Annotated in this window: 53 protein-coding genes and 1 tRNA gene; 28 read left to right on the top strand and 26 right to left on the bottom strand. The window is 61.2% G+C overall.

Annotated features, from left to right (window positions below; all coding sequences use genetic code 11):
- Positions 1–1,040 (bottom strand): photosystem II D2 protein (photosystem q(a) protein) (gene psbD / locus FZZ88_RS06075; RefSeq protein WP_115022136.1); only part of this gene is annotated, 1,040 nt, incomplete at its 3' end.
- A 164-nt stretch (positions 1,041–1,204) separates the two neighbouring features.
- Between psbD and FZZ88_RS06070 the strand changes: the two genes are divergently transcribed.
- The 4 genes from FZZ88_RS06070 (at position 1,205) to FZZ88_RS06055 (ending at position 3,305) form a co-directional block, all read left to right on the top strand.
- A complete protein-coding gene (locus FZZ88_RS06070; RefSeq protein ID WP_115095001.1) occupies positions 1,205–1,468 on the top strand; it encodes a hypothetical protein in 264 nt (87 codons plus the stop codon).
- Positions 1,458–2,147 carry an ABC transporter ATP-binding protein gene (locus tag FZZ88_RS06065; protein ID WP_226423756.1) on the top strand — a complete coding sequence of 230 codons (690 nt, stop codon included), beginning with the start codon at positions 1,458–1,460 and terminating at the stop codon, positions 2,145–2,147. The genes FZZ88_RS06070 and FZZ88_RS06065 overlap by 11 nt, the downstream gene beginning before the upstream one ends.
- Before the next feature lie 16 nt (positions 2,148–2,163).
- Positions 2,164–2,235, top strand: a tRNA-Asn gene (locus FZZ88_RS06060).
- 281 nt (positions 2,236–2,516) lie between these two features.
- Positions 2,517–3,305 carry a response regulator transcription factor gene (locus tag FZZ88_RS06055; protein ID WP_115024390.1) on the top strand — a complete coding sequence of 263 codons (789 nt, stop codon included), beginning with the start codon at positions 2,517–2,519 and terminating at the stop codon, positions 3,303–3,305.
- Positions 3,306–3,321: 16 nt separating this feature from the next.
- Here the strand turns inward: FZZ88_RS06055 and FZZ88_RS06050 are convergent, their stop codons facing one another.
- From FZZ88_RS06050 to FZZ88_RS06040, 3 genes are read right to left on the bottom strand one after another with little or no spacing between them, the layout of a single operon-like run.
- On the bottom strand, positions 3,322–4,263 hold the full coding sequence (locus FZZ88_RS06050) for a DNA polymerase III subunit delta' (protein WP_166018484.1): 942 nt from the start codon (positions 4,261–4,263) through the stop codon (positions 3,322–3,324).
- Positions 4,260–4,889: a dTMP kinase gene (tmk, locus tag FZZ88_RS06045; protein ID WP_166018483.1), complete on the bottom strand. Its 630-nt coding sequence runs from the start codon at positions 4,887–4,889 to the stop codon at positions 4,260–4,262. Before tmk ends, FZZ88_RS06050 begins: the two co-directional genes overlap by 4 nt.
- Positions 4,886–7,195, bottom strand: a complete 2,310-nt coding sequence (locus FZZ88_RS06040; RefSeq protein ID WP_166018482.1) for a cation-translocating P-type ATPase — start codon at positions 7,193–7,195, stop codon at positions 4,886–4,888. The genes tmk and FZZ88_RS06040 overlap by 4 nt, the downstream gene beginning before the upstream one ends.
- 85 nt (positions 7,196–7,280) lie before the next feature.
- Between FZZ88_RS06040 and FZZ88_RS06035 the strand changes: the two genes are divergently transcribed.
- Positions 7,281–7,802: a photosystem I assembly protein Ycf3 gene (locus tag FZZ88_RS06035; RefSeq protein ID WP_115024398.1), complete on the top strand. Its 522-nt coding sequence runs from the start codon at positions 7,281–7,283 to the stop codon at positions 7,800–7,802.
- Position 7,803: 1 nt separating this feature from the next.
- On the opposite strand, the gene radA is transcribed toward FZZ88_RS06035, so the two are convergent.
- On the bottom strand, positions 7,804–9,201 hold the full coding sequence (gene radA, locus FZZ88_RS06030) for a DNA repair protein RadA (protein ID WP_166018481.1): 1,398 nt from the start codon (positions 9,199–9,201) through the stop codon (positions 7,804–7,806).
- A gap of 90 nt (positions 9,202–9,291) precedes the next feature.
- Here radA and rpaB point away from each other — a divergent pair, with 90 nt between their 5' ends.
- From rpaB to FZZ88_RS06005, 5 genes are read left to right on the top strand one after another with little or no spacing between them, the layout of a single operon-like run.
- Positions 9,292–10,038 (top strand): response regulator transcription factor RpaB, encoded by a 747-nt coding sequence (gene rpaB / locus FZZ88_RS06025; protein WP_115094937.1) that lies wholly within the window; start codon positions 9,292–9,294, stop codon positions 10,036–10,038.
- The gene (plsX, locus tag FZZ88_RS06020; protein ID WP_166018480.1) at positions 10,019–11,338 is read left to right on the top strand and encodes a phosphate acyltransferase PlsX; all 1,320 of its coding nucleotides are present in this window, start codon (positions 10,019–10,021) and stop codon (positions 11,336–11,338) included. Before rpaB ends, plsX begins: the two co-directional genes overlap by 20 nt.
- Before the next feature lie 57 nt (positions 11,339–11,395).
- A complete protein-coding gene (locus tag FZZ88_RS06015) occupies positions 11,396–12,385 on the top strand; it encodes a beta-ketoacyl-ACP synthase III (protein ID WP_226423759.1) in 990 nt (329 codons plus the stop codon).
- A gap of 28 nt (positions 12,386–12,413) precedes the next feature.
- The gene (gene fabD / locus FZZ88_RS06010; RefSeq protein WP_166018478.1) at positions 12,414–13,310 is read left to right on the top strand and encodes an ACP S-malonyltransferase; all 897 of its coding nucleotides are present in this window, start codon (positions 12,414–12,416) and stop codon (positions 13,308–13,310) included.
- Complete coding sequence (locus tag FZZ88_RS06005) at positions 13,307–13,960, top strand: lysophospholipid acyltransferase family protein (RefSeq protein ID WP_166018477.1); 654 nt, start codon at positions 13,307–13,309, stop codon at positions 13,958–13,960. Before fabD ends, FZZ88_RS06005 begins: the two co-directional genes overlap by 4 nt.
- On the opposite strand, the gene FZZ88_RS06000 is transcribed toward FZZ88_RS06005, so the two are convergent.
- From FZZ88_RS06000 to FZZ88_RS05990, 3 genes are read right to left on the bottom strand one after another with little or no spacing between them, the layout of a single operon-like run.
- On the bottom strand, positions 13,923–14,498 hold the full coding sequence (locus FZZ88_RS06000) for a YdcF family protein (RefSeq protein ID WP_166018475.1): 576 nt from the start codon (positions 14,496–14,498) through the stop codon (positions 13,923–13,925). The genes FZZ88_RS06005 and FZZ88_RS06000 overlap by 38 nt on opposite strands.
- The gene (tsaB, locus tag FZZ88_RS05995) at positions 14,498–15,157 is read right to left on the bottom strand and encodes a tRNA (adenosine(37)-N6)-threonylcarbamoyltransferase complex dimerization subunit type 1 TsaB (RefSeq protein WP_226423755.1); all 660 of its coding nucleotides are present in this window, start codon (positions 15,155–15,157) and stop codon (positions 14,498–14,500) included. The genes FZZ88_RS06000 and tsaB overlap by 1 nt, the downstream gene beginning before the upstream one ends.
- The gene (locus FZZ88_RS05990) at positions 15,118–15,369 is read right to left on the bottom strand and encodes a Ycf34 family protein (RefSeq protein WP_115024415.1); all 252 of its coding nucleotides are present in this window, start codon (positions 15,367–15,369) and stop codon (positions 15,118–15,120) included. Before FZZ88_RS05990 ends, tsaB begins: the two co-directional genes overlap by 40 nt.
- Positions 15,370–15,400: 31 nt before the next feature.
- Here FZZ88_RS05990 and FZZ88_RS05985 point away from each other — a divergent pair, with 31 nt between their 5' ends.
- Both FZZ88_RS05985 and FZZ88_RS05980 read left to right on the top strand, forming a co-directional pair.
- Entirely contained in the window at positions 15,401–16,594 is a 1,194-nt protein-coding gene (locus FZZ88_RS05985; protein ID WP_166018471.1) for a CCA tRNA nucleotidyltransferase, read from the top strand.
- A gap of 61 nt (positions 16,595–16,655) precedes the next feature.
- Entirely contained in the window at positions 16,656–17,087 is a 432-nt protein-coding gene (locus tag FZZ88_RS05980; RefSeq protein WP_166018469.1) for an RNA-binding protein, read from the top strand.
- 84 nt (positions 17,088–17,171) lie between these two features.
- Here FZZ88_RS05980 and FZZ88_RS05975 read toward each other — a convergent pair whose 3' ends face one another.
- Positions 17,172–18,080, bottom strand: a complete 909-nt coding sequence (locus FZZ88_RS05975; RefSeq protein ID WP_166018467.1) for a phytoene synthase — start codon at positions 18,078–18,080, stop codon at positions 17,172–17,174.
- Between the two features lie 3 nt (positions 18,081–18,083).
- Positions 18,084–19,502 (bottom strand): 15-cis-phytoene desaturase, encoded by a 1,419-nt coding sequence (gene pds / locus FZZ88_RS05970; protein ID WP_166018465.1) that lies wholly within the window; start codon positions 19,500–19,502, stop codon positions 18,084–18,086.
- A gap of 88 nt (positions 19,503–19,590) precedes the next feature.
- Between pds and FZZ88_RS05965 the strand changes: the two genes are divergently transcribed.
- Positions 19,591–19,938, top strand: a complete 348-nt coding sequence (locus FZZ88_RS05965) for an NAD(P)H-quinone oxidoreductase subunit M (protein ID WP_115094927.1) — start codon at positions 19,591–19,593, stop codon at positions 19,936–19,938.
- Entirely contained in the window at positions 19,935–20,567 is a 633-nt protein-coding gene (locus FZZ88_RS05960; RefSeq protein WP_166018463.1) for a DUF3172 domain-containing protein, read from the top strand. Before FZZ88_RS05965 ends, FZZ88_RS05960 begins: the two co-directional genes overlap by 4 nt.
- Here FZZ88_RS05960 and FZZ88_RS05955 read toward each other — a convergent pair.
- Positions 20,558–21,547 (bottom strand): LysR family transcriptional regulator, encoded by a 990-nt coding sequence (locus tag FZZ88_RS05955; RefSeq protein ID WP_166018461.1) that lies wholly within the window; start codon positions 21,545–21,547, stop codon positions 20,558–20,560. The two genes, FZZ88_RS05960 and FZZ88_RS05955, sit on opposite strands and share 10 nt — an antisense overlap.
- 81 nt (positions 21,548–21,628) lie before the next feature.
- Here FZZ88_RS05955 and FZZ88_RS05950 point away from each other — a divergent pair, with 81 nt between their 5' ends.
- The 6 genes from FZZ88_RS05950 to FZZ88_RS05925 all read left to right on the top strand — a co-directional run bounded on the left by FZZ88_RS05950 (position 21,629) and on the right by FZZ88_RS05925 (position 28,801).
- A complete protein-coding gene (locus tag FZZ88_RS05950) occupies positions 21,629–22,360 on the top strand; it encodes an NnrU family protein (RefSeq protein ID WP_166018458.1) in 732 nt (243 codons plus the stop codon).
- A 34-nt stretch (positions 22,361–22,394) separates the two neighbouring features.
- Positions 22,395–24,404: an NAD(P)H-quinone oxidoreductase subunit 5 gene (locus FZZ88_RS05945; protein WP_166018457.1), complete on the top strand. Its 2,010-nt coding sequence runs from the start codon at positions 22,395–22,397 to the stop codon at positions 24,402–24,404.
- A gap of 93 nt (positions 24,405–24,497) precedes the next feature.
- A complete protein-coding gene (locus FZZ88_RS05940; protein WP_115024432.1) occupies positions 24,498–26,135 on the top strand; it encodes an NAD(P)H-quinone oxidoreductase subunit 4 in 1,638 nt (545 codons plus the stop codon).
- Positions 26,136–26,202: 67 nt separating this feature from the next.
- Positions 26,203–26,586, top strand: coding sequence for a lipopolysaccharide assembly protein LapA domain-containing protein (locus tag FZZ88_RS05935; RefSeq protein ID WP_166018455.1), 384 nt, complete (start codon positions 26,203–26,205; stop codon positions 26,584–26,586).
- An 87-nt stretch (positions 26,587–26,673) separates the two neighbouring features.
- The gene (locus tag FZZ88_RS05930) at positions 26,674–27,576 is read left to right on the top strand and encodes a segregation/condensation protein A (protein ID WP_166018453.1); all 903 of its coding nucleotides are present in this window, start codon (positions 26,674–26,676) and stop codon (positions 27,574–27,576) included.
- Between the two features lie 46 nt (positions 27,577–27,622).
- A complete protein-coding gene (locus FZZ88_RS05925; RefSeq protein WP_166018451.1) occupies positions 27,623–28,801 on the top strand; it encodes an NDP-sugar synthase in 1,179 nt (392 codons plus the stop codon).
- Here FZZ88_RS05925 and FZZ88_RS05920 read toward each other — a convergent pair.
- Positions 28,782–29,687 (bottom strand): methylenetetrahydrofolate reductase, encoded by a 906-nt coding sequence (locus FZZ88_RS05920; protein ID WP_166018449.1) that lies wholly within the window; start codon positions 29,685–29,687, stop codon positions 28,782–28,784. The two genes, FZZ88_RS05925 and FZZ88_RS05920, sit on opposite strands and share 20 nt — an antisense overlap.
- Before the next feature lie 67 nt (positions 29,688–29,754).
- Here FZZ88_RS05920 and FZZ88_RS05915 point away from each other — a divergent pair, with 67 nt between their 5' ends.
- Positions 29,755–30,033: a response regulator transcription factor gene (locus FZZ88_RS05915; protein ID WP_115024441.1), complete on the top strand. Its 279-nt coding sequence runs from the start codon at positions 29,755–29,757 to the stop codon at positions 30,031–30,033.
- A 207-nt stretch (positions 30,034–30,240) separates the two neighbouring features.
- Here the strand turns inward: FZZ88_RS05915 and FZZ88_RS05910 are convergent, their stop codons facing one another.
- Genes FZZ88_RS05910 through FZZ88_RS05870 form a run of 9 tightly spaced genes read right to left on the bottom strand, consistent with a single transcriptional unit; the run spans position 30,241 to position 37,748 of the window.
- The gene (locus tag FZZ88_RS05910) at positions 30,241–30,747 is read right to left on the bottom strand and encodes a CYTH domain-containing protein (RefSeq protein WP_166018447.1); all 507 of its coding nucleotides are present in this window, start codon (positions 30,745–30,747) and stop codon (positions 30,241–30,243) included.
- Positions 30,748–30,750: 3 nt separating this feature from the next.
- Positions 30,751–31,701 (bottom strand): NAD(+) kinase, encoded by a 951-nt coding sequence (locus FZZ88_RS05905; RefSeq protein WP_166018445.1) that lies wholly within the window; start codon positions 31,699–31,701, stop codon positions 30,751–30,753.
- A gap of 18 nt (positions 31,702–31,719) precedes the next feature.
- Positions 31,720–32,049 carry an NADH-quinone oxidoreductase subunit NuoK gene (nuoK, locus tag FZZ88_RS05900; protein ID WP_115024448.1) on the bottom strand — a complete coding sequence of 110 codons (330 nt, stop codon included), beginning with the start codon at positions 32,047–32,049 and terminating at the stop codon, positions 31,720–31,722.
- Positions 32,049–32,648 (bottom strand): NADH-quinone oxidoreductase subunit J, encoded by a 600-nt coding sequence (locus FZZ88_RS05895; RefSeq protein ID WP_038552703.1) that lies wholly within the window; start codon positions 32,646–32,648, stop codon positions 32,049–32,051. The genes nuoK and FZZ88_RS05895 overlap by 1 nt, the downstream gene beginning before the upstream one ends.
- Positions 32,645–33,292 (bottom strand): NAD(P)H-quinone oxidoreductase subunit I, encoded by a 648-nt coding sequence (gene ndhI / locus FZZ88_RS05890; RefSeq protein WP_166018443.1) that lies wholly within the window; start codon positions 33,290–33,292, stop codon positions 32,645–32,647. The genes FZZ88_RS05895 and ndhI overlap by 4 nt, the downstream gene beginning before the upstream one ends.
- Before the next feature lie 59 nt (positions 33,293–33,351).
- Complete coding sequence (gene nuoH, locus FZZ88_RS05885) at positions 33,352–34,470, bottom strand: NADH-quinone oxidoreductase subunit NuoH (protein WP_226409795.1); 1,119 nt, start codon at positions 34,468–34,470, stop codon at positions 33,352–33,354.
- A gap of 27 nt (positions 34,471–34,497) precedes the next feature.
- Positions 34,498–35,688 (bottom strand): citrate synthase, encoded by a 1,191-nt coding sequence (locus FZZ88_RS05880; protein WP_166018439.1) that lies wholly within the window; start codon positions 35,686–35,688, stop codon positions 34,498–34,500.
- A gap of 16 nt (positions 35,689–35,704) precedes the next feature.
- Positions 35,705–36,190, bottom strand: coding sequence for a histidine phosphatase family protein (locus FZZ88_RS05875; protein WP_166018437.1), 486 nt, complete (start codon positions 36,188–36,190; stop codon positions 35,705–35,707).
- Positions 36,168–37,748, bottom strand: coding sequence for a DUF3352 domain-containing protein (locus FZZ88_RS05870; RefSeq protein WP_226426237.1), 1,581 nt, complete (start codon positions 37,746–37,748; stop codon positions 36,168–36,170). Before FZZ88_RS05870 ends, FZZ88_RS05875 begins: the two co-directional genes overlap by 23 nt.
- Before the next feature lie 53 nt (positions 37,749–37,801).
- On the opposite strand from FZZ88_RS05870, the gene FZZ88_RS05865 reads away from it, so the two are divergent.
- Together FZZ88_RS05865 and FZZ88_RS05860 are read left to right on the top strand one after the other, a co-directional pair.
- On the top strand, positions 37,802–38,155 hold the full coding sequence (locus FZZ88_RS05865; protein ID WP_166018433.1) for a rhodanese-like domain-containing protein: 354 nt from the start codon (positions 37,802–37,804) through the stop codon (positions 38,153–38,155).
- Positions 38,155–39,132 (top strand): heat-inducible transcriptional repressor HrcA, encoded by a 978-nt coding sequence (locus tag FZZ88_RS05860; RefSeq protein WP_166018431.1) that lies wholly within the window; start codon positions 38,155–38,157, stop codon positions 39,130–39,132. The genes FZZ88_RS05865 and FZZ88_RS05860 overlap by 1 nt, the downstream gene beginning before the upstream one ends.
- Positions 39,133–39,142: 10 nt before the next feature.
- On the opposite strand, the gene trpB is transcribed toward FZZ88_RS05860, so the two are convergent.
- A complete protein-coding gene (gene trpB, locus FZZ88_RS05855) occupies positions 39,143–40,399 on the bottom strand; it encodes a tryptophan synthase subunit beta (RefSeq protein WP_166018429.1) in 1,257 nt (418 codons plus the stop codon).
- 22 nt (positions 40,400–40,421) lie between these two features.
- Entirely contained in the window at positions 40,422–41,390 is a 969-nt protein-coding gene (locus tag FZZ88_RS05850; protein ID WP_166018427.1) for a class I SAM-dependent methyltransferase, read from the bottom strand.
- 29 nt (positions 41,391–41,419) lie between these two features.
- On the opposite strand from FZZ88_RS05850, the gene FZZ88_RS05845 reads away from it, so the two are divergent.
- Positions 41,420–41,746, top strand: a complete 327-nt coding sequence (locus tag FZZ88_RS05845; protein WP_115024994.1) for a translation initiation factor — start codon at positions 41,420–41,422, stop codon at positions 41,744–41,746.
- Positions 41,747–41,777: 31 nt separating this feature from the next.
- Positions 41,778–42,422: an adenylyl-sulfate kinase gene (gene cysC, locus FZZ88_RS05840; RefSeq protein ID WP_115024469.1), complete on the top strand. Its 645-nt coding sequence runs from the start codon at positions 41,778–41,780 to the stop codon at positions 42,420–42,422.
- On the opposite strand, the gene FZZ88_RS05835 is transcribed toward cysC, so the two are convergent.
- Genes FZZ88_RS05835 through purE form a run of 3 tightly spaced genes read right to left on the bottom strand, consistent with a single transcriptional unit; the run spans position 42,382 to position 44,663 of the window.
- Positions 42,382–43,461: an AI-2E family transporter gene (locus FZZ88_RS05835; RefSeq protein WP_166018425.1), complete on the bottom strand. Its 1,080-nt coding sequence runs from the start codon at positions 43,459–43,461 to the stop codon at positions 42,382–42,384. The genes cysC and FZZ88_RS05835 overlap by 41 nt on opposite strands.
- Positions 43,462–43,482: 21 nt before the next feature.
- Positions 43,483–44,112, bottom strand: coding sequence for an oxidoreductase (locus tag FZZ88_RS05830; protein ID WP_166018423.1), 630 nt, complete (start codon positions 44,110–44,112; stop codon positions 43,483–43,485).
- On the bottom strand, positions 44,109–44,663 hold the full coding sequence (purE, locus tag FZZ88_RS05825) for a 5-(carboxyamino)imidazole ribonucleotide mutase (protein WP_166018421.1): 555 nt from the start codon (positions 44,661–44,663) through the stop codon (positions 44,109–44,111). Before purE ends, FZZ88_RS05830 begins: the two co-directional genes overlap by 4 nt.
- Positions 44,664–44,701: 38 nt before the next feature.
- Here purE and FZZ88_RS05820 point away from each other — a divergent pair, with 38 nt between their 5' ends.
- The 3 genes from FZZ88_RS05820 (at position 44,702) to bchM (ending at position 47,801) form a co-directional block, all read left to right on the top strand.
- Positions 44,702–45,859: an N-acetylglucosamine-6-phosphate deacetylase gene (locus FZZ88_RS05820; RefSeq protein WP_166018548.1), complete on the top strand. Its 1,158-nt coding sequence runs from the start codon at positions 44,702–44,704 to the stop codon at positions 45,857–45,859.
- The gene (locus tag FZZ88_RS05815) at positions 45,856–47,001 is read left to right on the top strand and encodes an ABC transporter substrate-binding protein (RefSeq protein ID WP_166018419.1); all 1,146 of its coding nucleotides are present in this window, start codon (positions 45,856–45,858) and stop codon (positions 46,999–47,001) included. Before FZZ88_RS05820 ends, FZZ88_RS05815 begins: the two co-directional genes overlap by 4 nt.
- 86 nt (positions 47,002–47,087) lie before the next feature.
- Entirely contained in the window at positions 47,088–47,801 is a 714-nt protein-coding gene (bchM, locus tag FZZ88_RS05810) for a magnesium protoporphyrin IX methyltransferase (protein ID WP_166018417.1), read from the top strand.
- The last annotated feature ends 179 nt before the right edge of the window (positions 47,802–47,980 follow it).

Genomic DNA, 47,980 nt, shown 5'->3' with positions numbered 1-47,980 from the left:
CGGGGCAGAACCTCTTCAGGGAAGACGAAGTTTTCGTGCGGCTGGTCAGCCGGTGCCATCCAGGCACGCAGACCTTCATTCAGAAGGATGTTCTTGGTGTAGAAGGTCTCAAATTCGGGATCTTCTGCAGCGCGGATTTCCTGTGACACGAAGTCATAGGCACGCAGGTTGAGGGCCAAGCCGATGATGCCGATGGAGCTGGTCCACAGGCCCATCACAGGCACGAACAACATGAAGAAGTGCAGCCAGCGCTTGTTGGAGAAGGCGATACCGAAGATCTGACTCCAGAAGCGGTTGGCGGTGACCATGGAATAGGTCTCTTCTTCCTGAGTGGGCTCGAACGCCTTGAAGGTGTTGGCCTGCTCACCGTCCTCAAACAGAGTGTTTTCCACGGTGGCGCCGTGAATGGCGCAGAGCAGTGCACCGCCGAGGATGCCGGCGACGCCCATCATGTGGAAGGGATTCAGGGTCCAGTTATGGAAGCCCTGGAGGAAGAGGAGGAAGCGGAAGATCGCTGCCACACCGAAGGAGGGCGCGAAGAACCAGCTGCTCTGGCCGAGGGGGTACATCAGGAAGACACTGACGAACACCGCAATCGGACCGGAGAAGGCGATGGCGTTGTAAGGGCGGATGCCAACCAGACGAGCAATCTCGAACTGGCGAAGCATGAAGCCGATCAAAGCGAAGGCGCCGTGCAGGGCAACGAAGGCCCAAAGACCACCGAGCTGACACCAGCGAACAAAATCACCTTGGGCTTCAGGGCCCCAGAGGAGAAGCAAGCTGTGACCCATCGCATCAGCGGGGGTGGACACAGCAGCGGTAAGGAAGTTGCAACCTTCCAGGTACGAGGAGGCAATGCCGTGGGTGTACCAGGAGGTCACGAAAGTGGTGCCGGTCAGCCAGCCACCAATGGCCAAGTAGGCCGTTGGAAGGAGAAGGATGCCAGACCAGCCAATGAATACGAAGCGGTCGCGCTTGAGCCAGTCATCGAGGACGTCGAACCATCCCCGCTGTGGCGCGCGTCCTACAGCGATCGTCATGAGAAGTGCTTCATGATCCGTTACACGAGCGAGCCTAGGGGGGGATCACCGAAATGGGGCGGCTCCCCGCACCCATTTGCAAGGGATGAGTAGAAATGCGCATTTCTGAACCGACGGGATGCCGCCCCCTCCGCGAAGATGACGCATCGATCTTTTCCAACGCTGTGTACGTCATCGAACTGGCCTTGCGCATGAGTCCTCTCCCTGTGTCTGTCCAGCGCAAAGAGCTTGCTGATGCCGATGCGCTTTATCAGCAAATCCGCCAAGCCATTGACCACAGCCAACCCCGTCTCCTGGAGCTCACCTGCGAGAAAGTAGAGGGGAAAAAAGTGACGCTGCTGGTCAGTGAGGTTCTCGCCGTTCAGCTTTATGAGAAGGCTTCGGCGACGGGTGGCAGCAAGCGACCCGGCTTTTCCTTTGATTCCTGAAACCGCCACCGCTGAATTGAGGGTTGAGGCCGTTAGCCATCGTTGGCCGAACGGCCATCAGGCTCTCGATCGCTGCAACCTCGTGATCCCAGGCCCTGGTCTGTGGATGCTGGTGGGAAGCAACGGAAGCGGCAAAAGCACCTTATTCCGCCTGATTTCCGGACTTTTGGAACCGCAGAGCGGACAAATTCACTGCCGCACCAAAACTGCTCTGGTCTTTCAAAACCCCGACCATCAACTGTTGCTTCCCAGTTGCGGCAGTGACCTGATGCTCGGCATGGACTCCAAAGGGCTGGGGAGACAACGCCAAAGCGCAGTGCGTGACCTGCTGAAACAGTTCGGCCTCGCTGAGATGGAGAACCGACCCATTCACAGCCTCAGCGGCGGCCAGAAACAACGCCTGGCCATCGCTGGAGCCCTGGCGAGTGACGCCGGCCTACTGCTGCTGGACGAGCCGACCGCCCTGCTGGACCCCGAGAGTCAGACCACGGTGCTGAATACCGTGCAACGCCTTTGCAGAGACGCCATCCAACCGATCACAGCTCTTTGGATCACCCACAGGCTGGGGGAGTTGAACTTCGCTGATGGTGCAGCCCGCATGCGCGATGGTCGAATTGGTCCCTGGACAAGTGGAAGGGAACTGCAACGACGCTTGCAGGGCGGCGCATTCGAGAGGTAAGGTCTCCGGGAGCCATTCCTCGGTAGCTCAGCGGTAGAGCGGTCGACTGTTAATCGATTGGTCGCAGGTTCGAATCCCGCCCGGGGAGCTTTAAAGCCACAGCATTTGCTGTGGCTTTTTTATTGACAAAAAAAGGAATTTCGTGACGGGTGATTGCCCGAAGCGGAAGACTTCCTAAACAGCTGATCGAGAAACAAAACTAAAAAAGCCTTCATATCGCTGTCACTGCAGACGATCTCCTGCAAACAAGCCCATCACTGACTCGCCACCCAAAATCTGCAGACACTTGAAAAGCTTGAGAGAATCTGCTCAGCGTTAATCCCGACAGACAAGCGCTCCTTTTTCTCCAGCCGCACTGCCGCCGAACCAATGAAGCCTTGCATCCTGCTAATCGAAGATGACCAGGACATGCGCGACCTGGTGAGCGGTCATCTGGAGCACAGTGGCTTCGACGTGCAGCGCGCCGACGACGGCATCAAAGGTCAGGCCCTTGCTCTCCAGTACACCCCCGATCTGATCCTGCTGGATCTGATGCTTCCGAAGGTGGATGGCCTCACCCTTTGTCAGCGTCTGCGGCGAGATGAGCGCACAGCGGGGATACCGATCCTGATGCTGACAGCTCTGGGTGGTACCAAGGACAAAGTCAGCGGTTTCAACTCAGGGGCTGATGACTACCTGACCAAACCCTTCGATCTGGAGGAGCTTCAGGTCAGGGTCAAGGCCTTGCTGCGTCGCAGTGATCGTGCACCCGTTGGATCGAGCAATCACAACGAAATCCTCAGCTACGGACCCCTCACCCTGGTGCCCGAGCGCTTCGAAGCCATTTGGTTCGATCAACCCGTGCGGCTCACGCACCTGGAGTTCGAACTTCTCCACTGCCTGCTCCAGCGTCACGGACAGACCGTGGCTCCTTCGTTGATCCTCAAGGAAGTCTGGGGCTACGAGCCTGATGACGACATCGAGACCATTCGTGTGCATGTGAGGCACTTGCGGACCAAGCTGGAACCCGATCCCCGCAAGCCACGGTTCATCAAGACGGTGTATGGAGCGGGCTACTGCCTGGAGCTCCCCACTAGCGCCCAGATGGATGGCCTTGAGGACGTCGTGGCGATGGCCCGCGAAGAACGCAAGCAGCAAGGGGATCGGGCCTCGGCCTGACCAGCCAGACGGCCTGTTAAACGGATGGCGTGAGGTCCAGAAGCGCCACCTCCCAGGCCAGACGAGGCTGTACGAAAGAGAGCAACTGACCGCGCAGCATGTCCAGTCTCTTGAGCATTACAGCGGAGCTACCACAGCGCCAAAGCCGATGTTGCCACCAGCCGATCAGCCACAGCTGCTGCTCACCATCGAGGGCTTCGCACAGATCGCGCGCCAATGACAGTGCCTCCATCGGATTGGCAGGCAGGGCGTTGAAGCGCTGAACCAATTCCTCCGGGACACCCGCCAGGCTGCGGCGATGGTCGATCAAAGCCCCTGGAGAACCGGCAGCCAGCGCCAGCAGTTCTGGTGCGTCTTGAGCCATGGCACCGGTGCGCTCCAGAACTTGTGCCATGGCCTCAGGATTGAGCCTGAGAAAACGGATCAACTGACAACGGGAGCGAATGGTGCTGAGCAGCCGCTCAGGGGCTGACGTCAACAGGATCAGCACCCCATGGCCTGGTTCCTCCAACGTTTTCAGCAGAGCGTTTGCCGCTGCCTCCGCCATCGCTTCGGCGGCTTCAATCACCACCATGCCTCGCTGGGCCTCCACTGGCTGCCGTGCCAAACAGCGGCCAATGTCTCGAATCTGCTCCAACCGCAACTGTGGCGGGGTGCGGCGACTGAGTCCCGCCTCCTCGGCTTCCGCACGGGTGAACAAACGCCCCTGATGCTGATACGTGGGCTCCACCCAGAGCAGGTCAGGGTGATTGCGCTCCAGCAAGCGTCGCCGTTCCCGAGCAGAGGACTGACCATCGGCCAGCAGACCCTCCAGGAAACGCACCGCCGTCAGTTGACGCCCGACCCCCTCAGGGCCGGCGAAGAGGTAGGCCGGTGCCACGCGTCCCTGGGCGAGGGCTGCCGACAACAGATCAACTGCGAGGGGCTGGCCGATCAGATCCTCAAACAGCGCGCTCAAGCCAGATGCTCCTGAAGCTGATGTTCCAGAGCAGCACTGACGGCAATCGCTGACTGGTCAGCAGCGACGGAGCACCAGGAGCGCTGCTGCGCCAACTGCGCAAAACCCTGCGAGACCCGTTCCAGGAATGAAGCTCCCTCCGCTTCGATGCGGTCCTGCTTGTCCCCAAGGCGCCGCTCAAGACTGGCTTGAACAGGAAGGCGCAGCCAGAGGGTGAGATCGGGCTGCAAGCCAGTGGTGGCGATCTGTTCAAGCCGTTGAATCAAGTCTCGATCCAAGCCACGGCCATAGCCCTGATACGCCAGGGTGGATCCCGCGAAGCGATCACTGAGAACCCAGTCACCACGTTCCAGTGCCGGACGGATCAACGTTTCAACATGCTGAGCCCGATCGGCGGCATACAAAAGCAACTCGGCGGTGGGGGCTGGTGCCTCCTGGTCGGCTGTGTGCAGCAGGAGTTCACGAATCGAGCGCCCGAGGGGGGTCCCTCCGGGCTCACGGGTACAAACCAAAGAAGCACCTTTCGGCATCAGACCGCTTATGGGCAACCAATCGACCAGATGACGGATCTGCGTGGTCTTACCGCAGCCATCAATGCCCTCCAAAACAATGAGACGTCCAGTCATGGCAAGCGAAGAGCCAGGGCATTCATCACCACGGTGATGGAACTCAAGGCCATCAGCAGCGCTGCCAGCGGAGGCGACAGCAGTACCCCATGGCTGGGGAGCAGGGCACCCGCAGCAACAGGGAGAACGATGAGGTTGTAACCGAAGGCCCAGAACAAGTTCTGCCGCACCTTCACCAAAGTTCGGCGGGCCAGGCCGAGGGCTTCGGGAAGGTTGTCGAGCCGATCGCCAAGCAGCACAAGATCAGCGGAGTCCTGCGCGATCTGCGTTCCAGTACCGATGGCGATCCCAAGATCAGCCGCGGCCAAAGCAGGCGCATCGTTGATGCCGTCGCCCACCATCGCCACCCGCTCGCCCTGACGCAGCTGCTCGAGGCGTTGCAGCTTCTGCTCCGGGAGCATCTGCCAGCCCAGATCATGAGCCGCAAAACCCAACTGCTGACCGAGGCGCTGGACAGCTGCCTCCCGGTCACCGCTGAACACCGAAAGAGTCAAGCCATGGGCCCGCAGGCGTTGCAGCGCAGGAGCGACATCCGGACGGATCTGATCCTCGATCTGAATCAGTCCCAACAGGCGATCACCCACAGCAACCGCCACCACCGAGCCTTCAGCGACAGAGAGCCAGCCCTGAGCTGCTGGGGAAATGCCCACACCCTGCGCCACCAACCAGTCGGGCTTTCCGACACGAACCCTGGCCGATGCACCATCCACCTGGCCTTCCAGCCCCTGACCGGACACAGTGCGCACGTCATCGCACTCCAATAGTTGGAGCTCCCGCCCCTGGGCCTCCTGCAGCAGGGCATAGGCCAAGGGATGGCGGCTGCTTTGCTCCAGGCTGGCGGCGAGTTGCAATAAACGATCCGAGTCATCCCCGTGCACATCGGTGACCAGGGGGCGACCCAAAGTGAGGGTGCCGGTCTTGTCGAAGACCACATGGTCCAGACCCGCGGCGGTTTCGATGACATCGCCACCGCGGAACAGCCAACCGCGCCGGGCCGCTAGGCCGGTGGCCACCGTGATCACGGTTGGAGTAGCCAGACCGAGGGCGCAGGGGCAGGCGACCACCAGCACCGCGATCGACAGTTGCAAAGCCAGACCAATCGGGGTGCTGGCTCCACGTCCCAACCCCCCGTGATGCATCTCATGGGGCATCGCATGGTCATGGGGCATCCCGGGCGCTGAAGCCTGCAGGACCTGGGGCCAATGATCGGCGCCGAACAACCACCAGAACAGAAACGTTGCGAGAGCCAGGCCAATGACGCCATAGCAAAAGCGACCCGCCACACGATCGGCAAGGCCCTGAATGGGGGCCCGACGGGCCTGGGCCTGCTCCACCAAGCGAATGATCCGAGCAAGAGCGGTTTCGGCGCCAACTCGGGTGACCTTGAACACCAGAGTTGCCTCCAAATTGAGGCTGCCGGACGACAACTCGATGCCGGGCTCTGCCTGCAACGGCAAGGGCTCACCGGTGAGGCTCGACACATCAACAGCCGAAGCCCCCTCAAGCACCACTCCATCCACCGGGACGCGGTCACCCGCCAGCAACTGAACGGTTTCTCCGGGTCGCAGAGCCCCGACGCGCACCTCACGAATCGCGCCGTCGGGCAACAACAGTCGAGCCGTGTCAGGCTGGAGCCGAGCCAGTTGCTGCAACGCCTGCCCGGTCCGAAAACGGGCCCGTTCCTCCAAGAAACGCCCAAGCAGAACGAAGCCCAGCAGCATCACCGGTTCATTGAAAAAGCAGGGCCAACCCACCTGGGGCCAGACCAACGCCACCAGGCTCGCCACATAGGCACTGCTCACTCCCAGGCCCACGAGGGAGTCCATGCTGGGAGCCCCTGCACGAGCAGCGGCAACACCACCCAGCAAGATCGGACGGCCTGGCCCGAGCAGAGCCACCGTTGCAAGCGTGGCGTGGAAGGGAAGGGTGCCGATCAGAGGCAGCGACAGCTGTCCTGCCTCACTGAGATGCCCAAGCACAGACAGCAGGAGCAGCAGCAGGGCAACCATCAGCTGTCGCCATTGCTGCCACCAGCCCGGCAATGCTTGGCCGGCAGCCGCCGCACCGATCGGGTCGTCCAAAGCGCGCTCTTTGGCCGGGAAGCCCCTGTCTGCAAGGGCTTTCAACACCCCAGCTACATCACTCTCACCCGCGGTGAGATCGAGCCAAGCCGAGCGGCTGACCAGATTCACATCGGCACGCTGGACACCAGGCTGGTCCAAGAGGGTGGTTTCAACAGCGCGAACGCAACCGCCGCATTTCATCCCTTCCACATCCAGGACGACGGTATGAACCGCAGGGCTCACAGGTGTTTACGCAACAGGGATCATTACGAGCAGGCTAGGTCGGGCTCTGATCCCGTCAGGATGGGGGCCAGTCCGCCGGAGCGCCGTGCCCCGCAGCAACCGCAACGACAACTTCATTGACAAGAGCTTCACGGTGATGGCGGACCTGATCGTCAAGCTGTTGCCGATCAATGCCCGCTCGAAGGAGGCCTACGTCTATTACCGCGATGGCCTCTCCGCCCAGAACGATGGTGATTACGCCGAGGCACTGGAGAACTATGAGGAGGCTCTGAAGCTTGAGGAGAACTCCACAGACCGGAGTGAAACCCTCAAGAACATGGCCATCATTTACATGTCCAATGGCGAGGAGGAGCGGGCCATCGAGACCTACCGCCAGGCTCTCGAAGAAAACCCAAAGCAACCCTCCTGCCTCAAGAACATGGGGCTGATCTACGAAAAACGGGGGCGAATCGCCGAAGAAGGCGGTCGGCAGGACGAAGCCGATCGCTGGTTTGATCAGGCAGCCGATGTCTGGACCCAGGCCGTGCGCCTCAATCCCGGCGGTTATCTCGATATCGAAAACTGGTTGAAATCAACAGGCCGCAGCAACGTCGACGTCTACTTCTGAATCAGGTCTGATCGGGCTGCACAGCATCACCGAGCGCCAGCACCAAGGCCTCGGTGACGTTATCGGCCTCCAGAAGAGCCAGATCCAGACCCGACGCCAGATCTCCGAGGCCGCTGCCCCGGGGCACGACAGCCCGCCGAAACCCCAGCCGTGCCGCTTCCTGGAGCCGCAACTCCAGCTGACCGACAGGGCGCAGCTGTCCCCCCAAACCGAGCTCTCCGATCAACACCGTGCCCGCAGGAAGAGTGAGATCTCTAAAGCTGGCAACCACTGCAGCAGCAACCCCCAGATCCGCCGCCGGCTCCTCCACCTCCAGACCACCGGCAACGGCGAGGTAGCAATCGAAGCGCGAGAGCGGCAGTCCCATGTGCTTCTCCAGCACCGCAAGGATCTGGTGCAAACGGTTCGTGCCGATCCCTGTGGCTGTACGTCGCGGGCTGGCATAGCTGGTGACATTCACCAGAGCCTGCAGATCCACCACCAGCGAACGCGTGCCCTCACAGGCCACGATCGTCGCCACACCGGACGCACGGGCATCGCTGAGGAACAGCTCACTGGGGTTGCCCACCTCGGCTAAGCCACCGCTCTGCATCTCGAACAAACCCAACTCATGGGTGGCGCCGAAGCGGTTCTTAACGGCGCGCAGCAGGCGGTGACTGGCGAACCGGTCACCTTCGAAGGTGAGTACGGCATCCACAAGGTGTTCCAACACCTTCGGGCCGGCCAGCATGCCTTCCTTGGTGACATGGCCCACCAAGAGCAGGGAAATGTTCTGGCGTTTGGCCAACCGTTGCAGGGCAGCCGCACATTCGCGCACCTGGCCAACCGACCCCGGAGCACTGGTGAGATTGGCGTCATGTAAGGCCTGAATGCTGTCGATAATCGCCACAGCGGGGCGAAGCGCTTCCAGCTCCTCCAACACCAGTTCCAGATCGGTTTCGGCCAGCAACTGCAGCTCCGATGCCCCTCCAGCGAGCCGCTGCCAGCGCAGCTTCACCTGCTGCGCCGATTCCTCAGCACTCACGTAAAGCACCGATGCACCGGCCGCCATCGCCGAGGCGCTCTGCAGCAGCAACGTGCTCTTGCCGATTCCTGGATCGCCGCCCACGAGCACCAGAGAACCGGGCACAAGGCCTCCACCCAAAACACGGTCAAATTCAGCGGAACCGGTCGCCAGGCGTTGCAGCGGTTGATCCTCCAGCGAGGCCATGGCGGTGGAGCGTCGCGGCGCAGCGGCCACCTCTGGATCCGGAGCACTGCGGCGACGACGGCCATCGGCTGGAGGCTGAGATTGCTCCACCAAGGAATTCCAGCTGCCGCACTCGGGGCAACGGCCAAAAAACTGTCGGGCACGGGCTCCGCAGACCTGACAGATGAAAACAGCGGTGGACTTGGGCACTGCGAACTGTGAAGAAAGTTGCCGTTGAATGAACGAATCAGGGGGCTGCCCTTTTATTTGTGGCGAGAAGTGACTAACGCCTCGTTGCCCATGACGGCCACGGCTCCCACCAAGGAAACGATCCTCGTGGTCGACGACGAGGCATCGATCCGACGGATCCTGGAAACCCGGTTATCCATGATTGGGTACAACGTGGTGACCGCCTGCGACGGCACCGAAGCCCTGGAATTGTTCCCGACCTGCACTCCCGACCTCGTGGTGCTGGACGTGATGATGCCGAAGCTGGATGGCTACGGCGTCTGCCAAGAGCTTCGCAAGGAGTCGGACGTACCCATCGTGATGCTGACGGCCCTCGGCGACGTGGCCGACCGAATCACAGGGCTTGAGCTTGGGGCCGATGACTACGTGGTGAAGCCCTTCAGCCCCAAGGAGCTGGAGGCCCGCATCCGCTGCGTGCTGCGACGGGTTGAGAAGGAACAGGTGGCGGGCATCCCCAACTCCGGGGTCATTCAGGTGATCGACTTGCGAATCGACACCAACAAACGCCAGGTGTTCCGTGGCGACGAAAGGATCCGGCTGACAGGCATGGAATTCAGCCTGCTGGAACTGCTGGTGAGCCGTTCCGGTGAACCGTTCAACCGCGGCGAGATCCTCAAGGAGGTTTGGGGTTACACCCCGGAACGCCACGTGGACACCCGGGTGGTGGATGTTCATATCTCCCGGCTGCGATCCAAACTGGAGGATGATCCGGCCAATCCCGAGTTAATCCTCACAGCTCGGGGCACCGGCTACCTGTTCCAGCGCATCGTCGATTCCGTTGCCTCCGAAGGTCCCTGATCCCGCCCCGGCCCCTCAGCCGCGGAACAAGACCAACCGTCCTCGGGCGATCCGTCGCCTGGTGATCTGGTATCGGCGCAACGCCGCCGTCACAACCATCGTGGATGGTGCTGCCAACTCAGCAACGGCAGCCGGATCGATGGCGGGCACCGTGGCAGAAACCGTGGTGTCCGGAGCCGGCACGGTGGCCAGCAACGTGCTCCAACCGCTGGTGTTCGATCCCCTGCGCTGGCTGCAGGGGGGCACTGATGCCGACGAGATCGACGATGCGGAACGTCTCTGGGTCGCCGTCGATGGCATGGGCGGTGACCATGCCCCAGGTCCAATTCTGGAGGGATGTCTGGACGCCATTGACCGGCTACCCCTGAAGATCCGCTTCGTGGGGGAAATCGAGCGGGTCATGGCCGCCGCCAACAGCCTCGGCCTGCGCGAATCCCTAGAAAGTGCAAGGGCAGCAGGGCATCTGGACCTGGTGGCCAGTGGCCCCTCCATCGGCATGGATGACGAGGCCACGGCGGTGCGGCGCAAAAGGGACGCCAGCATCAATGTGGCCATGGACCTCGTGAAGAAAGGGGAAGCTCTCGCGGTGTACTCAGCCGGAAATTCCGGTGCAGTGATGGCTTCGGCGATTTTCCGGCTGGGACGGCTGAAGGGCATCGACCGACCAGCCATCGGTGCACTGTTCCCAACCAAAGATCCCGGTCAGCCGGTATTGGTGCTCGACGTTGGCGCCAACATGGACTGCAAACCCGCCTATCTGCACCAATTCGCCCTGCTGGGGAACATCTACAGCCGTGATGTTCTCCAGGTGAGTCAGCCGCGGATCGGCCTGCTGAACATCGGCGAAGAGGAATGCAAGGGGAACGATCTCTCCTTAAAGAGCCATGAACTGCTGCGGGATGAATCCAGGCTGCATTTCGCCGGAAACTGCGAAGGCCGTGATGTCCTCTCGGGCGATTTCGATGTAGTGGTCTGTGATGGATTCACCGGCAATGTGTTGCTGAAGTTTTTGGAATCCGTCGGCAGTGTTCTGCTGGGGGTGCTGCGGGCGGAGTTGCCCCGGGGTCGGCGCGGCAAGGTGGGATCAGCGTTTCTGCGCAGCAACCTCAAACGCATTAAGAAGCGGTTGGACCATGCCGAGCACGGTGGGGCGCTGCTTCTGGGCGTCAACGGCATTTCCGTGATCGGCCATGGCAGCAGCCGGGCCCTCTCGGTCGTTAGTGCCCTGCGCATTGCCCACTCCGCTGCGAGCCATGGCGTCATGGAGGATCTCGCAACACTGCATCAGGGTTGTGATTGACTGACGCGACGTCCTTCAACCTCCGCTTTGGTCGAGCCGCTCAGCACAACCAGAGGGGTGTTGTTCCGAGGGTCTGGCAGCGCGACGCCCAGCCGCTCCATCAGCAACGAAGAGCTCGGCCAGCGGGTTGAAACCAGTGATTCCTGGATTCGGAGTCGTACCGGGATTGCCGCACGACGCGTGATCGATGCGGATGAATCCCTAACCGAACTGAGTGGATTAGCGGCGGAACGGGCTCTCGCCATGGCCGGTTGGTCTGCCGACAGCCTCGATCTGATTTTGTTGGCGACCTCGACCCCAGACGACCTGTTCGGTTCGGCGCCACGCCTACAGGCTCGACTGGGTGCCACCAATGCCGTGGCCTTTGATCTCACCGCCGCCTGTAGTGGCTTTCTTTTCGCCGTTGTCACCGCTGCCCAGTACCTGCGCAGTGGGGCGATGCGCCGCATCCTCGTGGTGGGAGCCGATCAACTGAGCCGCTGGGTGAACTGGGACGACCGACGCTCCTGTGTGCTGTTCGGTGATGCGGCCGGCGCCGTGGTGCTGGAGGCATCAGAAAACGGCCAAGACAATCTGGAGGGATTCCTGCTGCGCTCTGATGGCAGCCGAGGCGAGGTCCTCCAGCTTCCCCAGGTCAGCGAGCGCAAGTCCCTTGTGGGGGACGCCAGCCATCAGTGCGGCGGCTTCGAACCCATTCAGATGAACGGGCAGGAGGTCTACAAATTCGCGGTGCGCGAAGTGCCAGCCATCCTCGAGCAACTGCTCGAACAGAAAAGCGTCGCTGCAGATGCCGTGGACTGGCTGCTGCTGCATCAGGCCAACCAACGAATCCTTGATGCAGTGGCAGATCGCTTCTCTGTCCCATCCGAGAAAGTGCTCAGCAATCTGGCGCACTACGGCAACACATCAGCGGCCACCATTCCCTTGATGCTGGACGAAGCCGTGCGCGATGGACGCATCCAACCCGGACACCGCATCGCCAGCAGTGGCTTCGGAGCGGGATTGAGCTGGGGTGCAGCACTCTTCCGCTGGAGCGGCCCCGCCTAATCTCCGGCACGGTCAGCAGAAAACAGCAATGGCGATCGCCTGGGTCTTTCCCGGTCAGGGCTCTCAAAAGGTGGGCATGGCAGAAGCGCTGCTCAGCATCGATGGCAGCCGCGAACGTTTCGCCACAGCCTCCGAACTGCTGGGGCGCGACCTCTTGGCGATCTGCCAGGGCGAAAGCGGCGGCGGTGATGGACCGGATGATCTCAACGACACCCGCAACACCCAGCCCGCCCTGTTCGTGATCGAATCGCTGCTGGCCGACAACCTGCAGCAGCAGGGCCGCGAGCCTGCACTGGTGGCCGGCCACAGCCTGGGCGAGCTGGTCGCCCTCTACAGCGCTGGTGTGTTTGGGCTGGACACAGGCCTGCAGCTGATGAAGACCCGCTCAGAACTGATGGCGAGCGCTGGGGGCGGTGCCATGACGGCCGTGATCGGCTTCGATCGCGGTCAGCTGGACGACCTGGTAGCCGCCACGGAAGGCGTCAGCATCGCCAACGACAACAGCGATGCCCAAGTGGTGATCTCCGGCGCTCCAGAGGCCGTACAGAGCGTGAGTGGAGCCCTGAAATGCAAGCGCGCGATCCCTTTGGTCGTCTCCGGGGCTTTCCACTCTCCTTTCATGGCAGAGGCTGCTGAGCGCTTTGCCGCTGCGCTGGACCAGGTGCCATTTCAGGATGCCCGCGTTCCGGTGCTCAGCAACAGCGCTGCCAGCGCCAGCACCAGCGCGGACGAGCTCAAACAACGCCTGAAGCAGCAGATGACGACCGGGGTGCGCTGGCGAGAAACCATGGCGGCGATGACCGATAGCGGCGTAGACACCCTGGTGGAAATCGGACCGGGGAACGTGCTCAGTGGCCTGGCGAAACGAAGCATGAGCGGCGTGACCACCGCCCAGATCGCCGGGGCGGGAGACCTCGGGCAGTGAGTCAATCCAGCCTCGTGCCCACACCCAAGCCAAGCTTCACCTACCGGCTGGTCAGCAACCTGCTGGTCTTCCCTGTCTTTCGCTTGCTGTTCCGCGGCTCGACCGCAGGCAACAACCGAGTACCCATGCAAGGGCCTCTCGTGGTGGTGGCCAATCACGGCTCCCATCTGGACCCCCCCTTGCTGGGCCATGCCCTGGGCCGCCCCGTTGCTTTCATGGCGAAGGCGGAACTATTCAGCATCCCGCTGCTGGGACGTGTGATCCGGGCCTGTGGTGCCTACCCCGTCCGGCGGGGGGCCAGCGATCGCGAAGCGATTCGAACAGCGACGGCACGGCTCGAGGAGGGCTGGGCCACCGGCGTTTTCCTGGACGGCACCCGACAAAGCGACGGCCGGATCAACAACCCACTCCCCGGAGCGGCCCTGCTGGCGGCGCGTACAGGCGCCCCACTGCTGCCGGTGGCCATCCATAACAGCCACCGCGCCTTGGGAACGGGTCGCAGCTGGCCGCGCCTGGTGCCCATCCAGCTGCGTATCGGTGACCCCATCCCAGCACCGGCCAGTCGCCGCAGGCCCGATCTGGATGCCACCACCGCCCTGCTGCAGGAACGCATCAATGCTCTGCTGGATCAGGGTCCGCAGCATCCCTGAGGTCTCGACCCGTCATCACCCAAGCCAAGGCGCGCAACCAGTCACTCCATTGCTTCAAGCGCCCCTCCTGCATGCAATCCGTACGGCACGCCACGGGAACTCCGGTGAGCTGAATGCCTCGGCTCCCCGCCACCACCTGGCCCACCGCCATCGAGCGTGGCAAGTGGTCTTCGCTGGTCACCAGCAACACGTGGCGGACGCCATCCGCCTGCAGCTCATCCACAACAGAGGTGAAGTTGCTGAGGGTGTCACGGGCCCGGTAATCGAGGGTGACGCGGTCTGGATTGAAGCGCTCTTCACTGAGCATCCATTCGGCGTACTCAGGATTGCTACCACCGCTCACCAGCAGCGGCAGATCAAGCTGACGCGCCAACCGGGCACCCATTCGTTCCCGGTCCACATCACCCCCAAGCACAAGCACGAGTTGCGGTGGGCTGCGATCCAACAGAGCCTGGCGATAGGGAGACAGCGGTCCGGGCCCCAGCAGCCAGGCCATGAGGCCAGCACCCAGCAGCAGCCCTGTACGCACTCCCGCCATCAGACCTGTCCAACAGGAGAAGTGGGATAGATCGGCAAGACCTCAGCCCAGGGCATCGCCACCCCGGCCCCATGGCTGCGCTGCAACAGCTGCAGCAACAGCTCCACATCCGCCGCCACATCAAGTTGTGCCTCAACGGCTGGCTGAGGAGATGCCCCCTGCGGCAGCAAGGTCGGCAGGCTGAGTTCGTGGACCTGCCCCGAGATGATCTGGTACTGACCACCAACCACCCCCCGGCGGGGCAACTCCTGGGTGATCCAGAACGGTTGCCCCTGATTCGATCCCAGCAGTTGCGACTCCAAGCGTGGCGCCATCAAGGCGTAACTGCTTACCCCGAGCAGGGGGCAATCCAGCTGTTGCGCCAGGGTGCGCGCCATCACCACCGTCAGGCGGGTGCCGGTGAAGCCGCCAGGCCCTGTCGCCACGGCAAGGCCCTGCAATTGGGACCAACGCTCAGGGGGAAGGAGCGCCTGAACGCGCGAAATCAGACTGTTAGACAGCCCACGTCCATCGGGATGAACCTGCACGAGCGGCCCTGCTCCAGGCTGCTCAGGATCAAGCAGCGCCATCCCAAATCGATCCGAACAGCTGTGCAAGGCGAGCAGCAGCGGCAAGGCCGTCATCGGGGCAACTCCTGCCCTGGACAGCAACGCCGCCATCGACCGGGATCTGCCTTAAAGCTTGAGCAGGACCGAACATCCCACTCAACCCCGGCCTGACCATTGGGGAGATCGATCACCGACACGTGAATTCTCGGCGCATCTGGCTCAAAGTCCGGAGTCTCAGCAAGATGCGGAACGCCATGCTGACGCTCAACTGCGTGATAGGCCTGACAACGGTCGACCCAGCTGCAGTCCACGCAGATGCACATGCCTCCCAAGGCCGTTCACTCCCCCATTCTGATGGTCCAAGGCTCTGGCGACGTACTGCTTGAACAGTTGCGAGCGCGACTGGCACCAGCGCAATGGCCGCTCCCCCTGAAACGGCTCCCCAAAGGCACAGCGCTGGTGGGCGGGGCAGTTCGCGATGGATTGCTCGACCGTCTCCAGGATCAACCCGATCTAGATCTCGTGGTCCCGACCGACGCCATCGCTCTGACCCAGGCCCTAGCCCAGGAGCTCCATGGCACCTGTGTGGTGCTGGACAGGGAACGGAGCATTGCTCGGCTGGTGCTCGGAGGCTGGACGGTGGACATCGCCCGACAGGACGGTGCCTGCATCGAAGACGATCTCTGGCGCCGCGACTACCGACTCAATGCCATCGCTGTTTCGCTCCAACCCTGGGGACAGTTGTGGGACCCCACCGGTGGACTGAACGATCTCCAACAGGGTTGCCTGACTGCTGTGTCGGAAACCAACCTCACCGACGATCCCTTGCGGCTGCTGCGGGGATTGAGGCTAGCGGCTGAGATCCCGCTCACAATCTGCAGCCAAACCATGGGCTGGATTGAGCGTCATGCCTCACGGCTGCCTGAGGCGGCACCGGAGCGGATCCTCGCGGAACTGCAGCGCCTGGTGCGGGGCGAGCACGCCGATGCAGCGATAGCAGCCCTGCGGAGTCTGCCGTTGCTGCGCCCCTGGGCCGCCGAGGGGCAACCACCAGCGCCCGCTGACACGGAAGGCATGAGCAAGGAGGAAGTAGCTGTCGCTCTGCCCTTGGCGCGGCTAACAGCCCTCATCAGTGATGACGGCATGATCCAACTCCGAGCCAGTCGGGCCCTGCGCCAACGCTGCGAACGCCTGCGGTTCTGGCAGCAACACACCGGCCTGGCACCGGAGTGTCTGCTGGAAACCGATCGACTGAGATTGCATGACGAGCTTGAACGGGATCTCCCCGCGCTCGCCCTGCAACTGCCAATGCCCGAGAAAGAGATCTGGCTGCGGCGATGGCGGGACGCTGATGACCCCCTGTTCCACCCCAGAGCACCCATCGACGGCAACAGCCTGCTCAAGGCTCTGGAGATGCAACCCGGCCCCCTTCTTGGACGTCTGCTGCATCATCTGAAGCTTGAACGCGCCTTCCAGAGGATCCAGACCACGACTGAGGCCATTGAGGAAGCCAAACATTTCTTGACCCGTGAAAGCGAGGCTCTGTGATTAACTTTGCAGGTGTCAATGATGACGGTCAGACACCGACAGATCGCATTTTCTTTCCTTCATGAGCATCCGCCTGTACATCGGCAACCTGCCGCAGACCTTTGAAGAACAGGAGCTGGTGGCTCTGCTCAAGTCAGTTGGAGAGGGGATTCGGTTCAAGTCGGTTCTCGACCGCGAAACCGGCAGCTGTCGTGGATTCGGCTTTGCCAATGTCGACGACGCCAAGGTCGCCGATGCAGTGATCGAACAGCTGAACGGCAAAGAGTTCGGTGGAAGCTCTCTCCGGATCGAGCGTTCCGAACGACGGGATAACAACGCCGGTGGCAACCGTCGTGGAGCCCCCAATGCTGCAGGCCAGCCTCAGGTGGCCCGCAAAGCGGTGAACAAGGTGGTTCACAGTGACGAGAAGAGCGAAGGCGCTCCCGACCCCCGCTGGGCCGGTGAGCTGTCCAAGCTCAAGGACCTGCTGGCCGACCAGAAGACTGCAGTCTGAATCCTTCAGCGATCTGGTTGAGCAAAACGCTATTCATCAGCCCCTGCCGGTTTTACTGGCAGGGGCTTTTTGCTGAATCGAACCTCAGCGTGACTGGGCCAGGAGGAACGAACGCGGCAGATCGAGCAGCTTGTTGACCTTGGCCACGTAGGCACGGTGATTGAACACGTCGTAATCGACCCGTTCAATCTCATCCAAGATTCCCCGATAGAGCCGTAACGACGTCCACACCGGCCAGCGCGCATCGGCAGAGAGCCAGCGCACCCCGGCTTCAGAACGCGCAAACCAGTCGCGGGCCCGCTCCAACTGGAATCGCATCAATGCACGCCAGGAATTGTTGAGTGTTCCTGCCATCAACTCATCTTCTGAATATCCGAAGCGCTCGAGATCTTCTTGCGGCAGATAGATACGACCGCGGCCCCGATCTTCACCCACATCCCGAAGGATGTTGGTGAGCTGGTTGGCGATCCCCAAAGCGACGGCAGCATCGGATGTGTCTGGGCAGTCACTCCAGGGAGCTGAGGTGTAGGCCTGATCGACACCCATAACTCCCTGGGTCATCAGGCCAACGGTGCCAGCAACGCGGTAGCAGTAGAGCTTGAGGTCCTCGAAGCGGGGGTAGCGGGTCCAGGTGAGGTCCATCCGCTGTCCCTCAATCATGTCGAGATAAGGCTGGATGCCCTGGGGAAACCGCTCCAGGGTGTCCACCATCACCGCATCCAGATCGTCCTCCACCCGTCCGGCGAACAAAGCCCGGGTTTTCTCTTCCCAGCCGTCGAGCCGCTCAGCAAGCTCCTCCACCGGACGCGCCTGAGCTTCAGGGCTATCCATCAACTCGTCCGTACGACGGCACCAGACATAGATCGCCCAGATGGCACGCCGCTTCTCTGGGGGCAGAAGCAAGGTGCCGATATAGAACGTCTTGGCCCACTCAGCGGTCTCCCGACGGCAGGCCTCGAAGGCTGCGTCGAGATCCGGGGAGGCGAGGGGCATGGCTCAGGCCGTCACGGGCTCACTAGAAGAGGTCGATGATGCCAGCTGACCTGTCTTGCGGTCCACCGCACCGGCGCAGAGCTTGCCACTCAGCACGGCGCCTTCCATCGATGCGAGATAGCGCTGCATCGTGTAATCACCGGCCAGGAAGAAGTTCTTGATTGGGGTGGTCTGATCGGGGCGCAACTGCTGACAACCAGGGGTCGTTTTGTAGACGGACAAAGGAGTCTTCACGACCTTGTATTTGCGCAGTGTGGCGGGATTTTCACCACCAAAATGCATCGGGAACAGCTTGGTAAGCTCGCCCATGGTGGCCTCGATGATCTCTTCATCAGGGCGACCGATCCAGTCCTTGGCTGGCGCGAACACCAGCTCGAGCATTGACTTGTCGGGGTCTTCATACTCCCTGCAAGTGATGCTCATGTCGGCGTAGACGCTGAGCAGGGGCGACCGGCTGAACAACAGATGGTCGATATCGGTGAGCTTGCGATCGAACCAGAGGTGCAGGTTGATCACGGGCACACCACGCAGACCATCGAGCTTGCTGAAAACCTCCATCTGCTTCCAGGGCTCGGGCAAGAGCAGCTTGAAGGGATCAACAGGCAATGCACTGACGTAGGCATCAGCGGTGAGATCGAAGCTCTCCTTGCCCTTCAAGCCGCCGATGTGGAAGGCCGCTACAGAACCATCCTCATTGAGCTTGATCTCCCGCAGGGGACTATCGAGATGCACTTCCCCACCGAGTGATTCGATGTGCTCGACCACCGGCTGGCAAAGCCGCTCCGGGGGCGCGCCATCGAGGAAAGCCATCTTGGAGCCGTTCTTCTCCTGCAGGAAACGATTGAGCGCTGTGAGCACAACCGTGGCAGAGATTTCATCGGGATCGATGAAATTCAGCGCCTTGCTCATCGCTAAGAACACTTCATCGTTCACCCGTTCGGGAATGTTGTGGACCCGCAGCCACTCGGTCCAGGAATACTTGTCGCACTCTTCGACATACCCCTGCCCCCGGAGCATCGCAGGCACAAGGCCCAGGCCGAAGCTAATTTTCTCAGGCCAGCTCAGCATGTCGTTGTTTCCCAGGATCGCGGCCACACCATTCACAGGGGCTGGCAGATCAGGAAAATCAAAGCGGCTGTAGGTGCCTGGTTCCTCCTGCTGATTGAAGATCATCGAGTGGCTCTTCCACTGCAGCCGGTCTTCGATGTTCAGCTCTTTAAAGAGCTGCAGCATGTTCGGGTAAGCGCCGAAAAAGATATGCAGGCCGGTCTCGTACCAGTCGCCGTCTTCGTCTTTCCAGGCTGCGACCTTGCCGCCGAGAACATCCCTGGCTTCGACAACGATCGGCGTGTGGCCGGCATCCGCCAGATATTTGGCACAGGAGAGTCCTGCAAGACCAGCTCCGGCAATAGCGACGCGCATGCGGCCGTCTCGAAAGTGGAACCAACCTTAAAAGGGCTTGACCCCCGTTCGCTTCTTAAAGTCGTGTCAGCTTTCCCGTGGTCGCGTCTTGGCTGACACCCTTCTCAAGTGCACCACCCGTCACGTGCGCCTGTTCACAGCGGCCCTCCAGGATGAAGATCTCGTCCCTTCGGACGACCAACTCACCTTGGATCTGGATCCCGACAATGAATTCCTGTGGGACGACGCCAGCCTCACCAAGGTGCAAGGACGCTTCAAGGAACTGGTGGATGCCGCGGCCGGCGGCGAACTGAGTGACTACACCCTGCGCCGCATCGGCACCGACCTGGAGGGATTCATCCGTCAGCTGCTGCAAGCAGGAGAACTGAGCTACAACACCGATGGCCGTGTGCAGAACTTCTCCATGGGCCTGCCCCGCACCCCTGAACTGTTGTGACCCGCTCGCGGTACGACCGAGGTAGTCGCGGGCCAAGGGACGGCCGTTACGACCGGTCTGAGCGGGATCGTTACGACCCCCCGCAGCGTGGTGGATACGGGCGACCACCAGGTCCCCCACCGGGAGGTGGATCTCAGGGCCCCTTCCAATTCAGCACCCTCACCGTGGCCGTTTTGGCAGGTGTTCTTGTGGTGGGGATCGGCATCGGAAGTGCTGTCACCAGCACAACACAAGGTGACCAAGGCAACATCGCCAGTTCCCAGCAACTGGACATGGCTGTGCCAGACCCGGAATTCTGCCGGCAGTGGGGGGCGAGCGCCTTCGTCATGGACATCGAGATGTACACAACGCTCAACCCTTCCAGCAGCTTCGTGACCCAGCCAACGCTGCAACCGGGTTGCGTCATCCGCCGGGAAAACTGGTCGGTGCTGCGCAAGGAAGGGGCCATCAGCTCCGAGCAGGAGCGTGAATGCAAACAACGGATGAATACCTTTGCCTACATCGGCTCTGTGCGGGACAAACCCGTGGTGCGCTGCGTTTACCAAACCGACATCACTCAGAACAAATTCCTGACCCGGGGCGTGGCTGACGACTCGGTCGGTTTGACCCCAGAAGCAGATCAGTTCTGAATCAGCGGCTCCCCCATCACCTCAGGCACTGCTTTCGGTGCCTGGCGTATGGGGCTGTCGGCACTGGCAAAGACAGGTAAGACGTCATTGCGAAAGGCCACCGAGGCCCGTGAGCAGTAGCGGGCGGGATGGGTGATCAGCTTGAGCTGGCGCCGCACCTGCAGATCGGCCACTTGAGGGCGGTGAATCGTTCCCGCCGATAACTCCCGCTCAATCGACACCACGGGAACAAAGGCGGCACCAAGGCCAGCCTGAACTGCATTCTTGATCGCTTCCAGCGAATTCAGTTCCATGTCGATGCGCAGGCGCTGCACATCCAGGCCGGAGCGGGCCAGGAGCTGATCGACCATCTTCCGGGTGGTCGATTGCGCATCAAGGCAGACGAAGCCCAGGCGATAGAGGTCTTCCTTGGTGAGTTCAGCCAGTCGGGCCAACGGGTGCTTCACCGGCAGCACAAGCGCGAGCTCGTCACTGGCGTATGGAACCACCTGCAGCAGTTCATTGAGTTCCGCCGGCAATTCACCGCCAATGATGGCCAGATCGACCTGGCCATTGGCCACGCTCCAACCGGTTCTCCTGGTGCTGTGGACCTGGAGCTGCACCGACACCTCCGGGTATTTCTGGCGGAACAAGCCGATCATCCGAGGCATCAAGTAAGTGCCTGTCGTCTGACTCGCCCCCACGATCAGGGAGCCACCTTTGAGGTTGTGGAGATCATCCAAAGCCCGACAGGCTTCATGGCACTGGCTGAGGATGCGGTCGCAGTAACTCAGCAGCAAATGGCCGGCTTCCGTCAGCTGTGCCTTGCGCCCGCCGCGATCGAACAGCGACACCTCCAGTTGCTTCTCCAGGTTCTGGATCTGAAGGCTGACGGCGGGCTGGGTGACGTAAAGACTGTCGGCAGCTTTCTTGAAGCTGCCCTCACTCACAATCGCGCGAAGGATCCGCAGTTGGTCGAGGGTGAACGGCAGATCGGCCACCGCGGAACACCCGGGGGAACGACTGAAATCTAGGACTGCTGGGTCCGCCAGCCAGAATCACGCCCTCCCAACCCAGCGGCCATGGCCTCGACTCACCACAGCAGCATCGTGATGCTGCTGCTGCTGATCCTGTTTGCGGTGATTCACAGCGGTGGAGCAGCCCTGCGCACCCGCGCTGAGGCAGTGATCGGCGCACGGGCCTGGCGGCTGATCTTCGCGGCAGCCAGCATTCCCTCGGCCGTGGTGGTGATCGGATGGTTCCTGGCCCATCGCTACGACGGGGTGCGGCTGTGGAATCTGCAGGGCGTCCCGGGCGTGATTCCGCTCGTGTGGATTGGAACGGCCGTCAGCTTTCTGTTTCTATATCCAGCCACCTACAACCTGCTGGAGATCCCGGCAGTGCTGAAACCACAGGTGCGTCTTTACGCCACGGGGATCATCCGCATCAGCCGGCATCCGCAGGCCATCGGTCAAATTCTCTGGTGCCTCACCCACGCCCTCTGGATCGGCAGCAGCTTCATGCTGGTGACCTGCGTGGGCTTAATCGGTCATCACATATTCGCTGTCTGGCATGGCGACCGGCGTTCGAAAGCTCGCTTCGGTGAAGCCTTTGATGAACTCAAGGCCAACACCTCCATCGTTCCCTTCGCCGCGGTTCTGGATGGACGCCAGCAGCTCCAGTGGCAGGAATTCGTCCGACCCGCGCAACTCGGTATCGCCATCGCCGTCGGCATCTTTTGGTGGGCCCATCGCTTCATTCCGACCGCTGCAGGGTTGATGCGCAATTCAGCACTCCAGAAACTCCTGGGCTGAGCTGCCTACACTCGCTTCAACCTGCTGCTTGCGGATGCCCTCGGCCGAGGAACTCGCCTGGCTCATTCCCGTTTTGCCCCTGTTCGGCGCCGTGCTGACCGGGTTGGGATTGATCAGCTTCAACCGCACGATCAACCGATTGCGCAAACCCGTTGCGCTGCTTTTGATTTCCTGTGTCGGTGCAGCTGCGGTGCTGAGCTACAGCATCCTGTTCAACCAGCTCAATGGGGCCCCACCGGTCGAGCATCTATTCGTATGGGCCAGTGCGGGCAGCTTCGTTTTGCCGATGGGCTACGTGGTTGATCCGCTTGGGGCCGTGATGCTCGCGCTGGTCACCACCATCGCCCTGCTGGTGATGGTGTATTCCCATGGCTACATGGCTCACGACAAGGGCTATGTGCGCTTCTTCACCTATCTGGCTCTGTTCAGCAGCTCCATGCTGGGGCTGATCATCAGTCCCAATCTCCTGGAGATCTACGTCTTCTGGGAGCTGGTGGGCATGTGCTCCTACCTGCTGGTGGGCTTCTGGTACGACCGCGATGGTGCCGCCCATGCAGCCCAGAAAGCCTTTGTGGTGAACCGAGTCGGTGACTTCGGTCTGCTACTGGGAATCCTTGGCCTGTTCTGGGCCACCGGCAGTTTTGATTTCCAGGGCATTGCCGATGGTCTGCAGAACGGCCTGGCCAATGGAACGGTGGCCCCATGGGCAGCACTGCTGCTCTGCTTGCTGGTGTTCATGGGTCCGATGGCCAAGTCGGCTCAGTTCCCCCTCCATGTCTGGCTGCCCGATGCCATGGAGGGTCCGACACCCATTTCAGCCCTGATTCACGCCGCCACGATGGTGGCTGCAGGGGTGTTCCTTGTGGCCCGCCTCGATCCGCTGTACGCCCAATTCCCCGTCATTCAAACGGTGATTGCCGTCGTCGGCACGATCACCTGCTTCTTGGGGGCCTCCATCGCCCTCACCCAGATGGACCTCAAGAAGGGGCTGGCTTACAGCACCGTCTCCCAGCTCGGCTACATGATGCTGGCCATGGGTTGTGGAGCCCCGGTTGCTGGCATCTTTCACCTGGTGACTCATGCCTTCTTCAAGGCCATGCTGTTCCTGGGTTCTGGCTCCGTGATCCACGCCATGGAAGAGGTGGTGGGTCACGAGCCCGTGCTCGCCCAAGACATGCGTCTGATGGGTGGCTTACGCAAAAAGATGCCAGTCACCTCGATCACCTTCTTCATCGGTTGCATCGCCATCAGCGGCATTCCTCCCCTGGCTGGCTTCTGGAGCAAAGACGAAATCCTTGGTCAAGCCTTCAACAGTTATCCCCTGCTGTGGGTGGTGGGTTTCATGACTGCGGGAATGACGGCCTTTTACATGTTCCGCCTGTACTTCCTCACCTTTGAAGGGGAGTTCCGCGGCAACGACACCGCCATGCAGACCCAACTGCTCGCAGCAGCTGGCAAGGATCCTGCGGAACACCATCTCCATGGTGGCAGCGTGCACGAGTCCGCCTGGCCCATGGCCGCACCCTTGGCGGTGTTGGCGGTGCCTTCGGTGCTCATTGGTCTTCTCGGAACGCCCTGGAACAGCCGCTTTGCAGGGCTGCTGAATCCTGAGGAAGCTCTCGAGATGGCAGAACAGTTCAGCTGGGGGGAATTCCTGCCACTGGCGGGGGCTTCAGTGGCCATCTCCGTCGCGGGCATCACCCTGGCTGTTCTGGCCTATGCCCTGCATCGGATCGATCTGGGTGAAATGGTGGCCGGCCGCTTCCCCACGGTGAATGCCTTCTTCGCCAATAAGTGGTATCTCGATGTGGTCAACGAGAAGTTGTTTGTACGAGGCAGCCGCAAACTGGCCCGGGAGGTTCTCGAAGTGGACGCGAAGGTGGTTGATGGTGTTGTCAATCTCACCGGACTTCTCACCCTCGGAAGCGGCGAGGGTCTGAAGTATCTGGAGACCGGACGCGCGCAGTTCTATGCCCTGATCGTGTTCGCTGGAGTGATTGCTCTGGTGGTGCTGTTCGGCGTCATCGGCGGACCGATCTCTTAAGTCTCGATCGGACATGTGTGTCATCGCCTATCGAGGTGATGACACAGCGCCCATGATTTCTACGATCCAACCAGTAAGGGTCGGATTCACAGCGTGTTCGAATTCGCAGTCGCCGGACTTGGCGACCCGGTGCAGGCCACAGTTCCGTGGCTGAGCCTATCGATCCTGGTTCCGATCGTGGGTGCACTGCTGGTTCCTCTCGTTCCCGATGAAGGGGACGGCAAAAAGGTGCGCTGGTATGCCCTAATCGTGACGCTGATCACCTTTCTGATCACCGTTGCGGCTTACCTGACCGGCTATGACCCCAGCCTGAGTGGCCTGCAGCTGTCCGAACGGGTGAGCTGGCTGCCCGATCTGGGGCTCACTTGGGCGGTTGGAGCGGATGGGCTCTCGATGCCGCTGATTCTGCTCACCAGCTTCATCACAACCCTGGCTTGCCTGGCTGCTTGGCCGGTGAGTTTCAAACCGCGCTTGTTTTATTTCCTGCTCCTGGCCATGGACGGCGGCCAGATCGCAGTCTTCGCGGTGCAAGACATGCTGCTGTTCTTCCTGGCCTGGGAGCTGGAGCTGATCCCGGTGTATCTACTTCTGGCCATCTGGGGCGGCAAGAAACGCCAGTACGCAGCCACAAAATTCATTCTCTACACCGCTGGCAGCTCCCTGTTCATTCTTTTGGCCGCTTTGGCCATGGGATTCTTCGGCGGTGGCACCCCCAGCTTTGAGTACACCGCTCTTGCCGCAAAGGACTTCGGCACGGGCTTTCAACTGCTCTGCTACGCCGGGCTACTGATCGCCTTCGGCGTGAAACTGCCGATCGTGCCGCTGCACACCTGGCTCCCGGATGCCCATGGCGAAGCCACTGCACCGGTGCACATGCTTCTGGCCGGCATCCTGCTGAAGATGGGGGGCTATGCGCTGCTGCGGTTTAACTGCGAACTGCTGCCAGCGGCCCACGCTCAGTTCGCACCGCTGCTGATTGTGTTGGGGGTGGTCAACATCATCTACGCCGCCCTCACCTCTTTCGCCCAGCGCAACCTGAAGCGAAAGATCGCCTACAGCTCGATCAGCCACATGGGTTTCGTGCTGATCGGCGTGGGCAGCTTCAGTGCCCTCGGCACCAGTGGAGCCATGCTCCAAATGATCAGCCACGGGTTGATCGGGGCCAGCCTGTTCTTCCTCGTAGGTGCCACCTACGACCGCACCCACACCCTTCAGCTGGATGAGATGGGGGGCATTGGCCAGAAGATGCGGATCATGTTCGCGCTGTGGACCGTTTGTGCCCTCGCATCCCTGGCTCTGCCAGGCATGAGTGGATTCGTCAGTGAATTGATGGTGTTCGCAGGTTTCGCAACCGATGAGGCCTACACCCTGCCCTTCCGCGTGGTGATCTGCGCTCTGGCCGCTGTTGGCGTGATTCTCACGCCGATCTATCTGCTCTCGATGCTGCGGGAGATCTTCTTCGGCAAAGAGAAGGAGGAGCTGGTCTCCCACACCAACTTGGTGGATGCGGAGCCGCGTGAGGTGTACATCATCGGTTGCCTGCTGGTGCCGATCATCGGAATTGGGCTCTATCCCAAGCTGATGACCGACAGCTACCGCAGCTCAATTGAAGCCCTGGTGAACCGAAACCTGGGCGCCATGGAGCAGGTGATGTCACCAACGGCCCCCTTGATTCGAGGCCAAGCAACGGTTCCGGCTGTGATCCAGGCCCCCATGGTGGGCACTTCATAAAACACGTATCGATTCTTGTTCGGGAGCTACCAACTGTCCGTAAGTTGAATTATCGCTCCTCCAGAACATGCGCCAGATCAACTTCGGCCTGATCTTCTCCTTTGGACTGATCACCGTGTTTTTCACCCTGGCGAACACCAACGCAACCACCGTGCATGTGTTGCCAGGCATGGAATACACCCTGCCTCTAGCCGGGTTGTTGCTTCTGGTGGCTGGATTCGGTGCAGTAGCGGCGTGGTTTTTTGCCGCCTGGACGGGAATGCTCAACAACGTGGATCAATTCTCCAAAGCCAACGAATTTGAAGCGCAGCAGGTACGCATCCAAGAGCTGGAAACCGACCTCAACCGCTATCGCTCCACCGTTGAAACCCAGTTAGGTCTCCTCCCCGCCGCCACCGTGACCGCCAGCGCTGCCGAAAGTGATGAATCCGGCGACAACTCGGCCGACTGAGGCCTGATCGCACTGATGAATCGCTGAAACAGCCCCCTGGCAGCAACCGTTTGCGCCCGATACCTTGCCTGCAGAGGGTGAATTGACTTGCTCCAGGTGGCCCCCAACGACGGCGCTGATGCTGGAGCCCGCCTCGCGATCCGGCTTTTGCAGGACGCAGCGGAGAGTGGAGATCTCGATCCGTGGGATGTCGATGTCATTGCAGTCATCGACGGATTTCTGGATCAACTCAGACAACGCATCGAGGTTCCCGGTCAGGTAGCAGCCGTCTTGGCCGGACGGGGCGGCAGTTACGAACGGGACCTAGCCGAAAGCAGCGAAGCCTTCCTGGCCGCCTCCGTACTGGTGGGGCTCAAAGCAGAAATGCTCGAGGCCAGCATGCTGCCCCCCGCCCCGGAGGTCGAAGACCACTTCGACGCAGACTTTGATGAGCAGGGCTGGCTTGATCCCGCCTTCGATCTGCCCCGACGACCGGAGAAGCACCTGCTGCGGCGGCCCGTAGCTCCACCGCCTTTAAGACGCCCCGTCACCCTTGGGGAGCTGATCGAACAACTGGAATCGATCGCAGAGCAACTGGAATCGGACGAACTCGAGGCGCGACGGCGGAAACGGCAGAAGCGCTACAGCAACCGTGAAGCCATCGCCCAGGTCGCTGGACTGGCCCACCGCGAAAAACTCCCGGAAACCACCGCAGCGCTGGGGGTGTTTCTCAACGGTTGGGAGACTGCCCTGGACTGGGTGGGCTTCGATCAGCTCGTGGAGCGGTGGGAGGTCGCCGCAGCCGCTGACCTTGACCGTGACCGCGTTGGGGTGTTCTGGGCTCTGCTGTTTCTCTCCTCCCAAGGCCGGGTTGAACTGGAGCAGGAGGGCTGGCTTCACGGCCCATTGCGGCTGAAATTCATCCCTGCCAGTGGCACCGCGACACAGCTACCGATCCGCAGCCTTCAGGTGCCAGATCCGTCGCCGACCCGGACAGTCGTGGCGGCTTAAGACCGGGTCTATGGTCACTACCTTCTACTGACCCCTTGAAACGCCAATGAAGGCGATGATTCTGGCGGCTGGCAAGGGGACGCGGGTTCAACCGATCACGCATGTGATCCCCAAGCCGATGATTCCAATCCTGCAGAAGCCAGTGATGGAATTCCTGCTGGAACTGCTCAAGGAGCACGGTTTCACCGAGGTGATGGTGAACGTCTCCCACCTGGCCGAAGAAATTGAAAATTACTTCCGGGATGGCCAGCGTTTCGGCGTTGAGATTGCGTACAGCTTCGAAGGACGGATTGAAGACGGAGAACTGATCGGCAACGCGCTGGGATCTGCCGGCGGACTCAAAAAAATCCAGGACTTCCAGCACTTCTTCGACGACACCTTCGTGGTGCTCTGCGGTGATGCACTGATTGATCTTGACCTGAGCGAAGCGTTGCGTCTGCACCGTGAGAAGGGTGCCATTGCCAGCCTTGTTACCAAGCGGGTCCCCAAGGATCAAGTGAGCAGCTACGGCGTTGTGGTCACAGATGACCAGAACAGAATTTCAAGCTTTCAGGAAAAGCCCAGCGTTGAGGAAGCCCTCAGCGACACCATCAACACCGGCATCTACATTTTCGAGCCGGAAATCTTCGACCACATCCCCTCGGGCCAGCCCTTCGACATCGGCTCTGATCTGTTTCCGAAACTGGCCGAGCTTGGAGCACCCTTCTATGCCATTCCGATGGATTTCGAATGGGTGGATATCGGCAAGGTTCCCGACTACTGGCAAGCCATCCGCAGTGTGTTGATGGGCGATGTTCGTCAGGTGGGAATCCCCGGCAAGGAGGTTCGCCCCGGGGTGTACACCGGCCTGAATGTGGCCGCCAACTGGGACAAAATCAACGTCTCCGGCCCCGTTTACGTGGGCGGAATGACCAAAATCGAAGACGGCGCAACGATCATCGGACCCACCATGATCGGCCCGAGCTGCCACATCTGTGAGGGTGCCACGGTGGACAATTCGATCATCTTTGACTATTCACGCATCGGCGCCGGCGTCCAGCTTCTGGAGAAGCTGGTATTCGGGCGCTACTGCGTGGGCAAGGACGGCGATCACTTCGACCTGCAGGAAGCATCCCTCGACTGGTTGATCACCGACGCCCGGCGTCAGGACCTAGTGGAACCGTCCCCCCAGCAGAAGGCCATGGCGGAGCTGCTGGGTACGGATCTCACCCAGGCAGCGAGCTGAGTCCGGCTCGATCCAAGATCATCGGGATACGTTGCTCCGCCTTGATCGCCATCAAGTGCACACCAGTGACGATGCCGAGATAACGCTTCACCTGTTCAGCAGCAATGGCCACCCCTTCCATCGCGGGATGCTCCGAGCACTCAAGCCGATGGATCAATTCCTCGGGAATGCATGCCCCAGGCACAACACGGTTGATGAACCGAGCATTCTTGGCTGACTTCAGCAAAAACACACCAGCCAGCACCGGCAGACCCAGGGGGCCAGCCAGCTCATGCTGAAAGCGCTCAAGAGCTGAGGGATCCATCACCATCTGGGTTTGAACGAAGCGGGCTCCCGCGGCCTGCTTGCGCTGCAAACGGCGCTGTAGACCGCTCCAGCTCCTGGATTGCGGATCAGCGGCACACCCGGCGAACAGCGTGGTCTCACCATCCGGCAGGGCGCCCTGAACGGGATCGACACCCCGGTTGAGAGCCTGCACCTGCTGCAACAGCTTCACAGACTCAAATTCATTGACCGGACGCGCATCCGCCTGGTCTCCCGCGCGCACCGGATCTCCGGTGAGACACAACAGGTTGCGGATCCCCAACGCATGAGCCCCAAGCAGATCAGCCTGAAGGGCGATGCGATTGCGATCCCGACAGGCCATCTGCAAGACGGGCTCCAGACCGGCCTCCAGCAGCAACTTGCAGGACGCCAGGCTGCTCATGCGCATCACGGCCCGGCTGCCATCTGTCACGTTCAGCGCATGAACGCGGCCCCGCAGCGATTCAGCCATGGACAACATATGCGTCGGATCTGCACCACGAGGCGGCATCACCTCGGCCGTGAGGACCTGATTGCCGGCCTCAATCGCGCGCTGAAGCGCCGTCCTCAAATCCCGTTCCATTTCACCGGCCCACTATGCAGGATCGGAGCAACGGTCCGGACTAGCATGACGCCATCGGTGGTCGCTCATGTCCTCCCTCGACGGAATTGATCCCCTTGGGATCTCCCTCTCAGCCAGGGAGGTCGAGATCATTGAACTCGTGGCAGAAGGACTGACCAATCAAGAAATCGCCGACCGTCTCACCATCAGCAAACGAACGGTCGACAACCACGTGAGCAACGTGTTCACCAAAACCGGTTCCAAGAACAGGGTTGCTCTACTCAACTGGGCGATGGACAACGGCAAGATCTGCCGGGACGGCTTCAATTGTTGCGTCCTTCCAGAAAACGATCCCCCCTCACCCTGATGGTGGAGATGACAGGCTCCGGAAGGCTTTGCAAGGAGCTAGGACCGACAGGGATCCGAAACAAGGTGGCGTATTCGAGGCAAGCCTCAACACTTGATCCTGCAAAACGGAGCATTCCAGTTGTGTCGTAAAGACCCACCACTGGAAAAGACCACCTTCAGAACCTCTCAAACCTAAAGGAAATCTGAAGATAAATCCAGTCCGGCCTTAAATCCAGCCAAAACGGCATCGATCCTCCAGCGACCAAGCCTGAATCGGGTGCTGCGACAGCACCGCATTGCTCCAACGGGACTCCCCTGTGATCTCCTGACCGCACCAGGGTGGAATCACCAGGTCCACCTGGGCCGAAGCAAGCTCCACCTCCGCCAGCACCAGGGGCGCATTCTCCCCCTGGAAACAATCCACGACCCAGTCCCCGCCGGGGCAATCCAGCTGATAACGAACTTTTTCCAGGCGGTATGGAGCCAGATCCCAGAGGGCCTCGGCATCCGCCACCGGAATTGGATATTCGAATTCATGGCGTACCAGTCCAACGGCATCAGCAGCAGCTTTGAGGGTGAGCCAGGCCTCCTTCATCCCCCGCAGTCGCATCCGTACCGTCACACCCTCAGCGCTGGCGGCCAGGTACCCCTGTCGTAAAGGCTGTCCGGGGCCGGCAATGACGCGCCAGGCATCAGAACGCACCAGAAAACGTCGTTCGATCTCCAGAGCCATGGATCAATTCTGGGACGGCTGCGCCGCGTGCAGGCTTCCTGCCCAGTGAAGCTTGTGGGACAGCGTTCTGTAATACGAGGGACTTTGGTTCAGCAGCACCATCAGGGCATGGTGGCGCGCCTGCTGAACGACACAGCATTCGCCTGGTTCTAGGACGGTGCAGCCCACACCGTCCTTCCAGAGCTTGATGCGGTGATCGCCGGCACCCAAGGGCCAGATCGCCAACCTGGCCCGCGGCGGCACCACCAGCGTTCGGCTGGAGAGACTCATCGGGCAGATCGGGGCGACGATGATGGCATCAATGCCTGGATGCAGGATCGGCCCCCCCGCCGCCAAGGCATAACCAGTGGATCCGGTCGGCGTGGACAGGATCAGGCCATCTCCACGCACCTGGTCGACCACTTCTCCATCAATCTCCAACTCCAGGGTGCAGGTGGGCGAAATCTCATCGCGATAGGCCCTCAGATAGAAGTCGTTGAAGGCCCAGTGGTGCTCTTCGTCATCTTCCAGATCCGGCTGTTGCAACAGGCCAGGGGACGCCGTTCGTTCTTCAGCGGAGCGGCGATCGACCATGGCCTGAAGCATCATGCGCCGTTCGATCGCGAACTGGTCGTCCTGAAGTCGCTGCCAGATCTGATCGCCACGCAACACCCGGCGATCGTGGGTGAGAAAGCCCAGATGGCCTCCCACATTGATGCTCAGGATCGGGATGTCATGCACCGCAAGATGGCGGGCAGCCCCAAGAACCGTGCCATCCCCCCCCAGCACCAGAGCGAGGTCGGGCAAGGCATCTTCAACAGCCAGCAAGCCAGGGAAAGGGTTCACCCTCGGCCCTGACATCGCGGTCACAACATCCGTTCCAAGGGCTTTCAGCTCCTTGGCGCATTGGCGAGCTTCCCTCTGAGCAGGCTGACTATCGGCCCGATAGATCACCCAGACCCGATCGAGACGCATGATCCAGGTGTGCGGGAATTACCAGCGCAGCAGGTTGAACTGCTCCATGTCGACGGTAACGCGATTGCGATAAAGCGACAGCAGGATCGCGAGACCGACCGCAGCTTCAGCAGCAGCCACCGTGATCACAAACACAGCGAAAACCTGACCTCGGATCAGATCTCCATCCACAAAGGATGAGAAGGCCATCAGATTGATGTTCACGCCATTGAGCATCAGCTCGATGCTCATCAACACCCGAACGGCATTGCGGCTGTTGATCAGTCCCCAGACGCCGATGCAGAACAACATGGCGGCCACCAGGAGGTAAGCCTGCAGGGAAGGAAGCGTTGAAAGGAAATCGCTCATCAGTCCGCTCGGTTCATCAGCAAGGGGGTACGGGCCTTCTCGATCAAGCCCTGGTCAGCCACTTCACCGGTGACCACATCGGTGGCCAACACATCACGGCGGGCCAACACGATCGCTCCGATCATGGCCATTAGCAGCAGCACTGATGCCACCTCAAACGGCAAGAGGTAATCGGTGAACAGGTGTTCACCGATGCGGGCCGTGGCTTCTTCACCCACAGCGGCAGGACCGGGCAGCGACCAGGGAGTGGTGACCACAACACGAACCAGCAACGCCAGCAAACCGGCGCAGACGCCGGCCGACACCACACGGCGCGTGGTGAGGTTGGCAATGGCCTTGAGGTCTTCCCGCTTGTTGACGAGCATGATCGCGAACAGGATCAACACGTTGATCGCGCCCACGTACACCAGGATCTGGGCCATGGCCACGAAACTGGCGTTCAGCAGCAGGTAGAGCCCTGCAACGGCGGTGAACACACCGCCCAGCAGGAAGGCGGAATAGACGATGTTGCTGAGCAGCACCACACCCAGGGCGCCGATCACCACAACGGCAGACAGCACCAGGAAACAGATCAGCTCGGTGGTTGTCGCGATGGTCATGCGTCGCCCTCCTTGGCCTCACTGGAGGATTGTCCCTCATTCTTGGCAGCGGGCTTGGCAGGAGGGGTGAGGGTCTCCAACACCTGCGCTGGGAGCTGGCCGGCCCGGGGGCGATCGGCAGCAACACCGTGGGGATCCATCTCGCCCGCCGGCAGATAGGCAAGTTCCCGCAGAGGAACAACGGAGGGATCGGTGGTGACGCTGGTGGGAAGCCGTCCGAGGGCCACGTTGTCGTAGTTGAGGCTGTGGCGATCAAAAGCCGCCAGCTCGTACTCCTCCGTCATCGAGAGGCAGTTGGTGGGGCAGTACTCGACGCAGTTGCCACAGAAAATGCAAACGCCGAAGTCAATGGAGTAATTGCGCAGCTCCTTCTTCTTCGTGGCTTTGTTCATCACCCAATCGACCACAGGAAGGTTGATCGGGCAGACCCTCACGCACACCTCACAGGCGATGCACTTGTCGAACTCGTAGTGAATCCGGCCCCGATAACGCTCGGAGGGGATGAGCTTCTCGTAGGGATACTGCACCGTGACCGGACGGCGCTGCATGTGGTCGAAGGTGACCGAAAAGCCTTGGGCCAGATTCCGGGCTGCATCGACTGCATCCCGGGTGTAATCACCGACCTGTTTGAGGAAGCCGAACATGGTCTGAAGGGGAGAGAACGAAGCGGAGCCGGGAGCGAAGAAATCCTAGGTAGGAAAACCTAGCCGCCGAATGCAACGGGGAAGGCGAGCTTGAGGGCTGCTGTCACCAGAAGGTTCACCAGGGACAGGGGCAGCAGGAACTTCCAGCCCAGGTCGAGCAGCTGGTCAATGCGCACGCGGGGGGTGGTCCAGCGCAGCAGGATCGCCACGAAAACCAGCAGATAAGCCTTGAGCACCGTCATCACGATGCCAACGGTGCCCGTGATCACCTGCACCACGGGGGCATCAATGGGCTGGTTCAACCAGCCGGCCAGCCACTCCACAGGGATGGGGAAGCCCCAGCCACCGAGATACAGAACGCTGACCAGGACGGCCGAGAGCACCAGGTTGATGTAACCCGCCAGGTAGAAGAGGGCGAACTTCATGCCCGCGTACTCGGTCTGATAGCCGGCGACCAGCTCTTCCTCAGCTTCGGGAAGGTCGAAGGGCAGCCGCTCACACTCGGCCAGGGCACAGATCCAGAAAATCAGGAAGCCCACCGGCTGACGCCAGATGTTCCAGCTCAAGATGCCGGCACCGGTCTGCTGACCCACGATGTCGACCGTGCTCAGCGAGTTGGTCATCATCACGATGGCCAGAACCGCCAGAGCCAGGGGAATCTCGTAGCTGATCGATTGAGCCGCGGCCCGCAGCCCACCGAGCAGCGAGTACTTGTTGTTGGAGGCATAGCCGCTCATCAACAAGCCGATCGGCTGGATGCTGCTGAAGGCGATCCAGAGGAAGATCCCCACGCCCACATTGCTGATCAGCAGGTTCTGGCCGAAAGGAATGATCAGCCAGGAGATGATCACCGGCACCACCACCAGCACCGGGCCGAGAGTGAACAGCAGGCTGTCGGCCCGCGCCGGGATGATGTCTTCCTTGACGAGCAGCTTGAGGCCGTCAGCCAGGGGCTGAAGCACGCCCAGGGCACCGGCATACTCCGGACCGATTCGCTGCTGGACAGCGGCGGAAATCTTGCGTTCCAGCCACACCGAAACCAGCACACCCACCACTGCAGCCACCAGGACCAGCAGCATGGGCAGCGGCAGCCAGAGCAGTCTCGCCACTTCTGGAGAGAGGCCTAAGCCCTGCAGCGCCTGGCTAAAGCTCAATTCCAGGTCAAGTCCCGGACTCACCATGGTGTCGACGGAAGTGGGTGCAACTTAGGCGGCCGGAGCCGAAACTCGCTCCTCGATGGGCATCCAGGAGCGTGGCTGTGACCCGGAGTAGATCTGCGAGGGCCGAAAAATCCGGTTCGCCCCCAGCTGCTCACGCCAATGGGCCAGCCAGCCGGCGACCCTGGCGATCGCGAAGACTGGCGTGAACAGATCCCTGGGAATACCGAGCTTGCGGTAAACGAGCCCGGAATAGAAATCCACGTTGGGATAGATGCCTTTCGGGCCGAGCCGGGATTCCGCTTCCTGCTCAATCGCCCGGGCCACGTCGTAGAGGTCGTCATGGCCAAAGCTGTCAAACATCTCCTCAACCAGCGACTGAAGGATCACAGCGCGGGGATCTTTGACCTTGTACTCACGGTGGCCGAAGCCCATGACCTTCCGCTTGGACGCGACGGCATCGTCGAGGAAGGCGCCGGCGTTTGCAGGGCTTCCCACTTGCTCCAGCATGGCGAGAACATCTTCATTGGCCCCGCCGTGAAGCGGCCCCGCCAGGGTGCCGACGGCCGAGGCCACCACGGCATAGGGATCGGTAAGGGTGCTGGCGGTGACACGGGCACTGAAGGTGCTCGCATTGAGGCTGTGCTCGGCATGGAGCATCAGACAGCGATCAAAAATCCGCGCCGCCAGGGGATCCGGCTCCCGCTCCGTGAGCATGTACAGGAAATTGGCGGAATAGGCCAGATCGTCCCGAGGCTGAATCGGATCCTGGCCTTTGCGAATCAGCTGAAAGGCCGCCACCATCGTCGGGATCTTGGCAATCAGCCGTACCACCGCGTCATAGATGTATTGCGGGTCGTCAATGGCCCGCCGGGAATAAAACAGGCCGAGGGATGCTGCACTCGATTGCAGGGCATCCATGGGATGGCCGCTGGCCGGGAAGCACTTCATCATGTCCCTCACCCGGAAGCTGACACGCCTGTGCATCTGGACAGCGTGCTCAAACTGCGCCAACTGATCACGGCTGGGCAGCTCTCCCCAGATCAGCAGGTAGGCCGTCTCCAGGAAGCTGCTATTGGCTGCCAGATCCTGCATCGGGTAGCCGCGATAGGTGAGCAGCCCCTGGTCTCCATCGATATCGCAGATGGCCGACTGGGTCGCCGGAACACCGTCGAGGCCTGGCCGCAGTTCGATCCCGGTCCGCGCATGGCGCAGGTCTCCTGTCTGCTGCTGGGCCACCACCTGATTGCCTCTATCAGCAACCTAAATCGTCAATCAACAGTGCCGGGCGAAGCAAGGTCTGCAACTGCCACTGGCCCGCCGAACAATGCAGCTGGATCACGCCGGCTTTCTTCAATAGGAGGCCACCAGGGGGACACCCCAGAAGCATGCAGGCCAGATCTCCAAGATCCGGCTCATGGCCCACCAGGCCGAGCCGTCCATCGACCGAGCTCAGCAGCGTTTCAAGGGCCCCTCCTGGTTTGAGGCGTTCATCCACCGCAAGGCCTGAGGCGAGCCCTGCCTCTAGGGCCAGTTCAGCCGTTTGCAGTGCCCTGCGGTAAGGACTGGACAACAGGCAATCCAGCCTCAGCCCTCGTCGCACCAAAGCTGCCATCACCAGTTGCGTGCGCTGACGCCCAGCTGCGGTGAGGGGGCGATCCGGATGATCCCGCCCCGCCTGGCGGGGTTCTGCGATGCCATGCCGCAGCAGAACCAGTTCAGCCGAGTTCGAGGCGGGCATGCAAAGGAATCTCGGTGCCGCTCTGCTCCAGACGATCAGCGTCGACGGCGAACGCCAGACCCCGGACCTGGTCCTGCAAGGGCCGACCTGCCATCACCTGCAGCAGCCCCCACGGCCGCCATTGACCCAACAGTGATCGAGCCGGGGCATCCGCCAAAAGAAGAGCCTGCACGGGTTGGGAGGCCGATGCGAGCTCCTGCCACTGGTTCACGAGAGGCTGAAGGGCACGTCCGTTCTGACGCTGCGCCAGAGCCATCAACGACTCACCCCACCAGTTCAGAGAGGACGAGCTGACCTGAGCCACGGCCAGCTGGGCATCCACTCCAGGCTGGCGTCCCCGCTGGCGAACAAGACGCGTCCACACACTCAAGACCTCACCATCTCCGTCCAGCTCAGACCGGGTCAGGCCTTGCTCCTGCAGACGTGCATCCACCGCATCCCTGGCGGGACTTTGAGAGCGCGTGGCCAAGAGCCAGCCCTCGGACTGGTCTTGCCAGAGGAGAGGGCCGTCATCGGACTGAACAACAGCATCTGCAGCCGGCTGGTCCCGCAACTGCTGCGCGAGAACCGGGCCGAACCACTGGGCCAGCGGATGGCTTTCGCCCGGATCCAACAGACGTGCTGGACTTTGCAGCTGCGCCAGCCAACGGCCATGTCCACCAGCCGAGGCGGTCAGATCCGTCAGTTCAGGCCATGGGGCGGAAGCAATGGCTTGCTGGAACCCGAGTCGCCCATCCACCGCCAGGGTCGAACCCTCCGGCCGAAGCGAAGCCACAAGCCCGTTCAGATCCTCGCGTTGGGCCACCACCTCAGGAAACTGCAACCAATGCTGAAGGGCGTGTGGCGATGCCGTCAGCAGCGCCACACCCTCACCGAGATCAGCGACCTGACGCTGCAGACGTTCATCCCCCAGCTGATGCTGATCCGGAAGCTGGGAGACATCGAGGGCCTGCTCCAGCACGCCCCGGCCTGAGGCCACCAAGAGCAGGTCGTCATCAATCAAGGCCGTGGCCAGAGGTTGGGGGTCATGCCCCACCAAGGCCCCCTGTCCGCTGATCACACCGATGCCGCGGTAACTGCTGATCTGCAGATCGGTGCCCGCCAGGCTGCGGGTCTGCCAGAACCGTTGCAAGAAACGCCTGGCGCCATCGTCATCCCGACTGGTCAAGGCCAGAACCCAGCCGGCGTTGGAGGCCCCATCGGTGAGGGTGAGGCTGACTTCCTCACCAAGCCAGGGCTCTAGCTCAAGACCGAACTGCAGGCCCGCCAAGGCGAAGACCCCCTCACGCCACTGCCGTGCACCATCGCGGGCATCGCGGCGTTCCGATGCAGGGGCGACGGCCTGGGCATAGGCGGGCAGACGCCTGGGATCGGCCAGCCAGTGCAGGGATAAATCGGCATCCCTCGGCACAAAGCGAGCCGCCCGGGGCAGACGCAAAGGCTGCTCAGCCAGGTGAAGGGGGCTCTGGCGATCCATGGTCCAAAGCAGACCAGCAGCCAGAAGAAGCAGCGACAGCAGCACAGCGCCGGCAGCGCTGAGGAAGGAGCGGGCCTTCATGGGCCGGCGTTCTCGGATCCCTTCATCTTTGTCCATCAACGCAGAATGGCGCCATGGGCCAATCCCAACCACAACCAATCCAAGCCTCCGAATTGCAGAAGTGGCTGCAAAGTGAGCAGCCTTCACCCCAGCTGGTGGATGTGCGTGAGGCGGCTGAGCTCGCGATCGCACCTTTCCCCGGCGCAGTTCTGCACCGACCCCTAAGCCAATCCAATGAATGGCTCACGACGCTGCAAGCTGACCTCAAACCCGATCAAGCGGTGGTGGTGGTTTGCCATGCAGGCATTCGCAGCTACCACTTCGGCCTGTGGCTGCTGGACCAGCCCTGGGGCCTCGAGGTATGGAACCTTGAGGGAGGAATTGATGCCTGGAGCCTGCAGGTGGATCCCAGCATTCCCCGCTACTGATGAGCAAGCCCCTGTCCCTTCGGCAAGAACAGGTGCTTCAGGCGACGGTGCACCATTACGTCGACACCATGGAGCCGGTGGGAAGCCGGACCCTTGTGCAACGCTTCGGCATCCCCGCCAGCTCAGCCACCGTTCGCTCCGCCATGGGAGCTCTGGAACGTCGTGGTCTGCTGCATCAACCACACACATCGGCCGGACGCATTCCCAGTCCGATGGGATACCGGCACTACGTGAATGCGCTGCTGCCTGAACCAGGCGTTGCCGTTCAGCACCTGGAACGGGAGCTGACGGGCCTAAGCCTGCGCTGGGCGGGTCTCGATGACCTGCTGATGCATCTTGCGCGGCGACTCACGGATTTCACCGGCCTGATGAGCCTGATCACCCAACCGCAGCAGGAGAACCGCCAACTGGAGACGATCCGTCTGGTGCCGAGTGGTGATCGACTGCTGGTGATGCTGGTGGAAGCCAATGGCAGCGCCAGCCATCTCAACCTGCGCCTGCCGCACGGCGCCGAAGCCGAACTCACCGCAATGGAACGCTGGGCGTCGGCGCAGCTCGAAGAGGGCGAGCTGAACTGGGAGGCACTGCCCAGGCAGTTGCAACGCAGCGGCGCCGTGCTGCGCAGCGCCCTCGACCAGCCCACTCCCACCAACAACCCCACGTCTGTCGTGGTGCATGGCCTCTCAAGGCTGGTGAGCGAACCGGAATTTGAAAGCACGGCAAGCCTTCGACCGCTGCTGGAACTGATCGACGAAGAACCCTGCACCTTGATCAGTCGCGGTGCATCCGCACGGGTGTGGATCGGCGACGAGCATCCGCAGCCTGCGTTGGAGGCGTGTGCGGTGGTTCAAGCCCCCTATCGCTGCAACGAGGGGCTCGGGCACGTGGCCCTCGTAGGTCCCATGCGCATGGCCTATGCCACGGCACGCGCTGCGGTGCAGCGCGTAGCCCGACATCTTGAGTTGCTGCTGGCTTGATACCTGAGCTTTAAAGCTGATCCCCCAGCTTCTCGGCCACGGTGTTGACGTCCTTGTCGCCTCGGCCGGAGCAGTTGATCACCACTTCGGTGCCCTCGGCCAGGGTTGGGCAGAGCTGCTCCAGCCAAGCGAAGGCATGAGCGGTTTCCAGGGCCGGAATGATTCCCTCCAGCTCACTCACCAACCGCAGGGCATCCAGGGCCTGCTGATCGGTGACGGCCGCATATTCCGCCCGGCCGATTTCACGCAGGTAGCTGTGCTCAGGGCCAACACCGGGATAGTCGAGACCAGCGGAGATGGAGTGAGCCTCCATCACCTGGCCGTCGCCGTCCTGCAACAACAGGCTCATGGCGCCATGGAGAACGCCGGCACGGCCTTCGGTGATCGTTGCGGCGTGGCGGCCTGTCGCCACGCCATCGCCGGCGGCCTCAACGCCGATCAGACGAACAGAGGTGTCCTGAACGAAGGGATGGAACAGGCCCATGGCATTGGAGCCACCACCCACACAGGCCATCAACACATCCGGCAGCCGTCCGAAGGCCTCCTGACACTGCTGCTTGGACTCTTCACCAATCACCGCGTGGAAATCCCGCACCAACATTGGATAGGGATGCGGGCCAGCGACGGAGCCAAGGATGTAGTGGGTCGACTCAACGTTGGTCACCCAGTCGCGGATGGCTTCACTAGTTGCGTCCTTAAGGGTGGCGGTGCCCGCCGTCACCGGTTGCACCGTGGCGCCCAGCAAGCGCATGCGAAACACGTTGAGGGCCTGGCGGCGCATGTCTTCGGCGCCCATGTAGATCACGCACTCGAGACCGAAGCGAGCGCAGACCGTGGCCGTAGCGACGCCGTGCTGGCCCGCACCGGTCTCAGCAATGATTCGCTTCTTACCCATGCGCAGTGCCAGCAGGGCCTGCCCCAGAGCGTTGTTGATCTTGTGCGCCCCGGTGTGGTTGAGATCTTCTCGCTTGAGCCAGATGCGGGGACCACCGTCGGAGCGGCGGTAATGCGCAGTAAGACGCTCAGCTTCATAGAGCGGTGTCGCCCGACCGACATAGTTCTTCAGCAGGCGATTGAGCTCAGCAGTGAAGGCCGGATCATTCCAGGCCTGGGCGGCCGCCTGCTCCAACTCCGCTAAAGCCGGCATCAGGGTTTCAGGCACGTACTGCCCACCGAATCGACCAAAGCGACCATGGGCGCCGGGACGAACCGCCGGCTGCAAGCGGGAGGGATCCGGAGTGCTGGCGTTGGGCAAAGTGCTGGTCACGGATCCACGTTGGAGCGTCGGCTCAGCGTAAGCAGGCGATCACACGGTGCCGTGGGTCGCAGGCACGGATGCTGGGATTCCGGAACCCGGCCTCCTGCAGCGCTGCGGGCAGATCCAGGGCGAAGTACTGCTCAATGAAGGGCTCTGTGCTCTTGAGCAGCGTGGCCACCGGCGCCGGCAAGCGCTGCAGCACCGAGGAGCCAGGGTCCTGATCCACCATCAGCAGAACACCACCAGGCCGCAGCAACCGGGCCGCTTCGGCCAGGACCGCAAGGGTCGCCCCCTGGGGAAGCTCATGGCAGACGAACTGCAGGCTGACCAGATCGACTGAACCCGAGGCCAGCCCAGTGGCTTCGGCGGCGGCATGGCGCCAGTCATGCACAAGGCCCTGGGGATCACGCACGCGGGCCACCGACAACATCTCCGGCGACAAATCCAGGCCGATCAGCGTCGGAGGGTGCGCAGAGTTGGCTTCGGCACGGGCATTCAGCCAGCGGGCCAGGGCCTGGGTGCTCACCCCGACGGAACAGCCCAGATCCACGACACGATCGATCGAGGCGGGGAGCAACGGTTCCGCCACAGCATGAATGGCATCGCGGAGCCGTGCCTGAGCCTCGGCAGGCATCAGCTGCTCCTCCGGCCACACCCGCAGAGCCATGGCATCGGTGGCCTGCTCGGCTTCAGCGGCAGCCTGCCAGCAGAGGTTGCCCTGCTCATAGGCATGGAATCGAGACAGGTAATAGGCCGGCGGGGTGAGACCTGCCGTAGTGCTGGCAGCCAGCAACGGTTCTGCCGCCTGCTGCAGCTCCTTGCGTCGGGCCCTCCAAGGAATGCCGTTACGCTCAGCCGTGCGAATGATCAGCTGCCGCGCCTGGAAGAACAGGGGACGACGCAGCAGGCCGATACCGATCAACGCCTCGATCAGACGGCCGAGGCCGCGGCTGGAATCGGCCCAGCGAGGTGTTGTTGTGGGCGCAGCATGGGTGGTCATCGACAATGCATCTCGATTGCGACGGGTGGATGCCGAAGGGCGGCTGGCAGGAATTCAGCAGCGCGGACAGTCTGCAGCGACCGAGCGGGGCGACGACGGAGCCCACAGCAAAGTCTCAGCAAATGGTGCGGGTGCAGCCCACCCGCGGCGGCAAAGGCGGCAAAACCGTCACGGTGATCCGTGGCTTGGAGCTTGATGCTGCGGGCTTCAAGGCTCTGCTGAAGAAGCTCAAAACACGCATCGGCAGTGGCGGCACCGCCAAAGACGGGGTGATCGAACTTCAAGGGGATCAGGTGGACCTGACTCTCGAGCTGCTCAGCAAGGAGGGATACCGGCCGAAACGGGCTGGTGGGTAAGTGAGAATGGCCGCCACTTCATGCCTTTGCCATGACTGCCAGCCCCACCTACGGAGAACTCACCAATAAGGGTGCGTCCACCAACATCGCCTGGCATGAAGCCTCCGTTGGCCGAGACGAGCGCTCGAAGCAGCGCGGACACCGCAGTGCCATCCTCTGGTTCACCGGACTTTCGGGTTCCGGCAAAAGCACCCTGGCCAATGCCGTCAACGCGGCTCTGTTTGAGCGGGGGCTCGCCACCTACGTGCTTGACGGGGACAACATCCGCCATGGCCTTTGCAAGGACCTGGGCTTCTCCGATGCCGACCGTGAGGAGAACATCCGCCGCATCGGTGAAGTGGCCAAGCTGTTCCTGGATGCAGGCGTGATCGTGCTGACCGCCTTCGTCTCCCCGTTCCGCGCTGATCGAGACAAGGCCCGTGGCCTGGTGGAGGACGGTGACTTTCTCGAGGTGTTCTGCGCTGCCGATCTCGATGTCTGCGAATCCCGGGATCCCAAAGGCCTTTACGCCAAGGCACGGGCTGGGCAGATCAAAGAATTCACCGGCATCTCCAGCCCCTACGAAGCACCGGAGACGCCCGAGCTGAAGATCGACACCGGCAAGCAGGATCTGGCCGACTCCGTGGAGCTGGTGATCAAGGCACTCCAGGAGCGGGGGGTGATTCCGGCGGCCTGACATCGCCGGCCCTGGCGGCATCGGCCAGGGTCTTGATGCAGCTGGCCACCGGAACCGCCAACAGCAGTCCAAGGAGATCCCCCACGCCGTAGAGGGCACCCACCCGGGCACCGATCGGCAAAGCGATCAGCAACCAGGCCGGTTGCAGCCCGACGATGCTGCCCATCAGCCGCGGTTGGATGACCTGATCCACGATCTGACCAACGACGATCGCCGCGGCGAGCAGCTCGAAGCCTGTGCGGGGATCCTGTACTGCCAAAACTGCACTCACCGAGACAATCGACACAGCGCTGGCGTAAGGCACCAGGGTGGTGAATCCGATCAGCACAGCGAACAACACCCCGTAGGGGATTTTCAGGGCGGTGAAGACCAGAAGCTGGCCGCCACTGAGGATCAACGCCAGCACCACCTGGCCGGCGAAGTAGCCCCGAAAAGTGCGCTCGAGGGTCGTCTGAACCAGCTCCCGCCAGCGATCCGGCAGCCAACGGGCCAGGCCTTCGACGATGGGATCCGCCCCAAGCAGCAGAAAAACCGCCAGCACCAGCACGATCACAACATTGATCGTGGTGCCGACCGTTGCCCCCAGAAGTCCCAATAAGCGCTGACTCAGCTGCGTGGCCAGACGACTGAACTGGGACACCAGATCGCTGCTGAGATCAGCGAAATCGGCGGGCAAGCCATGGTCCACCGCCCAAAGCTGACCCCGGTCGATCCACTGCTCTGCTGCCGTCAGTAGGGACGGTGAAGCACTGATCAATTGGCTGAGCTGTTCAATCAGCAGCGGCACCAAGGCCACGGCCGCCCAAACCAAGAGCCCCACGGTCACCAGAACAACGCTCACGATGGCCCAGGCGCGGGGAAGACCCTGTTGCGAGAGCCAGCGGCAGGGCAGGTCCAACAGAAAGGCAATCAAGGCCGCGGTCAGAAACAGCCCAGGGAACGGCGCGAACTGAACCAGCAAGCGCTTCAACACAAAGGCGTTCAAGCCCAGCACGGGCAGCAGAAGACCGAGTCGCAACCAGGCCGGCCAGGGCGTCATCGAGAGGATGACGCTTTTCGATCAGTGCTGATCAAGAGAAGAAGCCTTGGAAGCGGAGCTGACGTAATGGCACCAAAAACTTAGCCAGGCGGCAATCCCAAGAAACTTGAATCCCTCTTCAAAAATCTGCACCGTCTCGTAGGAATTCGGCCAAAGCCCTTGAAGAGCATCGGTCAGAACCGACAGGCCCAACAGCACAACGGAAACCAAAAAAGTGTCGCCACCAAAGCGGCGAAGTGGTCCACGGAATCGGAACAACAGCAGCCCGGTGAAGAAGGCGTAGGTGATGTAGAGGAACGCCTCACCGAGGTAGCGGTCGTGCACCAGGAACATGTCGTCGAGGCAGAGCCACAGCGAGAAACCACCCCCACAGAAGGCAAATTGGCGGTTCAAAACGGAGCCTTTGATTTGCCGGGTGGACGCCGCAAACAAGGCAATGGCAGCGGCCGCCATCCAGAGCAAGTAGCCGACGCTTGAGAGAAAGCCCTCCCCCAGAGGTGCCTTGCAGGACTGGGCCAAATCCCTCAACACCATTTTGGCGCTGATGCCCTCTGAAGCACTCCAGCCCAGCGCAATCGCATAGACGATGGCCGCCGGCACCACCGCCCAAAGCAGCGTGGAACGAAGCGTGGAACGAACGGGAACACTCATGAATCCATCTGGGAGAGGTAATCCGTGCTGCCCAGATCAACCAGGCGCGCATCCTTGGCCACCACAGCATCGTGGAGGCTGCTGCGGTAAGCCTCAAGTTTCCTGGCCAAGCCAGCATCCGCCACCGCCAGAATCTGAGCCGCCAGCAAGCCGGCATTGAGGCCCCCACCGATGGCAACGGTGGCAACAGGGATCCCACCCGGCATCTGCACAATCGAATGGAGGGAGTCGACCCCCGAAAGCGCCCGGCTTTTCACCGGCACGCCAATCACGGGCAGCGTGGTGAGGGCAGCCACCATGCCAGGGAGATGGGCAGCCCCGCCGGCACCAGCGACGATCACACCGAAGCCCTGATCCCGGGCGGCCTTGGCGAAGCTCACCATCTCCAACGGTGTGCGATGGGCCGAGAGCACCCGAACCTCCACTTCCACCCCCAGCTCGCGCAGGATGGCGGCGGCGGGTTCCATGGTGGGCAAGTCAGAGTCACTTCCCATCACAACGGCAACTCGGGGGAGCACTGGCGGCACAACGCAGAGGGGCAAGACTGCCATCGTCTCCCCCCATGGCTGCCGCGGCCAGTGTTGCGTTGATGCACCGGATCACCAACGTTCGTCTGCCTGCACCTCAGCCTGGCGATGGAGACCAGCGCTATGCCGTCTGTTTGGACTCCCAGGGGCTGATCTGCCGCATCGAAGCAATGGGCACTGAGGACCAACAGGCTGAGGAGAATTGGAACGGCGACTGGCTCAGCCCCCGGGGGGTCGATCTGCAGATCAACGGCGGATTGGGGCTGGCCTTCCCGGAACTGACACCAGCAGATCTGCCCCGTCTGGAGGAGCTCCTGGATCTGTTGTGGCGCGATGGTGTCGAGGCGATCGCACCGACCTTGGTGACCTGCGGCATCGCACCACTGCGCCAGGCCCTGGCCGTGCTGCGGGAGGCGCGGCAACAGCACCGTCCCGGCCGTTGCCGGTTACTCGGCGCCCATCTGGAGGGACCCTTTCTGGCGGAAGCCCGCCGCGGTGCCCATCCCCGGGAACACCTGGCGCGCCCCAGCATGGAGGCCCTGGCGGAACGAATTGGTGGGTTCGAGACAGACGTGGCGCTCGTGACCCTGGCCCCCGAACTGGAGGGGTGTGCTGCGGTCATCCAGCGGCTGCGGGATCTAGGGATCAGCGTGGCGCTCGGCCACAGCGCCGCCAATGCCGAGCAGGCCCGCGCCGGATTCGATCAGGGGGTGGCCATGCTCACCCACGCCTTCAACGCGATGCCGGGCTTGCACCACCGCGCTCCGGGACCGCTAGGAGAGGCCTGCCGTCGCGGCGGGATCGCCTTGGGGCTGATCGCCGATGGCGTGCACGTGCATCCCACGATGGCTGTGCTGCTGCAGCGGCTGGCGCCGGAGCAGACGGTGCTGGTGAGCGATGCCCTCGCCCCCTACGGCCTGGCCGACGGGGAACACCGTTGGGATGAGCGGGTGCTTTGCGTGGAAAACGGTACCTGCCGCCTCGAGGACGGAACTCTGGCTGGAGTCACCCTGCCGCAATTGGAAGGGGTCAAACGGCTCGCCCGCTGGAGTGACGCCCCCAGTGCCGCGATCTGGAGCGCCACGGTTTCACCACGCATCGCCATTCAGACCAGCCGGTCGAGCGTCGATGCGCTACTTGGCCGATCTATCCAAGACCTCCTTCGCTGGAGTATCGACCAAAAAACATTATCGTGGCGAAATGCACAACCAAGCCCATGAATTACAAAGCTTTGGGCCTGAAGCTTGGGCTAGTCATCATGACAGTGAGCGCGACAATCACAGGCGCAACAGCTATCGCAAACGAGACGCCATCCTGGGCAGGAAGCATCGTTAAAGTTGGAACAGTTGATGACTATCTCCCCTGCTCGGATCAAATCGATCAACACTTCGAAGGCCTCTCCATCGATATCTGGAGAAGAATTAGCGAAAGACTCAATATCAGTTACACAATGCAACCAATATCAAGCTTTGATCAGGCGGTCGCGCTCGCAGCGAATGGAGAATTCGACCTGATCGCTTCCTGCCACGAAATCACACCCGAACGACTGCAATCCATCGAATACGCCATCCCTTACACCACCGGGGGAATCGTCATCGCAAGCCAACAAAGCAAAAAGCCAGTCATCAGTCTTGTAAGCAAAATCATTCAGAACAAAATTGTTGTTCGATGTAGCGTCCTACTTATCGCAATAACAGGCCTAACGGCATGGTCATCCAGTTACTTCAACAACTCAAGACCCGCGTCAAAGCTAAAAGCCAGGCGACTTACGAAAGTGTGGACATTTTTGATACTCAATGATGGCATTGACACAATTGTCGGAAACAAGATCCGTGATCACATCACAGTTTTAATCACAAGCCTTGTGCATACACTGCTAATGGGAGCCATTATCGGAACGACGGCAACAATTATCTTCGAAGAAAATATCACAAAAAGAACAAACGAACTAGCCAACAAGGAACTTTACCAACTTCTCCAACAAGGCCTGGCAGTGCAAAAAGAAACATCTAATGCTCACTGGCTAGAGAAACAGATGAACAATGCAGGAATCACGCTCAACATGGGCGCAACTCCGATATATGCATCAGACAAGCAACACCTAATGGAACTAATTCAAGGGAAAAGTGATCCAAATCCAAAGCACATGGTAACGAATATAACCACATACAAAACAATACTCAAGCAAGCGGAACTAGAAGATGAATTCGAACTCTCCTACCAAATGCCAAGCAAAACACCGCAGGCTTTCGTCTTCGGAAGCAACATCAATCAAGAACTCAAAAAAGCGATAAATGTTGAAATAGCAAAATTGAATAGAAGCGGACTGACAGAGCAAATTGAGAAAGATTGGCGCGACTAAGGCCACCAAGGGCGGCAAGCACTCAGGAACACAGAGACATGATCAGCAATATCCAGTGGTAACATGATCAAAATCGTTTAAACACAGTGGCAGCGGAACAGAAGCTTGAAATAAAAGAGAATGAAAAAAAGGTCGTCAAAGGTTATTTCGAAACCACGGGATTTGATCGCTGGAATCGCATCTATAGCGACAGTGATGACGTGAACAAGGTGCAGCGCAACATCCGTATCGGTCACCAGAAAACCGTCGATGAAGTGCTGGCTTGGATCAAGGAGAGCGGAGAACTGAACCAGGCGAGCTTCTGCGACGCCGGCTGCGGCGTCGGCAGCCTGAGCCTGCCGCTGGCGGCCATGGGGGCTGGGTCGATCAATGCAAGCGACATCTCCGAGGCCATGGCCAAGGAAGCTGAGCGCCGGGCGCGCGAGGCCGGCCTCGACATGGCCAAGCTCAACTTCTTCGCCAGCGACCTGGAAAGCCTGAGCGGCTCCTTCCACACGGTGTGCTGCCTGGATGTGTTCATCCATTACCCACAGCAACCGGCCGAAGAGATGGTGAAACACCTCTGCAGCCTCACGGAAGAGCGCCTGATCGTGAGCTTTGCGCCCTACACGCCGCTGCTGGCTCTGCTGAAGGGCATCGGTCAACTGTTCCCTGGCCCCAGCAAAACCACCCGGGCCTACACCTTGAAGGAAGACGGCATCGTCAAAGCGGCAGAAGCCTGCGGCTTCAAGCTGGTGCGCCGCAGCCTGAACAAGGCCCCCTTCTACTTCTCGCGGTTGATCGAATTCCGCAAAGCCTGAAACGAGGCGTCGTCCACCCCATTAAGGAGTGGACTTACTGACCATTTTTGAGATCAGAACTGGAAGGTCACACCTCCGCTGGCACGCCATGTCGTACCACGGTCGCTGGCCCACAGCTCCATACCTCCTCGGCCGTACAGCTTCACGGAGATGCCGTTGAAGTTCTGCACCGTGTAATC

Origin of the sequence: Synechococcus sp. PH41509 (assembly GCF_020514285.1) — a bacterium.
In the GTDB taxonomy this organism is placed as follows: Bacteria; Cyanobacteriota; Cyanobacteriia; order PCC-6307; family Cyanobiaceae; genus Parasynechococcus.
Note: the sequence above shows the minus strand (reverse complement) of the source record. Positions and strands in the feature narration are given on the sequence as shown.

Coding starts and splice junctions, on each gene's coding strand:
- FZZ88_RS06055 (WP_115024390.1), top strand. CDS start 2,517: ATGAAGCCTTGCATCCTGCTAATCGAAGATGACCAGGACATGCGCGAC.
- tmk (WP_166018483.1), bottom strand. CDS start 4,889: ATGACTGGACGTCTCATTGTTTTGGAGGGCATTGATGGCTGCGGTAAG.
- rpaB (WP_115094937.1), top strand. CDS start 9,292: ATGACGGCCACGGCTCCCACCAAGGAAACGATCCTCGTGGTCGACGAC.
- fabD (WP_166018478.1), top strand. CDS start 12,414: ATGGCGATCGCCTGGGTCTTTCCCGGTCAGGGCTCTCAAAAGGTGGGC.
- FZZ88_RS06000 (WP_166018475.1), bottom strand. CDS start 14,498: ATGGCGGGAGTGCGTACAGGGCTGCTGCTGGGTGCTGGCCTCATGGCC.
- tsaB (WP_226423755.1), bottom strand. CDS start 15,157: ATGGCGGCGTTGCTGTCCAGGGCAGGAGTTGCCCCGATGACGGCCTTG.
- FZZ88_RS05990 (WP_115024415.1), bottom strand. CDS start 15,369: ATGTGCATCTGCGTGGACTGCAGCTGGGTCGACCGTTGTCAGGCCTAT.
- FZZ88_RS05985 (WP_166018471.1), top strand. CDS start 15,401: ATGGTCCAAGGCTCTGGCGACGTACTGCTTGAACAGTTGCGAGCGCGA.
- FZZ88_RS05980 (WP_166018469.1), top strand. CDS start 16,656: ATGAGCATCCGCCTGTACATCGGCAACCTGCCGCAGACCTTTGAAGAA.
- FZZ88_RS05975 (WP_166018467.1), bottom strand. CDS start 18,080: ATGCCCCTCGCCTCCCCGGATCTCGACGCAGCCTTCGAGGCCTGCCGT.
- pds (WP_166018465.1), bottom strand. CDS start 19,502: ATGCGCGTCGCTATTGCCGGAGCTGGTCTTGCAGGACTCTCCTGTGCC.
- FZZ88_RS05950 (WP_166018458.1), top strand. CDS start 21,629: ATGGCCTCGACTCACCACAGCAGCATCGTGATGCTGCTGCTGCTGATC.
- FZZ88_RS05945 (WP_166018457.1), top strand. CDS start 22,395: ATGCCCTCGGCCGAGGAACTCGCCTGGCTCATTCCCGTTTTGCCCCTG.
- FZZ88_RS05935 (WP_166018455.1), top strand. CDS start 26,203: ATGCGCCAGATCAACTTCGGCCTGATCTTCTCCTTTGGACTGATCACC.
- FZZ88_RS05925 (WP_166018451.1), top strand. CDS start 27,623: ATGAAGGCGATGATTCTGGCGGCTGGCAAGGGGACGCGGGTTCAACCG.
- FZZ88_RS05920 (WP_166018449.1), bottom strand. CDS start 29,687: ATGGAACGGGATTTGAGGACGGCGCTTCAGCGCGCGATTGAGGCCGGC.
- FZZ88_RS05915 (WP_115024441.1), top strand. CDS start 29,755: ATGTCCTCCCTCGACGGAATTGATCCCCTTGGGATCTCCCTCTCAGCC.
- FZZ88_RS05910 (WP_166018447.1), bottom strand. CDS start 30,747: ATGGCTCTGGAGATCGAACGACGTTTTCTGGTGCGTTCTGATGCCTGG.
- FZZ88_RS05905 (WP_166018445.1), bottom strand. CDS start 31,701: ATGCGTCTCGATCGGGTCTGGGTGATCTATCGGGCCGATAGTCAGCCT.
- nuoK (WP_115024448.1), bottom strand. CDS start 32,049: ATGAGCGATTTCCTTTCAACGCTTCCTTCCCTGCAGGCTTACCTCCTG.
- FZZ88_RS05895 (WP_038552703.1), bottom strand. CDS start 32,648: ATGACCATCGCGACAACCACCGAGCTGATCTGTTTCCTGGTGCTGTCT.
- ndhI (WP_166018443.1), bottom strand. CDS start 33,292: ATGTTCGGCTTCCTCAAACAGGTCGGTGATTACACCCGGGATGCAGTC.
- FZZ88_RS05875 (WP_166018437.1), bottom strand. CDS start 36,190: ATGCCCGCCTCGAACTCGGCTGAACTGGTTCTGCTGCGGCATGGCATC.
- FZZ88_RS05870 (WP_226426237.1), bottom strand. CDS start 37,748: ATGAAGGCCCGCTCCTTCCTCAGCGCTGCCGGCGCTGTGCTGCTGTCG.
- FZZ88_RS05865 (WP_166018433.1), top strand. CDS start 37,802: ATGGGCCAATCCCAACCACAACCAATCCAAGCCTCCGAATTGCAGAAG.
- FZZ88_RS05860 (WP_166018431.1), top strand. CDS start 38,155: ATGAGCAAGCCCCTGTCCCTTCGGCAAGAACAGGTGCTTCAGGCGACG.
- FZZ88_RS05850 (WP_166018427.1), bottom strand. CDS start 41,390: ATGACCACCCATGCTGCGCCCACAACAACACCTCGCTGGGCCGATTCC.
- FZZ88_RS05845 (WP_115024994.1), top strand. CDS start 41,420: ATGCCGAAGGGCGGCTGGCAGGAATTCAGCAGCGCGGACAGTCTGCAG.
- cysC (WP_115024469.1), top strand. CDS start 41,778: ATGACTGCCAGCCCCACCTACGGAGAACTCACCAATAAGGGTGCGTCC.
- FZZ88_RS05835 (WP_166018425.1), bottom strand. CDS start 43,461: ATGACGCCCTGGCCGGCCTGGTTGCGACTCGGTCTTCTGCTGCCCGTG.
- FZZ88_RS05830 (WP_166018423.1), bottom strand. CDS start 44,112: ATGAGTGTTCCCGTTCGTTCCACGCTTCGTTCCACGCTGCTTTGGGCG.
- purE (WP_166018421.1), bottom strand. CDS start 44,663: ATGGCAGTCTTGCCCCTCTGCGTTGTGCCGCCAGTGCTCCCCCGAGTT.
- FZZ88_RS05820 (WP_166018548.1), top strand. CDS start 44,702: ATGCACCGGATCACCAACGTTCGTCTGCCTGCACCTCAGCCTGGCGAT.
- FZZ88_RS05815 (WP_166018419.1), top strand. CDS start 45,856: ATGAATTACAAAGCTTTGGGCCTGAAGCTTGGGCTAGTCATCATGACA.